Source organism: Streptomyces sp. NPDC052301 (assembly GCF_044593395.1).
GTDB lineage: Bacteria > Actinomycetota > Actinomycetes > Streptomycetales > Streptomycetaceae > Streptomyces.
Genome location: NZ_JBIUBE010000001.1, coordinates 110,585 through 164,224 on the forward strand (window position 1 = coordinate 110,585; position 53,640 = coordinate 164,224).

The 53,640-nt window shown below is 73.1% G+C and carries 54 protein-coding genes and 1 pseudogene (2 of these 55 only partly in view); 22 read left to right on the plus strand and 33 right to left on the minus strand.

Features of this window, described 5'->3' with window-relative positions; genetic code table 11:
- From ACIHEJ_RS00500 to ACIHEJ_RS00510, 3 genes and pseudogenes are all read right to left on the minus strand, one after another.
- Positions 1–199, minus strand: the start of a protein-coding gene (locus tag ACIHEJ_RS00500) for an RICIN domain-containing protein (protein WP_400130944.1). It extends 1,874 nt beyond the left edge of the window; only the first 199 of its 2,073 coding nucleotides appear in the window; its start codon is at positions 197–199; its stop codon lies beyond the left edge, outside the window.
- A 290-nt stretch (positions 200–489) separates the two neighbouring features.
- Positions 490–951: pseudogene (locus ACIHEJ_RS00505) on the minus strand (helix-turn-helix domain-containing protein); the annotation flags it as partial.
- Between the two features lie 73 nt (positions 952–1,024).
- Positions 1,025–1,993: an aldo/keto reductase gene (locus tag ACIHEJ_RS00510; protein ID WP_400130946.1), complete on the minus strand. Its 969-nt coding sequence runs from the start codon at positions 1,991–1,993 to the stop codon at positions 1,025–1,027.
- Between the two features lie 160 nt (positions 1,994–2,153).
- On the opposite strand from ACIHEJ_RS00510, the gene ACIHEJ_RS00515 reads away from it, so the two are divergent.
- The gene (locus ACIHEJ_RS00515) at positions 2,154–2,987 is read left to right on the plus strand and encodes an endo alpha-1,4 polygalactosaminidase (RefSeq protein WP_400130948.1); all 834 of its coding nucleotides are present in this window, start codon (positions 2,154–2,156) and stop codon (positions 2,985–2,987) included.
- On the opposite strand, the gene ACIHEJ_RS00520 is transcribed toward ACIHEJ_RS00515, so the two are convergent.
- From ACIHEJ_RS00520 to ACIHEJ_RS00530, 3 genes are read right to left on the minus strand one after another with little or no spacing between them, the layout of a single operon-like run.
- A complete protein-coding gene (locus ACIHEJ_RS00520) occupies positions 2,984–3,529 on the minus strand; it encodes a flavoprotein (protein WP_400130950.1) in 546 nt (181 codons plus the stop codon). The two genes, ACIHEJ_RS00515 and ACIHEJ_RS00520, sit on opposite strands and share 4 nt — an antisense overlap.
- 46 nt (positions 3,530–3,575) lie before the next feature.
- Positions 3,576–3,776, minus strand: coding sequence for a ferredoxin (locus tag ACIHEJ_RS00525; RefSeq protein ID WP_400130951.1), 201 nt, complete (start codon positions 3,774–3,776; stop codon positions 3,576–3,578).
- A 12-nt stretch (positions 3,777–3,788) separates the two neighbouring features.
- Positions 3,789–5,021 carry a cytochrome P450 gene (locus tag ACIHEJ_RS00530; protein WP_400130952.1) on the minus strand — a complete coding sequence of 411 codons (1,233 nt, stop codon included), beginning with the start codon at positions 5,019–5,021 and terminating at the stop codon, positions 3,789–3,791.
- A 349-nt stretch (positions 5,022–5,370) separates the two neighbouring features.
- Between ACIHEJ_RS00530 and ACIHEJ_RS00535 the strand changes: the two genes are divergently transcribed.
- Entirely contained in the window at positions 5,371–5,820 is a 450-nt protein-coding gene (locus ACIHEJ_RS00535; RefSeq protein ID WP_400130954.1) for a nitroreductase family deazaflavin-dependent oxidoreductase, read from the plus strand.
- A 79-nt stretch (positions 5,821–5,899) separates the two neighbouring features.
- On the opposite strand, the gene ACIHEJ_RS00540 is transcribed toward ACIHEJ_RS00535, so the two are convergent.
- Positions 5,900–6,922 (minus strand): cation diffusion facilitator family transporter, encoded by a 1,023-nt coding sequence (locus ACIHEJ_RS00540; RefSeq protein ID WP_400130956.1) that lies wholly within the window; start codon positions 6,920–6,922, stop codon positions 5,900–5,902.
- A gap of 580 nt (positions 6,923–7,502) precedes the next feature.
- On the opposite strand from ACIHEJ_RS00540, the gene ACIHEJ_RS00545 reads away from it, so the two are divergent.
- Positions 7,503–8,519: a glutathione S-transferase family protein gene (locus ACIHEJ_RS00545; RefSeq protein WP_400130958.1), complete on the plus strand. Its 1,017-nt coding sequence runs from the start codon at positions 7,503–7,505 to the stop codon at positions 8,517–8,519.
- Positions 8,520–8,547: 28 nt separating this feature from the next.
- Entirely contained in the window at positions 8,548–8,850 is a 303-nt protein-coding gene (locus ACIHEJ_RS00550) for a DUF4235 domain-containing protein (RefSeq protein ID WP_400130960.1), read from the plus strand.
- Positions 8,851–8,863: 13 nt separating this feature from the next.
- Here ACIHEJ_RS00550 and ACIHEJ_RS00555 read toward each other — a convergent pair whose 3' ends face one another.
- From ACIHEJ_RS00555 to ACIHEJ_RS00565, 3 genes are read right to left on the minus strand one after another with little or no spacing between them, the layout of a single operon-like run.
- Positions 8,864–9,256 carry a VOC family protein gene (locus tag ACIHEJ_RS00555; protein WP_400130962.1) on the minus strand — a complete coding sequence of 131 codons (393 nt, stop codon included), beginning with the start codon at positions 9,254–9,256 and terminating at the stop codon, positions 8,864–8,866.
- 51 nt (positions 9,257–9,307) lie between these two features.
- Positions 9,308–9,772, minus strand: coding sequence for a pyridoxamine 5'-phosphate oxidase family protein (locus ACIHEJ_RS00560; RefSeq protein ID WP_400130964.1), 465 nt, complete (start codon positions 9,770–9,772; stop codon positions 9,308–9,310).
- A gap of 47 nt (positions 9,773–9,819) precedes the next feature.
- Positions 9,820–10,539, minus strand: a complete 720-nt coding sequence (locus tag ACIHEJ_RS00565) for a helix-turn-helix domain-containing protein (RefSeq protein ID WP_400130966.1) — start codon at positions 10,537–10,539, stop codon at positions 9,820–9,822.
- A gap of 122 nt (positions 10,540–10,661) precedes the next feature.
- Between ACIHEJ_RS00565 and ACIHEJ_RS00570 the strand changes: the two genes are divergently transcribed.
- The 4 genes from ACIHEJ_RS00570 (at position 10,662) to ACIHEJ_RS00585 (ending at position 15,607) form a co-directional block, all read left to right on the plus strand.
- Positions 10,662–12,164, plus strand: a complete 1,503-nt coding sequence (locus ACIHEJ_RS00570; protein WP_400130968.1) for an APC family permease — start codon at positions 10,662–10,664, stop codon at positions 12,162–12,164.
- An 18-nt stretch (positions 12,165–12,182) separates the two neighbouring features.
- The gene (locus ACIHEJ_RS00575; RefSeq protein WP_400130970.1) at positions 12,183–13,808 is read left to right on the plus strand and encodes an amidohydrolase; all 1,626 of its coding nucleotides are present in this window, start codon (positions 12,183–12,185) and stop codon (positions 13,806–13,808) included.
- A 316-nt stretch (positions 13,809–14,124) separates the two neighbouring features.
- A complete protein-coding gene (locus tag ACIHEJ_RS00580) occupies positions 14,125–15,075 on the plus strand; it encodes an NADP-dependent oxidoreductase (RefSeq protein ID WP_400130972.1) in 951 nt (316 codons plus the stop codon).
- A gap of 148 nt (positions 15,076–15,223) precedes the next feature.
- A complete protein-coding gene (locus ACIHEJ_RS00585) occupies positions 15,224–15,607 on the plus strand; it encodes an anti-sigma factor antagonist (protein WP_400130974.1) in 384 nt (127 codons plus the stop codon).
- A gap of 30 nt (positions 15,608–15,637) precedes the next feature.
- Here ACIHEJ_RS00585 and ACIHEJ_RS00590 read toward each other — a convergent pair whose 3' ends face one another.
- On the minus strand, positions 15,638–16,582 hold the full coding sequence (locus ACIHEJ_RS00590; RefSeq protein WP_400130976.1) for a ribose-phosphate diphosphokinase: 945 nt from the start codon (positions 16,580–16,582) through the stop codon (positions 15,638–15,640).
- 42 nt (positions 16,583–16,624) lie between these two features.
- On the minus strand, positions 16,625–18,925 hold the full coding sequence (locus ACIHEJ_RS00595; RefSeq protein WP_400130978.1) for an ArnT family glycosyltransferase: 2,301 nt from the start codon (positions 18,923–18,925) through the stop codon (positions 16,625–16,627).
- Positions 18,926–19,134: 209 nt separating this feature from the next.
- Here ACIHEJ_RS00595 and ACIHEJ_RS00600 point away from each other — a divergent pair, with 209 nt between their 5' ends.
- Positions 19,135–19,791, plus strand: coding sequence for a DUF4230 domain-containing protein (locus tag ACIHEJ_RS00600; RefSeq protein WP_400130980.1), 657 nt, complete (start codon positions 19,135–19,137; stop codon positions 19,789–19,791).
- Here ACIHEJ_RS00600 and ACIHEJ_RS00605 read toward each other — a convergent pair whose 3' ends face one another.
- From ACIHEJ_RS00605 to ACIHEJ_RS00630, 6 genes are read right to left on the minus strand one after another with little or no spacing between them, the layout of a single operon-like run.
- The gene (locus tag ACIHEJ_RS00605; RefSeq protein ID WP_400130981.1) at positions 19,792–21,564 is read right to left on the minus strand and encodes a complex I subunit 5 family protein; all 1,773 of its coding nucleotides are present in this window, start codon (positions 21,562–21,564) and stop codon (positions 19,792–19,794) included.
- Complete coding sequence (locus tag ACIHEJ_RS00610; protein ID WP_400131759.1) at positions 21,564–21,911, minus strand: sodium:proton antiporter; 348 nt, start codon at positions 21,909–21,911, stop codon at positions 21,564–21,566. Before ACIHEJ_RS00610 ends, ACIHEJ_RS00605 begins: the two co-directional genes overlap by 1 nt.
- Positions 21,912–21,919: 8 nt before the next feature.
- Positions 21,920–22,657 (minus strand): MnhB domain-containing protein, encoded by a 738-nt coding sequence (locus ACIHEJ_RS00615; protein ID WP_400130983.1) that lies wholly within the window; start codon positions 22,655–22,657, stop codon positions 21,920–21,922.
- Entirely contained in the window at positions 22,654–22,914 is a 261-nt protein-coding gene (locus ACIHEJ_RS00620; RefSeq protein WP_400130985.1) for a Na(+)/H(+) antiporter subunit B, read from the minus strand. Before ACIHEJ_RS00620 ends, ACIHEJ_RS00615 begins: the two co-directional genes overlap by 4 nt.
- 21 nt (positions 22,915–22,935) lie before the next feature.
- On the minus strand, positions 22,936–23,388 hold the full coding sequence (locus tag ACIHEJ_RS00625; protein ID WP_400130987.1) for an MrpF/PhaF family protein: 453 nt from the start codon (positions 23,386–23,388) through the stop codon (positions 22,936–22,938).
- A complete protein-coding gene (locus ACIHEJ_RS00630) occupies positions 23,385–23,579 on the minus strand; it encodes a hypothetical protein (RefSeq protein WP_400130988.1) in 195 nt (64 codons plus the stop codon). Before ACIHEJ_RS00630 ends, ACIHEJ_RS00625 begins: the two co-directional genes overlap by 4 nt.
- A gap of 250 nt (positions 23,580–23,829) precedes the next feature.
- Here ACIHEJ_RS00630 and ACIHEJ_RS00635 point away from each other — a divergent pair, with 250 nt between their 5' ends.
- A complete protein-coding gene (locus ACIHEJ_RS00635) occupies positions 23,830–24,627 on the plus strand; it encodes a VanZ family protein (RefSeq protein WP_400130990.1) in 798 nt (265 codons plus the stop codon).
- Between the two features lie 99 nt (positions 24,628–24,726).
- Positions 24,727–25,962 (plus strand): ricin-type beta-trefoil lectin domain protein, encoded by a 1,236-nt coding sequence (locus tag ACIHEJ_RS00640; RefSeq protein WP_400130993.1) that lies wholly within the window; start codon positions 24,727–24,729, stop codon positions 25,960–25,962.
- Positions 25,963–25,975: 13 nt separating this feature from the next.
- On the opposite strand, the gene ACIHEJ_RS00645 is transcribed toward ACIHEJ_RS00640, so the two are convergent.
- The 3 genes from ACIHEJ_RS00645 to ACIHEJ_RS00655 all read right to left on the minus strand — a co-directional run bounded on the left by ACIHEJ_RS00645 (position 25,976) and on the right by ACIHEJ_RS00655 (position 27,480).
- Positions 25,976–26,221, minus strand: a complete 246-nt coding sequence (locus tag ACIHEJ_RS00645; RefSeq protein ID WP_400130995.1) for a hypothetical protein — start codon at positions 26,219–26,221, stop codon at positions 25,976–25,978.
- Positions 26,222–26,369: 148 nt separating this feature from the next.
- A complete protein-coding gene (locus tag ACIHEJ_RS00650; protein WP_400130996.1) occupies positions 26,370–26,684 on the minus strand; it encodes a hypothetical protein in 315 nt (104 codons plus the stop codon).
- A gap of 7 nt (positions 26,685–26,691) precedes the next feature.
- A complete protein-coding gene (locus tag ACIHEJ_RS00655) occupies positions 26,692–27,480 on the minus strand; it encodes an SDR family oxidoreductase (protein WP_400130998.1) in 789 nt (262 codons plus the stop codon).
- A gap of 112 nt (positions 27,481–27,592) precedes the next feature.
- Between ACIHEJ_RS00655 and ACIHEJ_RS00660 the strand changes: the two genes are divergently transcribed.
- A complete protein-coding gene (locus ACIHEJ_RS00660) occupies positions 27,593–28,633 on the plus strand; it encodes a PHP domain-containing protein (protein WP_400131000.1) in 1,041 nt (346 codons plus the stop codon).
- A 43-nt stretch (positions 28,634–28,676) separates the two neighbouring features.
- Positions 28,677–29,333: an HAD family hydrolase gene (locus tag ACIHEJ_RS00665; RefSeq protein WP_400131001.1), complete on the plus strand. Its 657-nt coding sequence runs from the start codon at positions 28,677–28,679 to the stop codon at positions 29,331–29,333.
- Positions 29,334–29,589: 256 nt separating this feature from the next.
- Here ACIHEJ_RS00665 and ACIHEJ_RS00670 read toward each other — a convergent pair whose 3' ends face one another.
- On the minus strand, positions 29,590–30,468 hold the full coding sequence (locus ACIHEJ_RS00670) for an alpha/beta fold hydrolase (RefSeq protein ID WP_400131002.1): 879 nt from the start codon (positions 30,466–30,468) through the stop codon (positions 29,590–29,592).
- 229 nt (positions 30,469–30,697) lie between these two features.
- Here ACIHEJ_RS00670 and ACIHEJ_RS00675 point away from each other — a divergent pair, with 229 nt between their 5' ends.
- Together ACIHEJ_RS00675 and ACIHEJ_RS00680 are read left to right on the plus strand one after the other, a co-directional pair.
- Positions 30,698–31,729, plus strand: coding sequence for an SDR family oxidoreductase (locus tag ACIHEJ_RS00675; protein ID WP_400131004.1), 1,032 nt, complete (start codon positions 30,698–30,700; stop codon positions 31,727–31,729).
- Between the two features lie 43 nt (positions 31,730–31,772).
- The gene (locus tag ACIHEJ_RS00680; protein WP_400131006.1) at positions 31,773–32,015 is read left to right on the plus strand and encodes a hypothetical protein; all 243 of its coding nucleotides are present in this window, start codon (positions 31,773–31,775) and stop codon (positions 32,013–32,015) included.
- Between the two features lie 12 nt (positions 32,016–32,027).
- On the opposite strand, the gene ACIHEJ_RS00685 is transcribed toward ACIHEJ_RS00680, so the two are convergent.
- Complete coding sequence (locus tag ACIHEJ_RS00685) at positions 32,028–33,317, minus strand: ROK family protein (RefSeq protein WP_400131007.1); 1,290 nt, start codon at positions 33,315–33,317, stop codon at positions 32,028–32,030.
- A gap of 220 nt (positions 33,318–33,537) precedes the next feature.
- A complete protein-coding gene (locus tag ACIHEJ_RS00690; protein ID WP_400131008.1) occupies positions 33,538–36,729 on the minus strand; it encodes a cytochrome P450 in 3,192 nt (1,063 codons plus the stop codon).
- 230 nt (positions 36,730–36,959) lie between these two features.
- On the opposite strand from ACIHEJ_RS00690, the gene ACIHEJ_RS00695 reads away from it, so the two are divergent.
- The 5 genes from ACIHEJ_RS00695 (at position 36,960) to ACIHEJ_RS00715 (ending at position 42,342) form a co-directional block, all read left to right on the plus strand.
- Entirely contained in the window at positions 36,960–37,613 is a 654-nt protein-coding gene (locus ACIHEJ_RS00695; RefSeq protein WP_400131761.1) for a PAS domain-containing protein, read from the plus strand.
- Positions 37,614–38,010: 397 nt separating this feature from the next.
- Positions 38,011–38,505 (plus strand): FBP domain-containing protein, encoded by a 495-nt coding sequence (locus ACIHEJ_RS00700; protein ID WP_400131010.1) that lies wholly within the window; start codon positions 38,011–38,013, stop codon positions 38,503–38,505.
- 90 nt (positions 38,506–38,595) lie between these two features.
- Positions 38,596–39,849, plus strand: coding sequence for an aromatic acid exporter family protein (locus ACIHEJ_RS00705; protein WP_400131012.1), 1,254 nt, complete (start codon positions 38,596–38,598; stop codon positions 39,847–39,849).
- 97 nt (positions 39,850–39,946) lie between these two features.
- Positions 39,947–41,026 carry a hypothetical protein gene (locus ACIHEJ_RS00710; protein WP_400131014.1) on the plus strand — a complete coding sequence of 360 codons (1,080 nt, stop codon included), beginning with the start codon at positions 39,947–39,949 and terminating at the stop codon, positions 41,024–41,026.
- Between the two features lie 194 nt (positions 41,027–41,220).
- Entirely contained in the window at positions 41,221–42,342 is a 1,122-nt protein-coding gene (locus tag ACIHEJ_RS00715; protein WP_400131763.1) for a lactonase family protein, read from the plus strand.
- Here ACIHEJ_RS00715 and ACIHEJ_RS00720 read toward each other — a convergent pair.
- Both ACIHEJ_RS00720 and ACIHEJ_RS00725 read right to left on the minus strand, forming a co-directional pair.
- Positions 42,310–43,035: a DUF2470 domain-containing protein gene (locus tag ACIHEJ_RS00720; RefSeq protein ID WP_400131015.1), complete on the minus strand. Its 726-nt coding sequence runs from the start codon at positions 43,033–43,035 to the stop codon at positions 42,310–42,312. The genes ACIHEJ_RS00715 and ACIHEJ_RS00720 overlap by 33 nt on opposite strands.
- An 82-nt stretch (positions 43,036–43,117) precedes the next feature.
- Positions 43,118–43,723: a TetR/AcrR family transcriptional regulator gene (locus tag ACIHEJ_RS00725; RefSeq protein ID WP_400131017.1), complete on the minus strand. Its 606-nt coding sequence runs from the start codon at positions 43,721–43,723 to the stop codon at positions 43,118–43,120.
- Positions 43,724–43,843: 120 nt separating this feature from the next.
- Here ACIHEJ_RS00725 and ACIHEJ_RS00730 point away from each other — a divergent pair, with 120 nt between their 5' ends.
- On the plus strand, positions 43,844–45,391 hold the full coding sequence (locus tag ACIHEJ_RS00730; RefSeq protein WP_400131019.1) for a cytochrome P450: 1,548 nt from the start codon (positions 43,844–43,846) through the stop codon (positions 45,389–45,391).
- Here ACIHEJ_RS00730 and ACIHEJ_RS00735 read toward each other — a convergent pair.
- The gene (locus ACIHEJ_RS00735; RefSeq protein ID WP_400131021.1) at positions 45,353–46,207 is read right to left on the minus strand and encodes a pentapeptide repeat-containing protein; all 855 of its coding nucleotides are present in this window, start codon (positions 46,205–46,207) and stop codon (positions 45,353–45,355) included. The genes ACIHEJ_RS00730 and ACIHEJ_RS00735 overlap by 39 nt on opposite strands.
- Before the next feature lie 201 nt (positions 46,208–46,408).
- On the opposite strand from ACIHEJ_RS00735, the gene ACIHEJ_RS00740 reads away from it, so the two are divergent.
- Entirely contained in the window at positions 46,409–47,560 is a 1,152-nt protein-coding gene (locus ACIHEJ_RS00740) for a glutathione-independent formaldehyde dehydrogenase (RefSeq protein ID WP_400131023.1), read from the plus strand.
- 66 nt (positions 47,561–47,626) lie between these two features.
- On the opposite strand, the gene ACIHEJ_RS00745 is transcribed toward ACIHEJ_RS00740, so the two are convergent.
- The 6 genes from ACIHEJ_RS00745 to ACIHEJ_RS00770 form a co-directional block, all read right to left on the minus strand.
- The gene (locus ACIHEJ_RS00745; protein ID WP_400131025.1) at positions 47,627–48,928 is read right to left on the minus strand and encodes an alpha/beta fold hydrolase; all 1,302 of its coding nucleotides are present in this window, start codon (positions 48,926–48,928) and stop codon (positions 47,627–47,629) included.
- Positions 48,929–49,060: 132 nt separating this feature from the next.
- The gene (locus ACIHEJ_RS00750; RefSeq protein WP_400131027.1) at positions 49,061–50,086 is read right to left on the minus strand and encodes a LacI family DNA-binding transcriptional regulator; all 1,026 of its coding nucleotides are present in this window, start codon (positions 50,084–50,086) and stop codon (positions 49,061–49,063) included.
- A 182-nt stretch (positions 50,087–50,268) separates the two neighbouring features.
- Positions 50,269–50,589, minus strand: coding sequence for an L-rhamnose mutarotase (locus ACIHEJ_RS00755; protein ID WP_400131029.1), 321 nt, complete (start codon positions 50,587–50,589; stop codon positions 50,269–50,271).
- Positions 50,590–50,606: 17 nt separating this feature from the next.
- Positions 50,607–51,683 carry a rhamnose ABC transporter substrate-binding protein gene (gene rhaS, locus ACIHEJ_RS00760; protein WP_400131031.1) on the minus strand — a complete coding sequence of 359 codons (1,077 nt, stop codon included), beginning with the start codon at positions 51,681–51,683 and terminating at the stop codon, positions 50,607–50,609.
- Positions 51,684–51,803: 120 nt separating this feature from the next.
- The gene (locus ACIHEJ_RS00765) at positions 51,804–52,778 is read right to left on the minus strand and encodes an ABC transporter permease (protein ID WP_400131033.1); all 975 of its coding nucleotides are present in this window, start codon (positions 52,776–52,778) and stop codon (positions 51,804–51,806) included.
- Positions 52,771–53,640: the 3' portion of an ABC transporter permease gene (locus ACIHEJ_RS00770; protein WP_400131034.1), read on the minus strand. It continues 201 nt past the right edge of the window; 870 of the gene's 1,071 nt are visible here — the last part of the coding sequence; its start codon lies beyond the right edge, outside the window — the gene reads right to left on this strand; it ends in the stop codon at positions 52,771–52,773. The genes ACIHEJ_RS00765 and ACIHEJ_RS00770 overlap by 8 nt, the downstream gene beginning before the upstream one ends.

Below are 53,640 nucleotides of genomic sequence, written 5' to 3' on the forward strand. Positions count from 1 at the left end.
CGCCGAAGAGCCGGGTGAAGGCGGCCGTGGTGAGCATGCCTGCGGCACGCGGGCCGTCGGTGCACAGCCGGGCGTAGGCGAAGGCGGCTTCCCAGTGACGGTCGAGGAGTTCGCCGACGGGATGGAGCGCCGGTGACGCCCCCGTCCACTTCTTCAGTTCGGCACTCAGTTGCTCGTCCGACAGGCCTGCCTCATTCACGGCCGCATTCCTCCAGACGCCATGCGGGATTCAGTCCGTACCAATCGGTATGGGAAGGTGTTCGGGCAGCTCGAACGTCCACCTGAGGCGGCTCTTTTGAAGCGTGGGGGGTGTACGGGGAGCGGCCTGGCGCATACAGCGGGAATGTAATTTCCCGCACGCCGACAGCGCACACTTTCGCACAGCCCGGCACTTTGGAACAAGAGATCTTCCGCTGTTCGACAATGCGTTGAAAGCTTTTCCTGTCGACGTTCTGTCAAGAGTGGTCTTTTCCTCACCCTTCTTGACCCCTATTGCCGTTCGCCCGCCCGGTAGGCGCCGGGCGGCACCCCGTAGCGCTCCCGGAAGACCCTGCGGAAGTGGAAGGGGCTCGGGAATCCGGAGGCCGCCGCGACCCGTTCGACCGTCAGGTCGGTGACCTCCAGCAGCCGGGCCGCGTACCGCAGCCGCGCCTCGCGCAGGGCCCGCATCGGGGACCGGCCGGTCCGCTCGGTGAACAGGTGTGCGAACCGGGACGGGGACAGCGCGACGCCCTCGGCGAGGGAGCGGACGGTGTGCGGGGCGGCGGGGTCGGCGGCGATCAGCTCCTCGGCGCGGCGCACCCGGGCGTCGGCGCCCGCCCGGACCGCGCAAGTCGGTGCGCCGGAGACGGCGAGGAGGACGGCCTCCTCCAGGGCGCACAGGGCCAGGTCCCGTGCCAGGCTGCCGTGCGCCACGGCCACCGGGTCCGGGCCGCCCGGCGCCTCACGCCCACGCAGCGAGGGGGCCGGTCCGTGCGGCACCGGGTTCGAGCCGCACGGACCGCACTGAGTACGCCGGGGCGCTTCAGTGGCCGCTGACGGCGCGGGGCGTGTAGGGCTGCTCCAGCTCCTCGATCTCCTTGCCGGTCAAGGGCAGTTCGACGGCGGCCACGGCGTCCTCGATGTGGTGCGGCCTGCTCGCGCCGACGATCGGCGCGGCCACCGTGTCCCGGTGCAGCAGCCAGGCGAGGGCCACCTGGGCGCGCGGCACGCCCCGGTCGCCGGCGATGCGGGTGACGGCCTCCACGATGGAACGGTCGCTCTCCAGGTACAGGCGGCTGCCGAAGTCGTCGTTCGCGCTGCGCTCGGTGACCGTGCCCCAGTCGCGGGTGAGCCGGCCACGCGCGAGCGGGCTCCACGGCAGCGCGCTCACCCCCTGGTCCGCGCAGAGCGGCAGCATCTCCCGCTCCTCCTCGCGGTAGAGCAGGTTGTAGTGGTTCTGCATCGACACGAACTTGGTCCAGCCGTTCAGCTCCGCCGTGTACTGCAGCTTGGAGAACTCCCAGGCGTACATCGAACTCGCCCCGAGGTAGCGGACCTTGCCCGCCTTGACCAGGTCGTGCAGCGCCTCCATCGTCTCCTCGACGGGGGTGGCGTGGTCGTAGCGGTGGATCTGGTAGAGGTCGACGTGGTCGGTGCCGAGCCGGCGCAGGCTGTGGTCGATCTCCGTCATGACGGCCTTGCGGGACAGCCCGGCCCCGTTCGGGCCCGGCCGCATCCGGCCGTTCACCTTGGTGGCCAGCACGATCTCGTCGCGGTTCGCGAAGTCGCGCAGGGCCCTGCCGACGATCTCCTCGCTGGTGCCGTCGGAGTAGACGTTGGCGGTGTCGAAGAAGGTGATGCCCGCCTCCAGCGCCTGCCGGATCAACGGGCGGGAGGCCTCCTCGTCGAGGGTCCACTCGTGGACGCCGCGGTCCGGCAGCCCGTAGGTCATGCAGCCCAGACAGATCCGCGAGACGTCGAGACCGGTCGAGCCGAGCTTCACGTACTGCATCGTTGCCGCTCCTGCCTTCGGGACGGTGGTCAGGGCCGAGCCTACGGCGTGGCCCGGGCCCGACTTGACGACCCAAGCGCGTGGGCGATTGGATCCGGGACGTGCCGCGCCGCCCGGCGTGGGCAGGACGGACGGAGTGGACTTGCCCCCCTCGGGTGCAATGCGTGCCGCGGGTGCGCGCAGGACCACGGGCGCTCTGGCGGTGGCGCTGGCCTTCGCCGTGACGGCACTGACCGGCTGTGACTCCGCGGGACGGGCGGAGCGCGATGCGCCGAAGCCCCATGCGGTGCGGCTCCCGCCGCGGCACGCGGGGTTCGACTACCAGATCGGCGGTGCCTATCCCCCGCCCCGGGGCGTGCGGATCGTCAGCCGCGACCGCTCCGACTCCCCCGCGCCGGGCCTGTACAACATCTGTTACGTCAACGGCTTCCAGGCCCAGCCCGCCGAGCGCTCCTCCTGGCCGGCCGACCTGCTGCTGCGCGACGCGCACGGCAAGGTGGTCATCGACGAGGACTGGAACGAGCCGCTGCTCGACCTGCGCACCCGGGCCAAGCGGCAGCGGGTGGCGCAGCGCGTGAACCGGTGGATCGACGGCTGTGCGCACAGGGGCTTCGACGCCGTCGAGCCCGACAACTACGACAGCTACACCCGCTCCCACCACCTGCTCACCGCAGCCGACGCGACCGCGTTCATGACCCTGCTCTCCCGGCACGCGCACACCCGGCACCTGGCCGTGGCCCAGAAGAACACCGCGGAGCTGGCCGGGCAGCGGGAGCGCGCCGGGCTGGACTTCGCGGTGGCGGAGGAGTGCGGGCAGTACGACGAGTGCGGGGTGTACGCCAAGGCGTTCGACGACCGGGTCGTGGACATCGAGTACACCGACAGCGGGCTGCGCAGGGCCCTCGCCCGCTGGGGCGGCCGGCTGAGCATCGTCCGCCGGGACCGGGACGTGTCCACGCCGGGCAGCACCGAATACGTCCGCAGGACGGGCTAGGCCGGCCGGGCGGGCGGCTGGAGCAGGTCCAGGGCGGCTTCCCAGGGGAACTCCGGCCGGTGTCCGTCCGGTCCGGGCTCGCCGGAGTACGGGTCGCCGAACCGTACACCCATCCCGCGCAGCCGTATCAGGCTGTCCTGGTAGGCAGGGTGAGCCGCCAGCGCGTCGGCCACGCAGGGCAGCGCGGCGATCGGCACACCGAGACCCGCGGCCTCGCACAGGGTGCCGAGGGCGAGGGTGTCGGCGATGCCGGCCGCCCACTTATTGACGGTGTTGAAGGTGGCCGGAGCCACCGCTACGGCGTCCGGCGGCGGGAAGGGGCGCGGGTCGGCCGGGGAGCGCCAGGCCGACCGGACGGGCCGGCCGGTCTGCGCCTCGACGGCCTCGGTGTCGAAGAAGCCGCCCGTCGCGACCGGTGTGGCGATGACACCGACCTCCCAGTTCCGCTCCTGGGCGGCGGTGATCAGCTTGCTCACGCCCGCGGCGATCCCGGCCGCGCAGACGACGACGTACAGGAAGGGCTTCCCGGCAGGTTCGGTCATCCGGGAACCCTACCGACGCGGCCGGATCCGGGGTACGGGCGGGCCGTCAGCCGCCGTTGTCGGTCACGGTGATGGCGCGCACCGGGCAGGCACGGGCCGCTTCGCGGACCATCGGGTCGCCCGCGCCGTCTGCACGCCCGGGGATCAGTGTGCTGTAGCCGTCGTCGTCCTGGGTGAAGACACCCGGCGCGGTCAGCGCGCACTGGCCCGCGCCGATGCAGACGTCCTTGTCGATGTCGATGTGCATGAGCAGAGCCTCTTACCAGGTGACGGGGAGTTCCAGCATCCCCTGGATCGTGTCGCCGGGCTTGAACGGGATCTCGTGGGCCGGGGCGGCCAGCCGCAGCCCCGGCAGCCGCGTGAGCAGACTGCCGAGCGCGATCTCCAGTTCCGTGCGGGCCAGGTTCTGGCCCAGACACTGATGGATGCCGAAGCCGAACGCCACGTGGTGGCGGGCGGAGCGGTGGAAGTCCAGGGTGTCGGGGTCCTCGAACACGGACATGTCGCGGTTGATCACCGAGGTCGAGAAGAGCACCCCGTCGCCGGCCCGGATGGTGGTGCCGTCGATCTCGATGTCCTCGCTCGCGATGCGCTGCAGTCCGTCGGCGATGGACAGCATGCGCAGCAACTCCTCGACGGCGGCGGGCAGCAGCGCCGGGTCGGCGCGCAACTCGGCCAGCCGGTCGGGGTGGTGCAGCAGGGTGAAGGTGCCGAGGGAGATCATGTTGGCGGTGGTCTCATGGCCCGCGACGAGCAGGATGAGGGCCAGCGAGACGACGTCGGTGCGCTCCAGCGCGCCGTCGCGGAGCTGGTGGTGGACGAGGTCGTCGAGGATGCCGTCGCCGGGCTCGGCCTGCTTCGCCTTGTCGTCGATCAGCCCCTCGAGGTAGTCCTCCAACCGCCGGCGGGCGCCCAGGGTGTCGTCGGCGGTCGGGCCGCGCAGCAGGGTGCGGGACTGCTGCTCGAAGAACGCGTGGTCGGCGTACGGCACGCCGAGCAGGCCGCAGATCACCATCGACGGGACGGGCAGCGCGAAGGCGGAGACCAGCTCGGCGGGCGGGCCCTGCGCGATCATCGCGTCCAGCAGCCTGTCGACGGTCCGCTGGATCCGGGGCCGCATGTCGGTGGCGCGTTTGACGGTGAACGACGGGATCATCATGCGCCGCTGCCGGCGGTGCTCGGGGTCGTCCAGGCCGAGCAGGGCCACCCGGCGTTCTTCGCGTCGCACGCGGAAGCGGGGCGCGGCCACGGGGAAGTCGGTGCGCCGCCGGTCGCTGGAGAGCCGGGGGTCGGCGAGCAGGGCGCGGGCGGCAGCGTGCGCGGTGACCAGCCAGACCTCGCGGCCGTCGAAGAGGGTGACGCGCGACAGGGGCCGGCCGTCGCGCAGCGGGGCGTATCCGGTGGGCGGGTGGTAGGGGCAGGTGCGGTCCTGCGGGAAGGCGACGGGTTCGGCCGGGGTCGCCGGGCCGGTGCTGTCCGTCAGTTCCGTCATGGAAAGACCTCGCAGACGAAGGAAGTGCGTCGTGCCGATCTTCATTAGATGCCTCAGGCATCTATGGGGCGACGACAAGTTCGGCCACTTCGGTGATCCGCGCGATCTGGCCGAAGAGGAACGGGTCGGAGGGGCGGGTTCCGGCCCAATTCGGGCCGTCCTCTTCCCATGGTGGCGTACGACCCGGCCGTCCCGCACGGTGAGGCGCCGCACCGGCGATGGCGGCGCCGTACATCCGCTACCGATCACCCGCATGGCCGAACGGTGGTGCGGTACGGATGATTCACACGGTCACCGGTGTTGGACTGCGGTGGCAGAAAGCCGTTGGACCGACGAAGGGGACGGATCCATGCCTCTTGAGGGCGAGTACGCGCCGAGCCCGGAGAAGTGGGTGCGCGAGCAGGTCGAGCTGTACGAGAGCTCCGGCGGGACGAAGGGGACGACGCTGCTCGACACAGGGCTGCCGGTGATCATCCTCACCACCCGGGGCGCGAAGAGCGGGAAGATCCGCAAGACGCCGCTGATGCGGGTGGAGCACGACGGGAGGTACGCGGTGGTCGCCTCGCAGGGCGGGGCGACCAAGCACCCGGTCTGGTACTTCAACGTCACCTCCGACCCGCAGGTCGAACTGCAGGACGGCCCGCACCGGCGGGACATGCGGGCCCGTGAGGTGACCGGGGACGAGAAGGCGGAGTGGTGGGAGCGGGCCGTCGCGGCGTATCCGCCGTACGCCGACTACCAGAAGAAGACCTCGCGGGAGATCCCGGTGTTCGTGCTGGAGCCCATCGCCGAGGGCTGATCCCGGCCGTTCGGCGCGCCCTTTCGGAAGAATCCGGGCCGGGGAGGTGTGAACTGCCTCCGGGATGGGCACCCGTGCGTCAGGCCCCGCCGCGTTCCCCCGTCGCGGCGGGGCTCTTTCCTGCCTCGTCCGCCGGCCGGTCGGTCACGTCGAGGAAGATCTGGTCGGTGTCCGGGAAGGTCCGGGCGAGGGACCCCTTGATGCGGACGGCGACCTCCTCCACCCGCTCGCTGTCCAGACCGGGCACCAGGTCGATGCGCGCGGCCACCAGGGTGGAGTCGAGACCCATCTTCATGGTGAACAGCGCCTCCACGCTGTCGATCTCCGGCTGCGCGGCGAGCAGCGAGCGGATCCGGCCGCTCAGCTCCGGGTCGGCGGCCTCGCCGATCAGCTGGTCGCGGGCGTCGCGGCCGAGCCGGTAGGCGACGTACACCAGCAGCACGCCGATCGCCAGCGAGGCGGACGCCTCCCAGACGACCTGCCCTGTCACCATGTGCAGGGCCATGCCGACGATGGCGAGGGTCACGCCGAGCACCGCGGTGCCGTCCTCGGCGACCACGGTGCGCAGCGCCGGGTCACGCAGGGCGGCGAGGCCGCCGCCCTGGCGGCGCACCTGGTGCAGGGCCCGCAGCAGCGAGGCGCTCTCGGCGAGGAGGGCGACGCCCAGCACGATCAGGCCCGCCACATAGCCGCTGAACTTCTCCTCGGTGCCCTGCCGCAGTGCCTCGAAGCCCTGGAAGAAGGAGAAGCAGCCGCCCATGACGAAGATGCCGACGGCGGCGAGCAGGGACCAGAAGAAGCGTTCCTTGCCGTAGCCGAAGGGGTGACGGCGGTCGGCGGGGCGGCGGCTGCGGTGCAGCGCGGCCAGCAGGAACACCTCGTTGAGGCTGTCGGCCACGGAGTGCGCCGCCTCCGACAGCAGGGCGGGCGAGCCCGCGAGGACACCGCCGGCGGCCTTGGCGACGGCGATCACCAGGTTGGCCGCGAGGGCCACGAGCACGGTGACCTTGGTGTGCCGGTCTCCGTGCGGATCGTCGTCCCGCGCGCCGTGCGGCGCACCGTCCCTGCGGGCCCGCTCGTCCTCCGCACCACTCCCGCCCACTCGGCCGTCCCTCCCGTCGGCATCGCCGACTCGCGTCCTGTCACCGCCGTCCGCCGCGGCCGCTGCGTCACTCCCCGCGGCACCCTCGCTCGCACGGGATCCGCCCGACGGCCCGGCGGCCGAAGTGGGCCGGGGCTCAGCGGGAACCGACCCGCCACGTGCCGCCGCGCCACCGCCCACGGGCTTTCCGGCCGACCTCCCGTCACCCTGACCGTCGACCGCCGCAGCCCGGGACCCGGCGGTTCCACCGCCCCCGGCGCTCCCGTCCGACCACCGCCCACCCGGCTTCCCGTCGTCCGGCAGCTTCCCGTCGTCCGGCAGGGCCGTACCGGCGGTTCCCGCGGCACCGCCGCCCGCGGGCGGCGGTTCCGACGGCCCGGTGTGCGGCCGGGCGTCGGCCGGCGTGGCTCGGTCGTGTGTCGTGGTGTCGTCCTCGGCCGTCCGTGCGGCCGGCTCCCGTTCCGAGGGTGTCGCGCTCACCCTTCGCCGACTGCCCCCGGCGAGGGCGGATCACACCGTGCGGACGGGCGGAAATCGGGGAACGCGTTGACCCGACACCCCCGGGCGCCGAGGAGGAGACATGGGCGGCGACGGCAACCGCGCCTACGGCCACACGAAGTTCACCCGGTCCAGGAGCCACTTCACCGACCGGATCACCGCCGACGGCCGCGACGGCTGGCCGGTGACGAGGGACCGCTACCGGCTGGTGGTCTCCCGCGCCTGTCCGTGGGCGAGCCGGGCGGTGATCTCACGCCGGCTGCTGGGCCTGGAGGACGCGCTGTCGATGGCGATCGCCGATCCGGTCCAGGACGACCGCAGCTGGCGGTTCACCCTGGACCCGGACGGCAGGGACCCGGTACTCGGCATCCGGTTCCTGAGCGAGGCCTACGACCGGCGCGAGACCGGTTACCCGGGCGGGGTGAGCGTGCCCGCGGTCGTGGACGTGCCCAGCGGACAACTGGTCACCAACGACTACCAGCAGCTCACCCTGGACCTGGCCACCGAGTGGACGGCCCTGCACCGCGCGGGCGCCCCCGACCTGTACCCGGACGGCCGGCGCGACGAGATCGACCAGGTGATGGCCGAGGTCTACCGGGACGTGAACAACGGCGTGTACCGGGCCGGTTTCGCCCACGAGCAGAAGGAGTACGAGGAGGCGTGCGCGGGAGTCTTCCGGCGGCTGGAACTGCTCGCCGACCGGCTGGCCGGGCAGCGGTATCTGGTCGGCGACACCCTCACGGAAGCGGACATCCGGCTGTTCACCACCCTGGTCCGGTTCGACGCCGTCTACCACGGCCACTTCAAGTGCAACCGGTGGAAGCTGGCCGAGAACCCGGTGCTGTGGCGTTACGCCCGTGACCTGTTCCAGACCCCGGGCTTCGGCGACACCGTCGACTTCGACCACATCAAGCGGCACTACTACCAGGTGCACACCGGCATCAACCCCACCGGCATCGTGCCCCTCGGCCCGGATCTCGCCGGCTGGCTGACTCCGCACCACCGCGAGGAGCTCGGCGGCCGGCCGTTCGGCGACGGCACGCCACCGGGCCCGGTGCCTCCCGGTGAACGAGTGGCCGCCCGGGGACGGCCCGCATGAGGGCCGTCTGACGAGGAAGGAGAGACACATGACCAAGAACAAGAAGAAGAAACTCCCACTCGCCTACCAGCCGGTCGGATTCGTGCTCAGCTGGGCGGGCGGCGCACTGGCCGGCCTGGCCTTCCGCAAGGCGTGGATGGCGATCCGGCACGAGGAGGACGCACCGGACGCCCTGGACCCGGACCGCAGCTGGGGCGAGATCCTGCTGGCCGCGGCGGTCCAGGGCGCCATCTTCGCGGTGGTGCGCAGCGCCGTGGACCGCACGGGCGCCAAGGCCATCGCACGGTCGACGGGCGTGTGGCCGGCCCAGGACAAGGGCGGCCGGGACTGAGTGATCCGTGCGCTCAGCCCTGCTTGGGTGCCGTCGTGGGCACCAGGCGCAGGGTGAAGGAATGTCCGGCGGGGTCGGCGTACCCGCGTTCCTCGTACGGCCCCGCCGCGTCCTTCGTCTCGATCGGGCGGCCGCCGAGCCCCACCACCCGGCGCTCGGCCTCGTCCAGGTCCTCGACCAGGAAGTCGAGATGGGCCTGGAGGGAGTTCTCGGGGCGCGGCCAGCTCGGCGGGGTCGCGTTCACGTCGCGGCGGAAGGCCAGCCGGACGCCGTCGCCGCCCCGGATCCCGACCAGGTTGGCCGATGCGTCCGTCTGCTCGCCGTCCAGCAACTCCCTGTAGAACTCGGCGAGTTTCTCGGGCTCGGCGCAGTCCAGCACCACGACGGCCGCTTTCACCAGTGTCATGTTTCCTCCTGGGGGATGTCCTCCTGCTGCGGATATCCCCGGCCACCGGATTCAGTCGGCGCGCAGCCACCGCCCGTCGCGCATCAACTCCCGCCCGCTCAGCTCGTTCTCCTCGCGCCAGGCCTGGACGCGCTGCGGGACGACCTGGAAGTACAGGTAGCGGGTGGCGAGCCGGCGGGGGTCGAAGCCCGTCTTGCCGGCGAAGACCTCGGCGTCCTCCTCGGGCAGGTCCTCGGGGGTCACCGTGTGGACGACGCCCTCCACGATGACGACGTCCCGGGTCGGGCCGATGCCGAGCCGGGCCCTGCCGGTGGCGGCCAGGTTGCGGCCGGTGGGGCTGTCCTCGGGGGTGGCGAACAGCAGCACGGCGCCGTCCCAGACGAACGACAGCGGCACGAGGTAGGGGGCGCCGCCGTCGGGGCCGGCGGTGGCGACCCAGGCGTCGACGTCGTGCTCCAGCCGGTGCAGGGTGTCCTTCTTGCGCTGCTCGGCGGTACGGGCGGGCGGTGGGGTCATGGCGTACGGCCTCCTCGTGGTGCGAACGCCGTCCAGTGTGGCCGTCGTCAGTCCCCGGTCCCCGCACGCAGCTGCGTCAGGCGTGTCCGGGCGGCCTCCAGGAGCAGCTCCAGGGCGGCCGGGTAGGAGCTGGTGCGCATGGTCGCCACGAGAGGACGGGCGCTCGCCGCGATGTGCGGGTGGGTGTCCGCGGGCAGCCGGCCGTACGTCGTCCGCCACACCTCCGTCTCCGCCTCGCGGGCGGCCCGGGGCAGCGAGGTGCCCGCGGAGTCCAGGGCGCCGAAGGCGAGCGCCTGGTCCACGAACGCGTGATAGATCCGCACCGCCTCATACTCCGGGAACCCCGCTCCCCGCAGGACGCCGAGGATGCTCTCCACGGCCTGGATCTCGTGCACGCGGCCGGTGACGCGGTGGGCGCTGAGCACCGCCGCGCGAGGGTGCGCGAGGGCGCCGGCGTGCATGCGCAGCCCGAGGTCGCGCAGGTCGGCCACCCAGTCGCCGGTCGGCCGCCAGGTCCGCATGGTGCTGCCGATCAGCTCGTCGGCGATGGCCAGCATCAGGTCGTCGGTGTGCCGGAAGTACCGGTACAGCGAGCTGGGGTCGGCGCCGAGGGCCCGGCCGAGGCGGCGCACGGAGAGGGCGTCGGCGCCGTGCTCCTCAATCAGCCGCAGGGCCGTGGCGACGATCAGCTCCTCGGAGAGCACGACCCCCTGTTTGGTGGGGCGGCGGCGCTGCCGGGCGGCGGGCGGGACGACACGTTCGGTCATGGGGCCTCCCTGGGATCCGCCCGGCACCCTATGACAACACCGTTGACCTGTGAAGGGCACCGGCAGTTTCATGTCCGGTCACCGGGGCCGTCCGGGGCCCCGCGGCGAGCGGAGAGCCGGCGATGAGCGAAAGACCCTTCACAGTGGATCCGCCTGCGCGGCCCGAGCTGCGCAAGTCCCTGAGCGTGGTCGACGGCGTCGCCGTCGCCGCCTCCAGTACGGCCGCCACGACCAGCATCGGCATCGGGCTGGGGGTGACCGCGGCGGTGGTCGGCCCGCATCTGCCGGCGATCATGCTGGTGGCGTTCCTGCCCGTCCTCGGCATCGCCGGGGCCTACTCCCGGCTGAACCGGGTGGAACCGAACGCGGGCAACGGCTATGTGTGGGTGGGCCGTTCGCTCAGCCCCTGGCTCGGCTTCATGGTCGGCTGGGTGAACTTCGTGGCGAGCGTGGCCTTCCTCGCCTACACCACCGCCGTCACGGGTTCGGCACTGCTGCAGCTGGCCGGCGAGGCGGGTCTGCACCGGATCGGCTCGCTCGTGTTCGACCCGGACTCGACGGCGCAGACGACGGCGGTGGGGATCGTCGTGCTGGTCGCGGTCACCCTGACCGCGGTGACCGGTGTCCGCACGGCGGCCCGGCTGCAGACCGGACTGCTGGTCTTCGAGTACGTCGTCCTGATCGGCTTCTGCGGATACGGCATCGTCACCGGGCCGCACTCCTTCAGCCTGTCCTGGTTCGACCCGTTCGCGATCCCCTCGGCGACCGCGCTGGCGCAGGGCCTGCTGCTGTCGGTGTTCTGCTACTGGGGGTTCGAGGCGGCGTTCACCGTCAACGAGGAGGTGCGCGACCCCCGGGACGCCTCCCGGGCGGGGACCATCACCCTGGTGACGATGCTCGGCCTGTTCCTGCTGGGCTCGGTCGCCTTCCAGCGGGTGCTGTCGCAGGGGGAGCTGGCCGGGCACGGCGCGCAGGGGCTCGCGTACTACGGCGACCGGCTGGCCGACCAGCCCTGGGCCGCACTGCCGCTGGTCGCCCTGATGTTCTCGGCGGTGGCCTCGCTCCAGGCCGGGGTCATCCCGACGGCCCGCGGCATGTTCGCGATGAGCCGGGACCGTACCCTCGGACCGGTGTGGTCCAGGGTCAGCGCCCGGTACGGGACTCCGGCCGCCGGGACGCTGCTGATCGGGGCGCTGGCGGTCGCGGCGGCAGCGGGCGCGCTGGTGATCCCGCGGCTCGCCGACATGATCGACGCGGTCGTGAACGCCGTCGGCATCGTCGTCGCCCTGTCCTACGCGCTCACCGCGCTCGCCGCCGCCGTGCGCTTCCGGTCCCTGCTGCGGGAGGACTGGCGGCAGGGCGTCCGGGCGGTGGTGCTGCCCACGCTCAGCGCGCTGGCCCTGCTGGGCCTCGGCGGCTACCTCGGCTGGTCCTTCTACGACTCGGCCGCCCACCTGGAACTGCGCGCCGACAACGGCTGGTTCCTGCTGCTCATGCCGGTCGCGATGATCGCGTCCGGGCTCGCGGTGGCCGCGTGGGCCAAGTGGGTGCGCAGGTCGCCGTACTTCCGCACCGGGGCCGGCACCGACGCCGACTCGCCCGAGCTGCTCACCACCTCCCACTGACCGACCAGGAAAGGCATCATGCACATCGATCTGCTGTTCACCGGCGGCCCCGTCCTCACCCCCGAGGGCCGCACCGCGACCGCCGTCGCCGTCACCGGGGACCGTGTCACCGCGGTCGGCGGGGACGAGCTGCGCGATCTGGCCGGGCCGCGCACCGAGGTGGTGGACCTCGCCGGACGGCTGCTGCTGCCCGGCTTCCAGGACGCGCACGTCCATCCGGTGCCGGCCGGGCTGGAACTGGCCCACTGCGATCTGTCGGGCCTGGCGACGGCCGAGGAGACCGTGGCCGCCGTGCGGGCGTACGCCGAGGCACATCCGGAGCGGGAGTGGATCCTGGGCGGCGGCTGGTCGATGGAGGCGTTCACGGGCGGAACGCCGACGAAGGAGCTGCTGGACGCCGTCGTACCCGACCGGCCGGTGTACCTGCCCAACCGGGACCACCACGGCGCCTGGGTCAACAGCCGGGCGCTGGAGCTGGCCGGCATCGACCGGGACACGCCCGACCCTGCCGACGGGCGGATCGAGCGGGACGCCTCCGGGGGGCCCGGCGGCACGCTCCAGGAGGGGGCGATGCAGCTGGTCGGCCGGCTCACCCCGCCCGCCACGGCGGCCGACCGGCTGGCCGCGCTGCTGCACGCCCAGCGGCATCTGCACGCGCTCGGCATCACCGCCTGGCAGGACGCGCTGGTCGGTGACTTCCTCGGGATGGACGATCCGGCCGAGGCGTATCTGGCGGCGGCGCGGGACGGTTCGCTCACCGCGCGGGTGCGGGGCGCGCTGTGGTGGGACCGGGAGTGCGGTGCCGAGCAGATCCCCGAACTCGTCGAGAAGCGCGCCGCGTTCAGCCACGGGCGGTTCCGGGCGGGCACGGTGAAGCTGATGCTGGACGGGGTCGCCGAGAACCACACGGCCGCGCTGCTCGACCCCTATCTGGACCGGTGCGGCTGCGCGACCGCCAACCGCGGCAAGAGCTTCATCGATCCCGGTCGACTCCCCCAGTACGTCACCGAGTTGGACGCGCTCGGCTTCCAGTGCCACTTCCACGCGCTGGGCGACCGGGCCGTACGGGACGCGCTGGACGCGGTCGAGGCGGCCCGCGCCGCGAACGGGCCGAGCGACACCCGGCCGCATCTCGCGCACCTGCAGGTCGTGCACCCGGACGACGTGCCCCGCTTCGCACGGCTCGGCGCCACCGCGAACATCCAGCCGCTGTGGGCGGCGCACGAGCCGCAGATGGACGAGCTGACGATCCCCTTCCTCGGGCCCGAACGGGCCGCCTGGCAGTACCCGTTCGGTGCGCTGCTGCGGTCCGGGGCGCGGCTCGCGGCGGGCAGCGACTGGCCGGTGAGCAGCCCCGATCCGCTGCAGGGCATCCATGTCGCGGTCAACCGGGTGGAGCCGGGCGGCAGCGGGCCGGTGTTCCTGCCCGAGGAGCGACTGAGCCTCACGGAGGCGCTCACGGCGTACACGGCCGGGTCGGCGTACGTGAACCACCTGGACGACACCGGCCGGGTGACCGTCGGCGCGCTCGCCGACCTGGTGGTGCTGGACCGCGATCCGTTCGCCGGGCCACCGGAGGCGGTCGCGGAGACGTCCGTGGCGCTCACCTACGCAGGGGGTGAGCGGGTGTTCGGCGAGGGGTGACCCGGGCGCGGGGTCAGGCGCAGGCGAGGCCCTGCCTCAGCCGGGGCCGGGCCTCCACGCCGTCGGGTCCGGTGCCGGTCGGGCCGCTGCCGGGGTGAGGCCGCCGGGGTGCCCCGCACCACCAGGTCCGGTCTCGTCCCGTCGTCGGCCGCGCCGAAGACACGGCTGGGGGTGCCCGGTCGCACGGGACGGACGCCGTCCAGGGCGAGGGCGACGGTCCGCTCCGGTCCCCGCCCGCCACGCATGGCCCGATCCTGTCGAAGGGTGGCCATCCTGCCGTTTCCCGGGCGGGCGCGCTCCGGCAGGCTGGGTGACCATGAGCGACATGAACACGATGCGAGTCATCAGCCAGGACGCCCTCGGTGGTCCCGAGGTCCTGAAGGAGGTCCGGGTGGAGCGGCCGAAGCCGGGCCCGAACCAGGTGCTGGTCCGGGTGCGGGCCGCCGGGGTGAACCCCACCGACTGGAAGCACCGGGCCACCGGCGGGTTCCTGGGCGAGCCGCCGTTCGTGCTCGGCTGGGACGTCTCCGGTGAGGTCGCCGAGGCCGGGATCGGCGTGGCCGCCTTCGGGCCGGGCGACGAGGTCTTCGGCATGCTGCCCTATCCCTACGGCCACGGCTCGCACGCCGAGTACGTGATCGCCCCGGTCCGTGCCCTGACGCACAAGCCGGCCGCGATCGACCACACCCAGGCGGGCGCGCTGCCGCTGGTGTCCCTGACGGCCTGGCAGGCGCTGACCGAGCACGCGGACGTCCGGCCCGGGCAGCGGGTGCTGATCCACGCGGCGGCCGGCGGGGTCGGGCACGTGGCCGTGCAGATCGCCAAGGCGCGCGGCGCGTACGTGGTCGGCACGGCGAGCGCGGGCAAGCACGACTTCCTGCGGGAGATCGGCGTGGACGAGCCGGTCGACTACCGGAGCACCGACGTCACCGAGGTGGTCCGTGACGTCGACGTCGTCCTGGACACGCTCGGCGGGGACACCTCCGTGGCGTCGCTGAAGGTGCTGCGGCCGGGCGGGGTCGTGGTGTCGATCCTGCCGGTGGGTTCAACGGAGTTCCACGAGGAGGCCGAGCGGCTCGGCGTCCGTGCGGTGCGGATGCTGGTGGACGCCGACCGGGCCGGGATGCGGGCCATCGCGGATCTGGTGGAGGCGGGGAAGCTGAAGGCGACGATCGCCGGGACGTTCCCCCTGACCGACGCGGCCAAGGCGCACGAACTGGGCGACACCGGCCGTACGACCGGAAAGCTGGTGCTTGTGGCGAACTGATCCGGACCCCGGCGAACCGCGCCGGGGCACGGAGCGACACGCGCCAAACTCCAAGACATATGTCAATCGAACATGCTCAAATTCCTTCCATCGAGGGTAACTTGACAGTCGGGGAACCGATGTCCGGGGACGGGTGGGAGGTGATGTCGTGGCGCGAGACGAGCCCGCACCGCTCACCCGGCAGCTGCGCGTGTACGCGCACCGTGGCCACACGGTCGTGGAGTTGCGGGGCGAGATCGACATCCTCGCGGCGGCGGAGATCGGCCCGGCCCTGGACCGTGCCACCGGCCGCCCCGGGGTGCGGGTCGTGATCGACCTGCGGCAGGTCGAGTTCTTCGACTGCTCGGGGCTGCGCCTGCTGTACCGGGCCCGCGCCCGGGTGCGGGACGGCGGCGGGCAGCTGCACCTGGTGTGCACGCACCCGCTGACGCTGCGCGTCTTCCGGGTCACCGGTCTCACCCGGCTGCTGCCCCCGCACCCGACGCTGGACGCGGCCCTGGCCCGGTCCGAGGCCGCGTCCGGTTCGGTGTGAGCCCGGTCCTCGCCTCCGGTCCGGTCAGCGCTACGACGCATCGAACAGGGCGCTGACGGATTCACCGTTGTGGATGCGCCGCACGGCCTCGGCGAGCGCCGGGGCGATGGACAGGACGCGCAGCTTGTCGGTGTGCTCGTCCGCCGGGACCGGCACGGTGTTGGTGCAGACGATCTCCAGCACGTCCGGCTGCTCGCCCAGCCGCTTCAGCGCCCCGGCCGCGAACAGCCCGTGCGTGCACGCCACCCGGATCGAGCGGGGCTCCGACTCCCTTATCTTGTGCAGGAGTTCGAGCACGGTGCTGCCCTTGGCGATCTCGTCGTCGAGCACGATGACGTCCCGGCCGGCGATCTCACCGATGACCGAGCTGATGCTCACCCGGTCGTCCGCGAACCGCTGCTTGGCACCGGCCGCCACGCGCGCCCCGATGAGCCGGGCGAAGGCGGCGGCCTCCTTGGCGTTGCCGAGGTCGGGGGAGACGACCGTGGTGCGCGTGAGGTCGTAGTTGCGGAAGTGCGCGGCGAGTTCACGCAGTGCGTGCAGATGGTCCACCGGCACCGAGAAGAAGCCGTGGACCTGCGGGGCGTGCAGGGTCATGGCGAGGACCCGGCTCGCACCGGCCGCCACCAGGAGATCGGCGACCAGCCGGCCGCCGAGGGAGATGCGGGGGGCGTCCTTCTTGTCCGAGCGGGCGTAGGAGTAGTGCGGCATGACGACGGTGATCCGGGCCGCGGAGGCGCCCCGGGCGGCGTCGCACATCAGCAGCAGCTCCACCAGATGCTCCTGCACCGGCCTGACCAGCGGCTGGATCAGGAAGACGTCCCGCTCCCGGCAGTTGGCCTGAAGCTGTACCTCCAGACAGTCGTTGGCGAACCGGCTGACCCGGGTCGGGCTGAGGGGCACTCCGAGATGGGCGCAGACCTCGCGGGCCAGGTCGGGGTGGGCGCTGCCGCTGAACACGGCGATGTCTCGCACGATCCGCTCCTCGCACGATCGGTACGGGCTTGGGCCGTCATGCTACTGACCGGGGCCGCACCGATAGAGCGTCTGGGCCTCGTCCGTCCCGCCGGCGCCTTGCGGCACGGAACGAGCGGTGCCGGACAGGTCACCGCCGCCGTAGGCCGAGGCCGGGACCTGGGCGCAGGAGGTCCGCACCCAGCCGGTGATCTCCGCGGCCGCCGTCGTACCCGCGCCCTCGGCTGCCGGTCCCCTGTCGCGCCCGCCGCCCAGCAGCACGTACCGCACCTGGGCCGCCTCGACCAGCCGCCGGAACTGCGTCCGGGTCGGGAACGGCACCCGTCCGCTGAAGCCGCCGAGCGGCAGCACGTCGGCGCCGGTCGCCAGGATGTACGGCGACGCCGTGCTCCACCTGCTGGTGGCCAGCACGTACCGGGCGGATCCCTGGTGCGCGCGGACGTAGTCCAGCAACCGGCGCTGGGCCGTGGTCAGTCCGCCGCTCTCTTCCACGACGAATCCGCCCGGGCCGCCGAGTCCACCCGGGCCGATGCCGCCCATGCCGCCCGCGCCACCCCAGGTCACCGGCCCGGACGTGCCGGCGCCGGCCTGCGACGCCGGACCCGGCCGGCCGGTCCCCGAGCCCACCGGCCGATGGCCGCGGTGTGCGCCGGAGGGGCCGACCGCGCCCGCGCCGGAGCTTCGGTGCGCGGGGGCGAAGACCTGCACCGCCCATGCGCTCGGAGCGAGGAGCAGGGCCGCCAGGGAGGTGGCGAGAGAGGCGAGCGCGAGCCGGCCTCCGGACCGGGAGCGCCCCGGCCGGGTGAGGACCAGCAGCCCGACGGCGGTGGCACCGAGGGCGGCCACCGCGGGCGCCAGCCACGGCAGGAACGAGGGGAACCGGCCGGCGAGATACGCGCCCCAGCCCGCCGTCGCCGCCACGGCGCCCGGCAGCGCCCAGGCGCGGTGCCCGCCGGTCCGGTGGGCACGCCACATCAGCACGGTCCCGGCCCCGGTCAGCGCGGCGAGCGGTACCGCGATCACCCCCATGTAGTACGTGTGGCCGCCGACGCTGCCGGCGCTGAAGACCAGGAAGTACGTGGCCAGCCAGGTGCCCCACAGCACGAAGCCGGCGCGCAGCCGGTCGGTGCGCGGGCGTCCCCGGCGCCAGCGCAGACCGCACACGACGGCCACGGCGGCGATCGGGTAGAACCAGCCGGTCTGGGCGGCGAGCCCGCTGCCGAACATCTTCGACCAGCCGTCCTGGCTTCTGCCGAGGCCGCCGGCGGTCCGGTCCCCCGCGTCCACCGTGGCGGCCGAAGACGTGCGCGCCTTCCCGGCGGACGGAGCGTCCCGGGCGCTGCGCGCACCGGCCGCACCGGCCGCGCCGGGCGCTTCGGCCGCGTGGCGGGGGACGGCGGCAGCCTCCGCGCCGGCCACCTGTCCGGCGCCGCCATGACCGCCGGCCGCGCCCTGGACGGCACTCACGCTGCCCGTGGAGGCCGCGCTGATGCCGAGCGAGGAGAAGCGGTTGAGGAAGTTGTAGCCGACCACCATGCTCAGCGCCGAGTTGTTGGTGGTGCCGTCCACATACGGCCGGTCCTTGGCCGGGGTGAGGGTGACCGCCAGCGTCCACGACGCCGAGACGGCGGTCATCACCATGGCGGACACGCCGAGGTGCGCCAGCCGCCGCCGTAGTGTGAGCGGCGCAGAGATCAGGTAGGCCAGGGCGAGCGCGGGCAGCACCGCCCACGCCTCCAGCATCTTGGTCTGGAAGCCGACACCGACCCACACCCCGGCCATCAGCAGCGGGCGCAGCCGGCCCTCCCGGGCGGCGCGCTGGGTGGCCTCGGCGGCGAGCAGCACGCACAGCGTGAACGCGGGGTCCTCCACCGCGGTGCGGAACAGCCCGACCGTCACCGGGGTCACCAGAAAGGCCGTCGCGGAGATCAGCGCCGCGTGCACTCCGGCCCATCGGTGCACCAGCCGGTACAGCACCAGCAGACTCGCGACCCCTTCCAGGACCTGGGGCAGGAGCAGCGCCCACGGGCGGAATCCGAAGAGCCGCGCGCACAGGGCCTGCGGCCACAGGAATCCCGGCAGTTTGTCGAGCGTGATGGAATTCCCGGGATCGAAGGAGCCGTAGAAGAAGGCCTTCCAGCTCTCCGTCATGCTGCGGACGGCGTCCGCGTAGAACGTGTGGTACTGACTGTGGTCGATGCCCCAGGTGTAGAGCACGGCGGCGAGCACGGTGACGACCAGTAGCGCCGGGCGTGCGTACGCGGGCTCGTCCACGGGTGATCTCCATGGCGGGCGACGGCCGGCACCGGTGCGGGCGGGCGCGTCGAGGACGTTCGTGGCCATGCACGGCAGTGTTGGTCACCGCGCGCGCCCGCCCTGCCGGGACAGGCCCCTTCAAGGAAATTCTCACTTCCGCGAGAACAATTCTTTGATCGCCCCACGGGGAGATCACCCCTCCCGCGTGCACGCGCCGGCGGCACGCTCGTGCCGATGCACGGGTCTGGCAGGGCGGGTGACGGGGCATGCGCAGGTGAGGAAGGAGGACCGTCGCGATGACGACTTCCGTCAGTTCCGTCAGGCGCCTGCCCGGCTGGGCCAAGGCCGTGGCCGCGCTCGTCCTGGTGCTCGCCGTGCTGTTCGCCGGGATCCGGCTGGCCGTACTGCCGGGCATCGAGGACCTGTTCGGCACGCAGACGCACGACCGTTCCGGCCCGGCACTGTTGAAGTCCATCCAGGACATGAGCCGTTACGACGCCGCGTCGGGCAACTTCCAGGTCGTGGTCGACCTGGAGAAGGACGCGAAGTTCCTGCCCGACGCGATCCGCGGCACCCGCACCCTGTACGTCGGCGCGGGGACCGTGGACGCCTACGTCGACCTGGGGCAGGTCGGCGAGAAGGACGTGTCGGTCGACGGCGACCGCACGTCCGCGACCCTGCGGCTGCCGCACGCCCGGCTCGGCAGCCCCGCCCTCGACCCCGACCACTCCTACGCCGTGTCCAAGCAGCGCGGACTGCTGGACCGGCTCGGCGACCTGTTCTCGGACAACCCCAACAGCGAGCAGGCCGTGCAGAAACTCGCCGTACGGCACATCGGTGACGCGGCACGCGGCAGCGGGCTGACCGCACGCGCCGAGACGAACACCACCGGCATGCTCCAGGGGCTGCTGCGCTCCCTCGGCTTCAAGGAGGTGCACATCTCCTACGGCTGATCAGGCGCCCAGCACCCCGGGCAGGGTCAGCGCGCCCAGCACGGTCGCGCCCACCAGCAGCCAGGCCACGTAGTCGCCCACATGGCCCGACTGAAGGCGCCTGAGGGGCCGGGCCCAGTCAGGGGCGGCCGTCCAGTGCGGGCGGGTGACGGCGAGGCCGGCGAGGGCCACGGCCAGCACGGTGGAGGCCACGCCCAGCACGACGCCGTGCAGGGTCCAGTGCACGAAGACGTGGGCACCGCCCGACCCGGCCTCGTTCACGGAGCGGGCCACCAGGCCACCGAAGCCGGGGAAGACACCGACGGCCAGGGCGCCGGCGAGCAGCACGGCGGGCACCGTCCGCATGGTGTCCGGGATCCGGCGCAGCAGGCCGCGCGTCTCGGGCTCCTCCTCGGATCCGCTGGTCTCGAGATCGGAGTCGGCGTCCTCGGGGCGCGGCCCCATACCGAGGAACACGCGTGCCGTGACGCGCAGGGCGGCGCCGGCGGTGATCGCGGAGGCGGCCACGAACACCACGGTGAGCGGGCCGCCGACCGCCTCCTCGGTGACCGCCTTGCCGAGCCCGCTGCCGAACGGGGGCATTCCCGCGAGCCCGAGGGCGCTCACGGCGAACATCACCGCGACCGCCCGCAGTTCGCGGGCCCGGCCGTGCAGGGCGTGTTCGTCGACGCTGCCGTACCGGTCGAGCAGGACGCCCGTGCAGGCGAACAGGGCGGCCTTCACTCCGGCGTGCCCGAGGATGTACAGGGCGACCCCGTCGTCGCCCTCGGGGGTCAGAACGCCGATACCGACGAGGAACAGACCGGTGTGGGCGACGGTGGAGTAGGCCAGCAGCCGTTTGATGTGCCGCTGGTACCAGCACATGACGGCGCCGGTCGCCGCGGTGAGGGTGCCGAGCGTCACCAGGGCCCGGGTCAGGTCGGCGGCCGGGATGCCGCCGGGTCCGGCGAAGACGGTGCCGTACACGCGCCAGACGCCGAAGACGCCGAGTTCCACCATCACGCCGGACAGCAGCATGCAGACCGGGGTGGGGGCGACGGCGTGCGCGTCCGGGAGCCAGAAGTGGAAGGGCACGGCAGCCGCCTTGACCAGCAGTCCGGTCATGACCAGCACGAAGGAGGCGAGGACGAGGGCGTCCGGTCCGCCGTGCCCCGCCGCCGTGTCGAGCCCGCGGCCGATCTTCGTCATCGCCAGTTCACCGGTACGGGCGTACAGCAGGCCGATGCCCATGAGCATGGCGTACGCGCCGAGGGAGTTGACGACACCGAAGGTGAGGGCGCCCTGGACGGCCTTCGCCTCGTCGATGCGGTAGCCGGTGAGCGCGTACGCCGTGACGCTCATCAGCTCGAAGAACACGAACGCGTTGAACAGGTCCCCGGCGAGGGCGAAGCCGCACATGCCGCCCTGGAACACCAGCATCAGCGCGGTGAACGCGCCGCTGTGACCGCTCGGAGGCTCGTCGAAGTAGCGCCAGGAGTAGGCGAGGGCGGCCAGCGTCAGCAGCGAGGCCAGCGCGGCCATGCCGAGCCCGGGGCCGTCGCCGATCACCACGATGCCGACGCTCTCGCCGCCCACGGGCAGCCAGCCGCCGACCCATTCGACCATCGGCGGCGAGGAGCCCAGCAGCAGCACGATCGCGAGCGCGGCCGTGCCGCCGGAGACCACGAAGCCGGTGATCTCGGCGGCGGCCCGGGGCAGACGCCGGCCGACGGCCACCAGCAGGGCGGCCCCGAGCAGGGGGACCGCGACGAGCAACGGGAGCAGATGGTGCATCAGCCGCGCAGCTCCCGCAGTTCGTCGGGGTCGACCGTGCCGTGCCGTTTGGCGATCTGCAGGACCAGGGCGAGCAGCAGCGCGGTGACGGTGGCGCCGACCACGATGTCCGTGAGGGTGAGGGCCTGCACCACCGGGTCGACCACGGGCCGGGAGCCGGGCCGGATGTCGGAGAAGACCGGTGCGGTGGCGCCGTCCTGGTAGCCGACCGCCAGCAGCAGGACGTAGGTGGAGCTCTGGCAGACCGCGAGGCAGCCGACGGCGTGGATCAGATTGCGGCTGGTGGCGAGGCCGTAACAGCCTGTCAGAAAGACGTACACCGCCACCAGGTAGGGCAGGACGTGCATCACGGCGGTCACTTCCCGTGCTCCTCCTCGATCTCGACGGCCTGGTCCAGGAAGTGGGCGAGCAGCACGACGACGGCGCTCGCCACCTCCATGCCGATGGCCGCGTTCAGCAGGGGGACGGTGCCGCCGGAGGACAGGGTGTTGAAGGTGCCGTACGGCAGCAGCGTGTTGGCCAGGAACGCGGTGCCGGCCAGGATGCCGGCCACGCCCAGCACGAGGTACGAGGAGACGGCCAGCGCGTCGGAGGTCTCGAAGACGGCGAGCGGACGGACGCGTTCGAGCGCCCCGTAGTCGGAGCCGAGGTAGAGCAGGTGCAGGGCGGTCGCGGCGACGACCCCGCCCTGGAAGCCGCCGCCGGGGCTGAGCTGACCGTGGGCGACGACGTACAGGCCGGTGACCAGGGCGACGGGCAGCACGATCAGGGCGTAGCGGCGGACCGGCCGGGCCACCTCCGCGGGTTCCGGCTCGGCCCGGTGCTCGTCGCGGGCCTGGCGCAGCAACACCACGCAGCCGAGGACGGAGGCGAACAGGATGCTCATCTCGCCGAGGGTGTCGTAGGCGCGCTGGTCGAAGTTGACGGAGGCGATGGTGTTGGCGGTGTGGCGGACGAGGGAGGCATGCACCGCCCGTGTGCCGTAGGGGTGGCTGCGGCCACCGAAGCCGGGCAGGTCGAGGCAGGCGGCGACCAGCAGGGCGGCCAGGCCCGCGCCGCCGAAGGCCAACAGTCCCAGCCGCAGCCGGTTCACTCCGCCCCCTCCTTGGTCCGGCCGCGGCGTCTGACCTTGCGCACGGACAGCATGATCAGCAGCGGGGTCAGCGCGGAGCCGACCGCCAGCTGGGACAGGCCGACGTCCGGGGCCTGGAACACGGTGAACAGCGCGGCCAGGAAGATGCCGAGCACGGACAGCACCAGCGCCTGGCGGGCGGGGTCGCGCTGGGCCACGGCCGCGGTGGCGCAGGCGGCCACCAGCAGCAGGGCGACGACGTTCAACGCGTCGGACACACCGCACCTCCCCACGGACCGTCAGCCACCGCGCACCCCCTGGAACCCGCCCGACAGCGCGCGCGAGGCGATCACGTTGCCGCCGATCAGCAGCGCGCCGATCACCAGGAGCTTGACCATGGCCCGGCCCGGTCCGGTGGCCACGCACAGCGCGATCACGACGACCGCGCCCAGGGCGGCGGCGGTCCAGGTCAGCCCCCAGGCGCTCGGCCGCTGACCCGCCAGGTCGTCGGAGAGCAGCCGGGCGAAGACGAGGGTGCCGACGGGGCCGAGCAGGGCCAGCAGCAGGGCGAGGTCGACGTAGGCGGGGCGGCCGTAGCCCTGGGAGAGCAGGAGCAGGGCCGGGCAGACCGCGGAGGTGGTGAGGTTCTGTGCGACGACCCGGCGGCCGGTCGGGCCGGTGGTCACGCCCCACAGGGCGGCGGCCCCTCCCCCGCCCAGTTCGACGGTCGCCGCGAGGATCCAGCCGTTCACCGCCAGGTCACCGCCCGCCGGCCGGCCCGGGCCAGCAGCGCGCCCACGGCGGCACAGCCCGCGCCGACGATCCGCTCCAGGGTGTCGACCGAGGTGATGAACACCAGCCACAGCAGGGCCAGCCCCAGCCACCAGGCGAGGAGTTCACCGACGGCGACGAGGGCCGCGCGCGGGGCCGTACGCCGGGTCATCCGCCACCTCCTCGGTCCGTACGGTCCGCTCTGTCGTGATGTGCGGCGTCGTGTCCCGGGTGCCGCTCGGGGCATCCAAGCACCCCGGGCCCGTGCAGGGGTGGCGGCACGCGGGTCCGCACCCGGAGTGCCCCGGGAGCGTGAACGGAAACCGCGGGTGTGCCTCCGGGGCCGTCGACGCGCGGGCATTCCTGGGCGTCGGCCGGGTAATCGCCCTGGGACGCCGAGAAGTTGACGACCGGGAGAAGCGATGGCCCGTACCGCCCCGCACCTGCCCGCGATCCTGCGCACACCGAGGAAGCGGGAGCGGACCAGCAAGGTGGGCACCACCCGGGGACTGCCCGCGTGGCTGCGCGCCCGGAGGAGGTCCGAGCCGGCCGAGAGGGCCGGCGGCGCCCGGGGACCGCGCGGGTTCCGGCGACGGAACCGGGCCGGGGAGGCCGGTGACGGACGGGGCCTGTCCGCGTCGCCGCGGGCAACGGGGAAGCGCGAGCGGGGACAGGGCCGGGACGCTCGGCGGCTGTCCGGCGGCCTGTTCGCGTTCCGGCGGCGGGAGCCGGACGCGGCGGACCGTCCGCGTCATGCGCTCCCGCTGCCGGTCCGGCTGCTCGCCATGCTGGTGGCGTTCGCGTGCATGGTGGCGTTCGCCGTGGTCCTGGCCCGGCTCACCCTGCGCCCGTCCCCCGCCTCGGTCACCCTGACGCACAGCAATCTGCACCCCGGGCGCTCCCTGAAGGATTACCTGGAGCACGCCCAGGTGCGGGACGCGATCCGGCAGATCGGCGGGAATCTGCTGCTCGGTGTCCCCTTCGGGATCCTGGTGCCGGTCCTCGCGCCGCGCGCGCGAGGCATGTTCCGGGTGGCGGCGCTGACGGCGCTCGTGATGCTGACGGTGGAGCTGGTCCAGGGCGCGCTGATCACCGGGCGGGCCTTCGACATCGACGACGTCATCCTCAACACCGCCGGGGCGCTGCTGGGTTGGCTGCTGCTGGGGCGGCGGCTCGGGCGGGCGGTGCATGCCCGGGTGCGGCCGTCGTCGGCCGACTGATCGTCAGGGAAAGGTCCGTACCGGAGTATTGACGCTCCCTTATCTCACTCCTTAAATCAAGAGGCATCTGACTCGCCCCCCCCCACGGATCGGAGAGCCATGGCCTCCCCACGCCTGCTCCGCAGATGTCTCCTCGCCGCCCTGTCCGCCGCGCTGGTCGGCTCGGCCGCCGTCGGCCCGGCGCGGGCCGGCACCGCCGCCCCGGCGGCTGCGACCGTCACCACCTTCTCGGACACATTCGACGGACCCGCGGGCGCCGCGGTCGACTCCTCGAAATGGACGCTGGAGACCGGCGACAACGTCAACAACCACGAGCGGCAGTACTACACCTCGGGCACGCACAACGCGGCCCTGGACGGCCAGGGCCATCTGGTGATCACGGCCCGCAAGGAGAACCCGGCCGGCTACCAGTGCTGGTACGGCAGCTGCCAGTACACCTCGGCCCGGCTGAACACGGCCGGGAAGTTCAACGCGCAGTACGGCCATGTCGAGGCCCGCATGAAGATCCCGCGCGGGCAGGGGATGTGGCCGGCGTTCTGGATGCTCGGCACGCCCGTGAACTGGCCGGACTCCGGTGAGATCGACGTGATGGAGAACGTCGGGTTCGAACCCTCGACCGTGCACGGCACCATCCACGGCCCCGGCTACTCCGGCTCCGGCGGCATAGGCGCCGCCTACACCCTGCCGAACGGACAGGCCTTCGCGGACGCCTTCCACACCTTCGCCGTCGACTGGGCCCCCGGCTCGATCACCTGGTCCGTGGACGGGAACGTCTACGAGCGGCGCACACCCGCCGACCTGGGCGGGAAGACATGGGTGTACGACAACAAGCCGTTCTTCCTGATCCTGAACCTGGCGGTCGGCGGCTACTGGCCGGGCGACCCGGACGGCTCGACCCAGTTCCCGCAAACGCTGGTGGTCGACTCGGTGTCGGTGACGACCGGCGACAGCGCGGCCGGGGTCCCGATCCGGGGCCTGGCCGGCAAGTGCGTGGACGTGGCCGGCGCGAACCCCGCGAACGGCACCCCGGTGCAGCTCTACGACTGCAACGGCACGGGCGCACAGGCGTGGACCGTCGGCTCGGACGGCACGCTCCGGGCCCTCGGCAAGTGCCTGGACGTCACGGGCAACGGCACGGCGGACGGCTCGACCGTCCAGCTGTGGGACTGCACCGGCGGGCCGAACCAGAAGTGGACCGTCACCGGGGCGCACGACATCGTCGATCCGCAGGCGAACAAGTGCCTCGACGTGACCGGGAACAACTCGGCCAACGGCACCCGGCTGCAGATCTGGACGTGCACGGGCGGCGCGAACCAGAAGTGGACGGTCGGCTGAGCCACGCCTCCGCTCAGCGCGTCGTCCAGGTGTACTTGTCCCCGCCCACCCAGCGGACGACATCGGGGTCGTCCAGGTCATGGATGGTGATGCCGTACGAGGCGGCGGCCTCCAGCACGTCGGTGACGGTCCTGGCCTCGCCGATCACCTGACCGTCGATCTCCATGATCCGGAAGGGCGGCTCGCCGGGCTTGCCCGGACAGACCCCGAGCACCAGGATCCGCGGATGGGCGATGTGGGGAGCTGATTGTTCGGTCATGCAATCGAGCGTAGAACGCAACCCGCACAGACGTGTCATCCGCCGGTACCGTCCAGGAGATCCGGAACCGCCGCCTCGACCGCTCCCTGCGTGGCGGGGCGCCCGAAGGCCCCGTGTTCGCCCAGCCGGGTGAGCACGGGGGCGGTGGTCACGCCAGGCTCGAACAGCTGGAAGACCTTCGGGCGATGGAGGAGGCCCGGCACACCGCCGGGGTGGCGCCCAGGCGGTGGCACAGGTACTGGCGACGCCCGGCGTCGTCCGTGCCCACGGCCTGGAGACGGCCGCCCGGCCAGGGGCAGATCCACACGTCGCACCAGGCGGGCGGGATGGCCGGGGCGCCGATCCGGGCGAGCTGCTCGGGGCCGGCGAGGGGCTCGCCGGTGTCGTCGGCACAGCGGAAGCCCCGGCCGCAGCGCAGGCTTCTGCAGCCGGGGTCGTCGCAGGAGCCGGTCCGCAGGCGCACGGTCACCTCACGGACGGCGCCAGTCGTCGCCGGTCAGGTGCGAACCGGCCTGCGGGCCCATGCGCAGCATGCCGCCGTCGACGCTCCACGAGGCACCGGTGACGTACGAGGCGTCCGGGCTCGCCAGGAAGGCGATCACGGCGGCGACCTCGCGGGCGTCTCCGGGCCGCCCGAGCGGCACGCCGGGCCGCCGCTCGGTGTGCACGTCGGTGTCCTCCTGGCCGGTCATCGGCGTGGCGATCTCGCCCGGCGCGACCGCGTTCACGGTGATGCCGTACTCGGCGAGCTCCAGGGCCATCACCTGGGTGAGCAGCCCGAGCCCGCCCTTGGCCGCGCAGTACGGGGCCGCGCCGACCCGGGGCTGGTGCTCGTGGACGGAGGTCACGTTGACGATCCGGCCGCCGTCACCCTGCCGGATCATGTGCCGGGCCGCCCGCTGTCCGCACAGGAACGGCCCCACGAGGTCGACGTCGAGGACCCGGCGCACGTCCGCCAGGGTCAGGTCGAGGTAGGGGGTCATGGTGCCCGTGCCGGCGTTGTTGACCAGGACGTCGACGCGGCCGAGGGCGTCGCACAGCTCGTCGACGGTGTCGGCGGCCTCGGGCAGCCGGGTGAGGTCGAGCCGGGCCACCGCGGCACGGCGGCCCTGCGCACGGACCTCCTCCGCGGTCTCCTCGGCGCCCTTCTCGTCGGTGTGCCAGGTGATGCCGACGTCGAGGCCGGCCTCGGCCAGACGTACGGCGGTGGCGCGGCCGATACCGGAGTCCGCCCCGGTGACGATCGCTGCGCTGGGCATGGCCTGCCTCCCTCGGTGACGGTGGGCGGTGACGGTGGGCATCGCAGTACCCGGGGGCGGGGTGGGCAAACGGGACTCGTCTGCCGGCGGCGCCCGCGGGAACCCTGGTGACATGGAACCCGTCGCCGCTCTCGACCGGATCGCCTTCCTCCTGGAGCGGGCGCTCGCGCCCACCTACCGGGTGAAGGCCTTTCGTACGGCCTCTCGCGCACTGGCCGCGCTGCCCGAGGGGGAGGTCGCCGAGCGCGCGGCGGCGGGGACGCTGGAGTCGCTCAAGGGGATCGGGCCCAAGACCGCGCAGGTGGTGCGGGAGGCACTGGCCGGGGAGGTGCCCGGGTATCTGCGCAAGCTGGAGGAGGAGGCCGGCGCGGCGCCCGCCTCGGGTCCCGGGGCCCGGCTGCGGGCGCTGATCCGGGGGGACTGCCACACCCACTCGGACTGGTCCGACGGTGGCAGCCCGATCGAGGAGATGGGGCGGGCCGCGGCCGAGCTGGGCCATGAGTGGACGGTGCTCACCGACCACTCCCCGCGGCTGACCGTGGCCCGCGGGCTGTCGCCGGAGCGGCTGCGGGAGCAGCTGGAGGCGGTGGCGGAGCTGAACGCGCGCTGGGCGCCGTTCCGGCTGCTCACCGGCATCGAGTGCGACATCCTCGAGGACGGCTCGCTGGACCAGGAGCCGGAGCTGCTCGAGCGGCTGGACGTGGTCGTGGTGTCGGTCCACTCCAAGCTGCGGATGGACGCCCGCTCGATGACCCGCCGGATGGTGGCCGCCGTGCGCGATCCGCACGCGGATGTGCTGGGGCACTGCACCGGGCGCCTGGTGACCGGGCGGGGGCGGCCGGAGTCGGAGTTCGACGCGGACCAGGTGTTCGCCGCCTGCGCCGAGTCGGGGACGGCCGTGGAGATCAACAGCCGGCCGGAACGGCTGGACCCGCCGCGCCGGCTGCTGCGCACGGCCGTGGCCGCGGGGGTGCTGTTCTCGGTCGACACCGACGCGCACGCGCCCGGCCAGCTGGACTGGCAGATCCTGGGCTGTGCCCGGGCGGAGGAGTGCGGGGTGCCGCCCGAGCGGGTGGTGACCACCTGGACCGCCGAGGAGCTGCTGGCCTGGACGCGGGAGGGCCGGGTCCCGGCACGCGTGGCGGATGCCTGACGTGGTACCCGGGACGCAGCGAGAGCGAGGAGAGGAACCCCGTATGGACCGTGCCGCCGTGTTCGACGTCGACGGAACCCTCGTCGACACCAATCACCTGCATGTCGTGACCTGGTGGGAGGCGTTCCGGCAGGCCGGGCACGATGTGCCCATGCACGCCGTGCACCGGGCCGTCGGCCTCGGCTCGTCCGACCTGATCGCCCATCTGCTCGGCGACGACCGCGACCGGGAGCAGGACGGCGAGCTGAGCCAGGCGCACACGACGCTGTACGGCCAGTACTTCGACCGGCTGCCCGCCCTGCCGGGGGCCGGCCGGCTGCTGCGGCGGCTGCACCGGGACGGCTGGACGGTCGTCCTCGCCACCTCGGCGAGCGGTCCGGAGCTGGGCGCGCTGCGCCGGGCGATCGACGCGGACGACGCCATCGCCGACACCGCGAGCGCCGACGACGTCGAGGAGGGCAAGCCCGCCCCGGAGCCCGTGGAGCACGCCCTGAAGCTGGCCGGGGTGCCGGCCTCGCGGGCGGTGTTCGTCGGGGACACGGTGTGGGACATGCAAGCCGGGAGCAAGGCCGGGGTGCACTGTGTGGGCGTGCTGTGCGGCGGGATTCCGCGGGCCGACCTGGAGGAGGCCGGGGCGGGGGCGGTGTACGCCGATCCCGCGGACCTGCTGGCGCGGCTCGAGGGGAGTCCGCTGGGCTGAGCGCCGGGAGGGGTGACGCGGGTCACGGGAACGGCCGGAACACCCGTCGGTGGTTGCCTGTTGAACCAACCGTGGGTGCGGATGGGCCGGTGTCCCCGGGCCTCACCTTCTGCCCACAGGGACGATCGTTCGGCTGAAGCCCTGTGGAGCGTCTCGCCGAGAGGCGACCGCCGTCCGTACCCACCGTCTGGCCGCCCCGGTCGTGAACCCCCCGTCACGGCCGGGGCTCTCTTTGCTCAGCGGGCGTCCGCTCCGTTCAACGGGCGTCCGCCGCGGCGCCGACGGGCTCGGCGGCCGGGGCTCGTCCGGCGCCGAGGAACTCCCTGAGGTCCGCCGTGAGCAGTTCCGCGTGCGTGGCGAACAGGCCGTGCCCGCCGTTCTCGTACACCTTCAGGGTGGCACGCGGCGCGAGCCGGGCGAGGCGCTTGCCGGTGAGGGCGAGGGGGGCCGAGGTGTCGTGGGTGCCGTGCACGACGAGCACCGGCAGGTCCAGCGCGGGCAGCTCGTCGGTGAGGTCGAGGGCGGCCACGACGGCCCGGACGCCGGTCGCGGCGCGCGGTGTGGCGACCAGGCAGCGGTCGATCAGGTGACGGACATAGGCCGGGGAGACGTCGTTGCCGGGCTGCTGGACGGCGAAGAAGTCGTCGGCGAAGTGGGTGAACCAGGCGGCCCGGTCGCGGCGGAAGGCCTCCTCGTCGGCGCGCACGGCCGCCGGGTCGATGCCCTCCGGCAGGTTGGGCGAGCGGACGAGCCCGGGGCTGACCGCGGCGACCAGCGCGACCCGGTCCACGCGTGCGGTGCCGTGCCGGGTGAGGCAGCGGATCACCTCGGCGGTGCCGACGGAGTGCCCGATCAAAGTGATTCCGCGCAGGTCGAGGTGGTTGAACAGGCCGTTCAGGTCGTCGGCGAGGGTGTCGAGGTCGTAGCCGGACCAGGTGTCCTCCGAGCGTCCGTGGCCACGCCGGTCCAGGGCCACGCACCGGAATCCGGCCTCCGCGAGCGGGAGCGTCTGGTACTCCCACATCTCGTGGCCGAGGTAGGCACTCGCGACGAAGACGGCGACGGGGCCGGTCGCGGGACCGTGGTCGACGTAGTGCAGACGGGTGCCGTCGACCGGGCTCTCGAAGTACGGCATGGGGGCCTCCTCGGCTGTCCTGACCGGGTGCGACGTGCTCCGTCGCGCTGACGTCCCCGATACTGCCCGGGCCCGGGGCACGGGTCGATTACCTGTCACGTCATGGCCGTCGGGCGCGCAGGCCGCCGGGCCGGGCCGATGGTGTGCAGCGGGGCCCGGCCGGGTGTGTGCGGGACGCGCCCGGGTACCCGGCCGTCCGCCGAAGCCTTCCCGCCGAGAGGAGCCGAAGGTGAGCACTGCAGCGGGCAGCAGGGTGGTCGTGACGGGCGCCACCGGCAATGTCGGGACGAGCGTGGTGCGCCTGCTCTCGGAGGACCCCGGGATCAAGTCGGTGCGGGGACTGGCCCGGCGCACGCCGGAGTGGTCGCCGCCGAAGACCGAGTGGTCCGCGGTCGACATCTCCTCCGAACAGGCCAACCTGGCCGAACGGTTCGAGGGCGCCGACGCCGTCGTCCACCTGGCCTGGGCCTTCCAGCCGACGCACGATCCGGCGACCACCTGGCGGACCAACGTGCTCGGCGGCATACGGGTGTTCGAGGCGGTGGCCGCGGCCCGGGTGCCGGTGCTGGTACACGCCTCCTCCGTGGGCACGTACTCACCGGGCCCGAAGGACCGCCCGGTGGACGAGTCGTGGCCGACGCACGGCTGGCCCGACGCCGCGTACTGCCGCGAGAAGGCCTACCTGGAGCGCACGCTCGACGTGTTCGAGCGGGACCACCCCGAGGTGCGCGTGGTCCGGATGCGCCCGGCGTTCCTGTTCAAGTGGGAGTCGGCGAGCGAGCAACGCCGGATCTTCGGCGGGAAGTTCCTGCCCGGACCGCTCGCCCGGCCGGACCTGCTGCCGTTCCTGCCGGACATCCCGGGCCTCCGGGTGCAGGCCCTGCACACGGACGACGCCGCCGAGGCCTACCGGCTCGCGGTGCACACGGACTCCGCCCGGGGCCCCTTCAACCTGGCCGCCGATCCGCCGCTGGACGCCGGGGTCCTCGCCGAGCTGCTCGGCAGCCGTCCGGTGCGGCTGCCGCGTACGGCGGCCCGGTCGGCGATCGCCGCCGCCTGGGGGCTGCACCTGCTGCCCGCCTCCCCGCATCTGTTCGACGCGGTGCTGCGCCTGCCGCTGATGGACTGCGCCCGGGCCCGCACCGAGCTGGGCTGGCAGCCGCGGTACACGGCGACCGAGGTGTTGCAGGAGTTCCTGAGCGGCCTGCAGAAGGGCGGCGGGACGGACACCGAGCCGATGCGCGGCCGGAAGGTCGGCTGAGCCGGCCCGCCCGGACCCGCGCCCGAAGGGAGGAACGAACGCCATGACCGCAGAGAGGCAGCCCGAGCCCGGCCCGGAGAACGGCCCGGTCCCTAGGGACATGCCCGATCAGCAGGCAGAAGCCGGAGAGGACCGGTGGGACGTCACGCCGCAGCAGGCGGGCGACGAGACCGGGACGGACGGGGACGCGCCCGACCCCGACGAGGCCGGTGCCGGTCCGCGTGGCGCGCCCCGCTCGGGGACGGCCCACCCCGAGCATCCGGCGCCGGACGAGCCGTCGGCCTGAGCGGCCGGCCGCTCAGCGCGGGCTGCGCTCCCTCAGAGCGGCCCGCCAGGCGGGCAGCCGGTCCTCGGCGGCCGGTTCGGGACGCCGTCCGCCGCTGGCGAAGAAGTCGGCCAGCGGCAGGATCGCGGCGCCGACGGTGACCGCGTCGGGTCCGAGCCGGCCCAGGTCGATGGTCACCCGGTCGGCCGGGTGGCGCAGCGCGTACGTCGTGGCGTGGCGGCGTACGGCGGGCAGGAACCGGGCGCCGAGCTGGAGACCGGCCCAGCCTCCGATGAGGATCCGCTCGGGCTGGAACAGGTTGATCAGGTCGGACAGCCCGGCGCCCAGGTACTCGGCGGTCTCCTCCAGCACGGCGAGCGCGACCGGGTCGGGTGCGGTGCCCTCGGGCGGGTAGGCGGCGGCGAGCATGGCGGTGAGCGCGGTCTCCTCGTCGGCGTTCTCGGGCGGCCGGCCGCCCTCCTCCCGCCAGCGGGCGAGGAGCGACTCGGCACCGGCGTAGGCCTCCAGGCAGCCGGGCGCACCGCAGCGGCAGCGCCGCCCGCGGACTCGCACGGTCAGGTGGCCCCATTCGACGGCCCGGCCGTGCTCCACCTCGGGGGTGACCAGACAGGCGCCGACGCCGGAGCCGAACAGCACGACCACGGCGTTGCGCGCGCCGCGTCCCGCGCCGAACCACATCTCGGCCTGGCCCAGGGTCTTGGCGCCGTTGTCGATGAAGTACCGGACCGACTCGGGCAGTGCGGAGGTGGAGCGGAGCAGCTGCTCCAGGGGAACCGCGTCCCAGCCGATGGTCTGCCCGTGCACGACGGCGCCCCGGTCGGGGGTGTGCTCGACGATGCCCGGGACGCCGACACCGACACCGAGCAGCCGCTCGGGTGCGGCCCCCTCGGCGGTGAGGACCTCGGCGACGCCGTCACGGATGTGCCCGGCGATGACGTCGACGTCGTAGCCCTGCACGGCCAACGGGCGCTCGGTGCGGGCGAGTTCGGTGAGGGCCAGGTCGAACAGCTCGACGCGCACGCGGGTCTCGCCGACGTCGACGCCGATCATCTGGCCGCTGTGCGGTGCGACGCGCAGCAGGGTGCGGGGCCGCCCGCCGTCGGAGTCGACGCTGCCGGCCTCCTCGACCAGGCCGTCGGCGACCAGGTCCGCGACCACGTTGCTGACCGAGCCGGAGCTCAGCCCGGTCGCGGGACCCAGTTCGAACCGGCTGAGCGGGCCGTCGAAGTACAGCCGCTGCAGCACCGCCGTGCGGTTGCCCCGCCTCAGATCGCGGACCGTACGCCCGTTGCGCGCCGCCATGTGGCTCCCTTCACGAACCCTGCCCGACCTGCAACATACCCCTTCGGGCAGCAGAAAGGCGATATTTTTCCACCCCTTAGTTCACGCTGTGAGCTAAGTGAGGGGACGCTGCAGCCCCGAGGGTGTCCAGCAGGGCCGGGGACACGTGCGGGTGCCGCCGGTCAGGACCCGCCGGGCCCGTTCCTCCGCGTCCCCCACCGTGCCCCCTCCCGCGCGCGGGTCAGCCCGCCGCGTACACGTCCTCGACGTAACGCCCGTCCGCCACCAGCGAGTCGAGCCAGCGCGCTGCGGTCGCCTCGTCACTCGCGGTGCGTTCCCGGTACAGGGTACGGAACGCCTCGCGGACCCCGGGCGCCATGCGCGCGCCGTCGCCGCAGACGTACACCCGGGCCCCGGCGTTCAGCAGCTCCCACACCTCGTCGGCCTCGGCTGCGATGCGGTGCTGGACGAAGTGGGCGCCGTTCTCGGGGGCCTCGCTGAAGGCCGGGCGCAGCGCGACCGCGCCGGCCTCCTCGGCGGCCCGCAGCTCGGTGGCGTGCAGGAAGTCGGCGCCGGGCGCGTCACAGCCGAAGTAGAGCAGCGCGGCGGGAAGTTCGGCACCGGCACGCCGGGCCTCCACGCGGTCGGCGACGGTGCCGCGGAACGGGGCGAGGCCCGTGCCCGCGGCGACCATCACGACCGGTGCCGAGCCGTCGACCCGGAAGGCCTCGCGGCAGGGCTGGACGCGGGCGTACACGGTGTCTCCGGGCCGGAGGGCGGCGAGGTGGCCGGAGCCCGTGCCCCGGTAGCGGCCCCTGCCGGAGCGGGCGGGCGCGTCGAGCACGGAGACCATGAGGTCCACGTGGCGCGGGCTCGCCGCCGGGGAGGAGGAGACGGAGTAGTGGCGGGGCCTGAGCGGGGTCAGCAGGTCGAGCAGGAGCGGCCAGTGCAGGGCGCCGCACAGGGCGGGGTGGTCCTCGGCCAGCTCCACCAGGGTGCGCGGGTCGTCGTCGGTCGGTGCGGCGAGGGCGGCGCGCTCGGGCGGGCACGGGTCGGCCTCGGCGAGCAGGGCCCGCTGCCGGGCGGTGGGCCGCTCCTGCACCTCGACGTGGTGGGTGAGCAGTTCCCGCACCGTGACCGGCCGGTCCACGGCGAGCCCTCCCCCACGCTCGGCCGCGCTCGGGCGGGTCGCCCGGATGTCCAGGACGGCGTCGGGGTCGAGGCCGAACGCGGCGACGGCACGGTCCACGACGTCGGGGGCGTTGGCGGGCAGCACGGTGAGGTGGTCGGCGGTCCGGTAGGTGACGCCCTCGGGCAGGGCGATGCGCAGGAAGCGCTTGGTGCGCGGGTGGCCCGGCGCGGTGAGGTCGCGGACCTCGGTGACCGTCATCGGGACCAGCTCGTGCCGTTCGGCGAGGGCGTCCAGAGGGCCGCCGTCCAGGGTGCGGACCGCGTAGGCGTGGGCCGGCTCCTCGGCCGGGGTGCCCTGCGGTGCGTCGGGGTCGCCGTACTCGGTCAGGAGTGCCGTGCGCAGCCGGGCCGTGAAGTCCCGCACGGTGCCGCCCAGGTCGCCGGAGGCGTCGGCGGCGGCGCGGCCGGTGAGCCGGGTCGCGCCGAGTTCGGCGAGGCGGGCGTCGATGCGCGTGGGGACCTGCTGGTAGGTGGCGGCCCAGTTGCGGTCGCCGACGCCGAGGACGGCGTACGTCACGCCGGTCAGGCCGGGGGTGCCGTCGAGCCACGCGGTGAAGGCGCGGGCGTCGTCGGTGGGGCGGCCGTTGTAGGAGGCGGCGGTGATGATCACGGGCCTGTCGGTGGGCAGCCCGTCGGCGTAGGCGTCCAGGGCGGCGACCTCGGTGGCGCAGCCGACGGCGGCGGCCTCGTCGGCGAGCTGGGCGGCGAAGGCCCGGCAGGTGCCGTAGTTGCTGCCGTGCAGGAAGAGGGCGCCGGTGCCGGGGCGGACCCGGGCCGGGAGGGTGTCCGGCGCAAAGGTGCGGCCGGCCTGTGCGGGGACGGCGCCGGGCAGCGGGGTGTGGACGCGGTCGGCGGCGGTGCGCGGGGTGAGCGTGAGGGTGAAGCCCTCGGGTTTGAGGGTGAGGGTCTCCTTGACGGTGAGCCGGTAGTCGGCGTGGTCGTGCAGCCGGTAGCGGTGGACCAGCACGGCGAGCAGCATCGTCGCCTCGTGCAGCGCGAACTGCCGTCCGATGCAGGCGCGTTCACCGGTTCCGAACGGCTTGAAGGCATGCACCGGGCGGCCCGCCTCGGCCTCGGCGGTGAACCGCTCGGGGTCGAACAGCTCCGGGTTGTCGCCCCACACCGGCTGCCGGTGGAGCATCGGCGCGAGCACGGTGACGGCCTGTCCGGCGCGCATCGGGATCCGGCCGCCGAGCAGGGTGTCCTCGCGGGCGTGCCGGCTGAACGCGGCTGCCGTCGGCCACAGCCGCAGCGCCTCGTTGAGGACCTGGCGGGTGTAGGTGAGCCGGCCGATGTCCTCGTACGACGGCTCCGGGTCGGCCGCATCACCCCACAGCGCGTCGGCCTCGCGCTGCACCAGCCGGAGCACGGACGGGTGCTTGGCGAGGTAGTACAGGGCGAAGGACATCGCGCCGGAGGTGGTCTCGTGACCGGCGATCAGGAAGGTGATGACCTGGTTGCGGATGTTGGCCGCGTCCAGGGTGGTGCCGTCGGCCGGGTGGGGCGCGCTGAGCATCAGCCCGAGGAGGTCCGTGGCGCCGCTCCGGTCGGTTCCCGTGCGGGCGGCGATCACGTCGTCGACGACACCGGCGAGGTAGTCGGCGTCCGCCCGGAAGGCCGCGTCGGCCGCCGAGTGGTCCTGGCCGGGGGTGCGGGCCAGGCGGGTCATGCTCCACTCCAGGCAGCGGACCATCGACTCCACGAAGGGGTGCGGCTCGGCCCGCTCGAAGGAACCGAAGTCGTAGCCGAACCCGGCGAGCCCGATGGTGTCGAGGGTCATCCGGGTCATGTCGTCCGGGACCTCGACCGGCCGCCCGTCGCGGGCCGCGCGGTCCCAGGAGTCGATGAGCCGGCGGGCCACCTGGAGCATCACCGGGTGGTAGGTGCGCATGGAGCCGAGCGCGAAGGCGGGCATCAGGATGGCGTGCGCCTTAGCCCAGTTGGGCTCGTCGTCGTACGCCGTGAACAGCCCGTCGGCGGCGAAGGCGCGGACGTTCTCCAGCGCGGGTCCGATGTGCTTGGCGAACCGCTGCTCGTCGGCCAGGTCGGCGACCAGGTCCGCGTCGGCGACGAACATCGCGTCCCGCCCGTGCAGTCGGCGCACCAGCACCGGGCCGTGGGTCCGCATGAGCTCCATGACCTGCTGGACGGGGGTACGGCCGGGACCGGTGGCGGTGATGTCGACGACGGGGACGCCGGGCAGGGTTGCGGCCGGGTCGAGGTGCAGTGCGGTGGGGGGCATGACGCGACAACTGCCTTTCGCGGTAACGGAGTACTCGCGGTAACCGAGTACTGCGTCCCAGGGTGGTCCGCTCCCCGGGGGGCACCGGGCGCCGGCGCTACAGAATCGTGCAGTCAAAAGTCGGCCGCAGGGCTTGCGCACTGCTGTCGAGTTGTCGCTGACCTGGGTCTTCGTCTTGGATGAGAGGGCGTTGAGATCGGGTCGGACCTGACGGGGGTGGGGGCGTGGACATGGGCCGGGGCGACGCCGTGGTCTGGCGCAACCGCGCCATGACCCTGTTCGACCGCGTCTCGGTGCCGGTCGCGGTGTGCGACGTGTACGGGCAGGTGGTGCTGGCCAATCCCGCGATGTCCGCGGAGGTCGGCACGACGCCGGGGCGGCTGCGGGGCCGGGACGTGCTGGAACTGTTCCGCCCCCAGGAGGCCGGCCAGGTGGAGCGGATCGCCGAGGCGCTGCGGCTGCGGCGCCGCTCGCGGTACCAGGTGTCGGTGCGCTGGGCGGCGCCCGGCGGGACCGAGCGGTACGGAGAGCTGACGGCGGACCCGGTGAGCGACAGCGTGGAGGAGACACCGGCACTGCTGGTGATGCTCCGGGTCCGGGGCGAGTGCGCGGCACGGCAGGAGCCCGTGCCGGCGCCGGTCACGCCGGTGGAGGGGCGGGTGCTGGCGCTGCTGGCCGGGGGTGCCACGACGGCCCGGGCCGCCCGCGACCTGGGGCTGACGGTGGACGGCGTGAACTACCACCTGCGCCGCCTGTCGACCCGCTGGAACGCGTCCAACCGCACGGAACTCGTGGCCCGCGCCTACGCCGTGGGCGTCCTCGTCCCCGGTGTGTGGCCCCCGGAACCAGGGTCGACGGAGCCGGGTACGACGGCCCCGCGGTAGCCGAGGCAGGACGCGCCCGCGGCCGAGACCGTCCGGCGCCGTCGTACGCGCCGCCGAAGATGCGGCTCTCCCGGCGCGTGCGGTCGCCGCGGGGTGAGCGGTGCGGCCTCCGTCGCTGGTGCCGGTGACGTACTGCGAGTGGGACGCACCGTGCCGGGCCGGCTTCTGGAGGATCGGCAGTCCGGCGGAGACCCGGTCAGGATGGAAGTGCAGCGTGATGCGCGGGTCCGGGCCGGGCGGAGGCCCGACCACCCCCGCGGCCACATGGTCCAGCGCCCGCCGGGCACGCGGCCCGATCTCCCCGAAATCCATTGGCCCACCTCCCCTTTGGCTATTTAGGCTAGCCGTTAGCCTAGAACCCCTAGGTTGTGGCGACGAATCCGGAAGGATCCCCCTCATGAGATCGCTCACCGAGCAGGACATCCGCAACTCGTTCGTGAACTGCTCCAAGGGGGAGGCCAAGCGCCTGGCGGTCCCGCGCGACCTCGACGAACGGCCCTGGGACGATCTGGACTTCCTCGGCTGGCGCGACCCCGGCGCACCCGACCGCAGTTACCTGGTCACCGAGCGGGACGGCCGGCTCGTCGGCATCACCCTGCGTTTCCCGGCCTCGCAGCGCGGATTCCTGCACCGCAGCATGTGCTCGCTGTGTCTGACCACGCATCCCGGCGGCGGTGTGTCGCTGATGACGGCGAGGAAGGCGGGCACCGCGGGCCGCGAGGGCAACTCGGTGGGCCTGTACATGTGCACGGACCTGGCGTGTTCGCTGTACGTACGCGGCCGGAAGGTGCCCGAGTCCGGTGGGCGGTTCGAGGAGAGCCTGACTTTGGAGGAGCAGATCGCCCGGACGGCGGGCAACCTGTCCTCCTTCCTCGACAAGCTCTGGGTCTGACTCCGCCCGTACCCCCCACGCGCCCGTGACATCCCGTCCTCCCTCTTCCAGCACGTTCGACGCACCCGAGGAACGGGAACAGGCGAAAGGATGCACGACGTACGCAAGTGGACCAAGGGACTGCTGAGCCTGCTGGAGCGCCGCCGCAAGCCGGTGGTCGTCCAGACGCTGCGGTCGGCCGCGGCGGCGACCGTCGCCTATGTGATCGCGCTGCGGCTGAGTCCCGAGCCGGCCCCGCTGACCGCACCGCTGACGGCCCTGCTCGTCGTCCAGGTGACCTTCTACGCCACCCTCACCAACGGCATCCGCCGGGTGAACTCGGTGGTGGCGGGAGTCCTGGTCGCCATCGCCTTCAGCGTGCTGGTGGGGCTGACCTGGTGGAGTCTCGCGCTGCTGATCGTGGCGGCGCTGGCCGTCGGACATCTGGTGCGGGTCGACGAATACGTGGCCGAGGTGGCGATCAGCGCCATGCTGGTGCTCGGGGTGACCACCATCGGCTTCACCGCGTGGGCGCGGATCGTGGAAACGCTGATCGGCGCGGTCGTCGGGACGGCCTGCAACCTTCTGCTGCCGCCACCGGTGTGGGTGGACGAGGCGGGCCGGTCGATCGAGGACATGGCCCGCCGGGTGCGGCAGCTGATGCTGCGGATGGGCGAGGAGGCCGCCGGCCGGACCCCCTGGGAGCAGGCGGCCGAGCGGCTGCACGAGGCACGCCGGCTGGACCAGGACATCGCCCAGGTGGACGCGGTGCTCCGGCAGGCGGAGGACAGCCTGCGGCTCAATCCGCGGGTCAAGGAGGGGCTGCTGCACCGGGTGGTGCTGCGCACCGGTCTGGACACGCTGGAGATCTGCACGGTCGTCCTGCGGGTACTGGCCCGCTCCTTCACCGACCTGGCCAAGGCCCGTGGCTCCGAGGAGCTCTTCCCGCCGCCGGTCGGGGAGACCGTGGAGCAGCTGCTGTCGGAGATCGCCGACGCGATCGTGAGCTTCGCCGTGCTGGTGACCACCCATCTGAGTGAGAACGCCGAGTCCGCGGAGGCCCGGCTGACGGCCGAGCTGCACACCGCGGCCGGCACCCGCGACCGGCTGGCCGAGCTGCTCAAGGAGCAGATCGGCAAGGACTGGGCGAACTGGCAGCTGCTGGGCGCGGTGCTGACCGAGACGACCCGGATCATCGACGAGATGAACACCGAGCACCGCACCCGCCGGCTGCTGGAGGAGCTGGACCGGGTCTCGCGGGAGCAGCGGGAGAAACTGCCGCGGATGACCCGGCTGCGGGAACGGCTCGGCGTCCAGGAGGAGCTGTGGCGGAACCGCGCGGGGTTCGGCGAGCGTTCTCTGTGAGGGCGGTGCCGGGCGGGGCTCGGTGCCGCCCATGCCGGACGGGCTCGGTGCGAAGGGTGCCGGGGCGGGCCGGCGCACAGAGCGAGGGGGCGACCGGATGGCCGGTTCCGGGGTGAACGTCGACGGGAACACACTGCGGCTGCCCGGCGGGGTGGCGGTGCGGTTCATCCGCACGCTGCGGCTGCCGGAGACGGGCACGCATCCGCTGCCGCCGGGGCTGGGCGAGTTCCCGGTCCGGCGGGTCGAGGACTACGCGGACACCGTCCCCGAGGCGTGGCGGGCGCGCGGTGGCGTGATGCTCCCGGTGTACCTGCGCGAGGCGATGTGGCTGAGCTTCTCGGGTTCACGGGAGCCGGCCGCGCTGCAGGTCGGGGTCGGGAAGGTGTGCGCGGTGTCCGGCCGGCCGTGGAGCGACCGTCTCGCCCGGGGTCCGCAGAACTATGTGGTGCTGCCCCGCCAGCCCTGGCTGGACGGCATCAACTCCGGCACGGGCACGGTCCGCCAGTTCGTCGCCGTGCCGCTGGGCCTGGGCGCGACGGTGGAGGGGCAGGTCACCGGCGAGGAGGTGTGGGGCGGGGTGCAGCTGCAGTCGTTCCCGCTGCAGGAGCCCCTGCTCGCCGAGTGGCGGCGCCGCGAGCGGGAGCGGGAGGAGGCGCGGCGCAGGGCCCTGTCGGCCGGGCCTGCGGGCGGGTACGGCGTGCCGATGATGGCGTCCGCGCCGGGCGGCCCCCCGCCCGCGATGCCGGCCGCCCCCGGCGCGGCGAGCCCGCCGCGGGCCGGCGGTGCGGCGCCCGCCGCAGCGATGGGCCTGGGCGTCGGCGGCTCGATGCGGCAGGAGGTCTACCGGGACGACCGGCCGCTCACGGACTGGTCCGAGAAGCCCGCGGGGCGGGTCTTCGTGCACCTGGTCACCCCGCCGGAGTGGCGCCGGATCACCGGCGAGGCGCCGCCGCCGTCCCCGGTGGACCGGGCGGCGTACACGCGGGCGGGGCTGCCCTGGTACGACTACTACGACGCGGACGCGGCGGACCTCGCCCCGACGGACACCCTTCGGACGGTCAAGCCGGTGGGTGACTGGCTCGGGGACGACCTGGACCCGTGGCAGGCGCCGTCGCCCGGGCAGGTCGCCCCGCTGAAGGACGCGCCGGGCAAGCCGGTCGAGGACGGGGAGTGGTGATTCCCGTCGCGTTTCGTGCCCCGGCCGGTGCCGGGCTTGCCCGCGCGGACCGGCACGGGTCAGGGTGGCTGTCACGACCGGGGCGGCCGACGCCCTGAGGTGCGGCACGGACGCGAAAGGCACTGGCGGTGCGCGAAGGCTGGAGCAGGCGCCGGTTCGTCGGGGCCGTGGCGGGCGCGGCGGCCGTGCTGGTGATGCCGTCCCCGGCGGCCCCGCCGACGGCGACGGACCGGCCGGCGGCCCCCGTACCGGCCGCCGGGCGGCGACCGGCCGCCGGCCCGCCGCCCGGGCCCCGGCCGCTGTTCATCGGTACGTACACCTCCGCCGAGGGCGGCGGCACCGGCATCGGGCTGGCCTCGTACGACCCGGTGTCCGGCCGCATCACCGGCTCCGGCACGCTCACCGGGGTTCCCGACCCGTCGTATCTCGCCGTGCATCCGGACGGGCGCACGCTGTACGCGGTGGACGAGCGCCAGGACGGCGGGCTGACGGCCGTGCGCCTCGCGGACCGGCGGCCGCTCGGCACCCGGGACAGCGGCGGCGCGGGCCCCTGCCATCTGTCGGTGCATCCGTCGGGGCGCTGGCTGCTGAGCGCCGACTACGGCTCGGGGAGTGTCGCGGTGCACCCGGTGGACGCCTCGGGCGCCCTGGGCGAGCGCACCGACCTGGTCACGCACTCCTCCCCGGCGCCGGGCCCGGGGCAGCAGGGTCCGCACGCCCACCAGTTCGTCACCGGCCCGGACGGCGGACACGTCCTCGCCGTCGACCTCGGCACCGATACGGTCTACAGCTACCGTCTCGACCAGACGAAGGGCACACTCACGGAGGTGGCGCGGGCGCACGCCCGGCCCGGTGCGGGCCCCCGCCATCTGACCTTCCACCCGGGCGGCCGGTACGCGTACCTGGCCAACGAGGTGGACGACACGGTGGCCGTGTGTGCCTACGACCCGCGGACCGGCCGCCTGACGATCGGCGAGCCGCAGTCGACGGGGTCGAGCGGAGGCACCAACTACCCTGCGCAGTTCCTGGTGACGGCGAACGGCCGGTACGCGTTCCTGGCCAACCGGGGCGACGACAGCCTGGCACGGTACGCGGTCGAGGACGGCGGAGCCCGGCTGCGGCTGCTCGGCACGGTGCCCGTCGGCGGGGACTTCCCGCGGCAGATCGCCTTCTCACCCGACGGCGGGCTGCTGTTCGCGGCGAACCAGCGCTCCGGGACGGTCACCGTCTTCCACGTCGACGCGGACCGCGGCGAACTGCTCCGGGCGGGCGAGCCGTTCGCCTCACCCGTCGCCGTCTGCGCGCTGCCGCTGTAGCGGGCGGGGGCAGACGGCGGCGCTCGCCTGGTTCAGCAGGGCATGCATCCGCTCGGTGAGCTGGGTGACGTCGTCGGCGGGCGTGTGGAAGGGCAGCCGTACGTCGCCGTGGGCGCGGGTGCGCTCGATGCGCAGGGTCAGCCCGTGCCGGTCGACGGCGAGCGGCACCACCCGGGTCGCGGCGTGCAGGCTCTCCGGCCGCACCAGGCGGGTGAGCCGCTCGACGGCGTCCGGATGGGCGTCGGCGAGGTGGGTGAGCAGCCGGGCCTCCTCGGCGGCGAGCGGGTCGGGCCGGGCGGCGGTGAACTCGTCGAGGCCGACGACCACGGCCCCGGAGGGCTGTCGCAGCACGACCCGGGTGGGCCGGAAGCGCAGGGAGCCCTCAAACGGCGCGAACCAGCCGGCCAGCCACAGCCGGGCGCGGATCCGGCTGCGGACCGGGACGGGGGCCACGTCGGCGAACTCCAGCACGGCGGAGGGCTCCTGGCGCGGGGCGCACAGCGTGGCGGCCCACAGGGCGCTGTCGTCGGGGACGCCCAGCACCACCTCGCCGTCGTCCGTCACGGTGTGCGCACCGACGTACTCCTCGCGGGTGCCGTCCGCGGTCACCGCACACGACCACGCGACGGCCGGCACCGACCGGGCCCGTTCCGCCGCGCCGGGTGCGGCCGTCCAGTCCTGTGTGTCACCCATCCCGAGACCTCCTTAGGTAAGCCTTGCCTAACCTATCGGAGATCGGGGTGCACGCCAACCACGCCCCCCCCGGCGCGAACCGCTATCCGATGACGCCCAGCAGCGCCCGCGCGCACAGGTCGCGCACCTGCTCCCGGCTCAACTCCGCGTCCCGGAGCCACTCCAGGCAGACGGCGGTGGTGAAGGCGAGCCAGCCACGCACGGCCAGCCGGACCTGCGGGGCACATCCGAAGGCCGGCCCGAACTCGGGGTCGGCCGCGAGCGCGGCGAGGATCTGCTGCTCCTGGGCGGCGAGCGCCCGCTGGTAGACCCGGCGTACGGCCTGGTCCCCGGCCGCGTCGGCGCGGTGGAAGGCGCGGAAGCCGTGGGCGTGGGCCTGGACGTAGCCGAGGTAGGCGTCGAGGCCGGTGGTGAGCTGCTCGCGCACCGGCCTCCCGGGCACGGCCGCCGTCATGCGCAGCATCCGCTCGCTCTCGCGCTCCACGACCGCGGCGAAGAAGTCCCGCTTGGTCGGGAAGTAGTGGTACAGCAGCCCCCGGGAGACCCCCGCGATCTCGGCGACCTGCTCGATCCACACGTCGTCGTAGGGGCTCTCCGAGAACAGTCCGGCCCCGACCGACAGCAGCTGCTCACGGCGTTCCTCGGTGCTGAGTCGGCGCCGGGCGCGCTCCCCCTCGTTCGCGGGCATGGCGTCACTCTACTTGACGCGAGTTCAACAAGCGGCCCACACTGAAACCCGTTATTGAACCCACGTACAACACACGCGCCACAGGATCAACGGCCCGCTGGATCAAGGGAGATCGGCGTCATGGCTCAGACGACGGAGACCACGGGGACGGGCCTGCCGAAGGGTTTCCGCAGCGCCGAGCAGGGCTGGCCCGAGCTGCACCGCATCCCGCACCCGCCGCACCGGCTCCCGCTCCTCGGCGATGTGCTCGGCGCCGACCGGCGCACTCCGCTGCAGGACTCCATGCGCTTCGCACGCGACCTCGGCCCGGTCTTCCGGCGGCGGGCCTTCGGCAAGGAGTTCGTGTTCGTGTGGGGATCGCGGCTGGCCGCCGACCTCGCCGACGAGTCCCGGTTCGCCAAGCACGTCGGGCTCGGGGTGGCCAACCTGCGGCCGGTCGCCGGGGACGGGCTGTTCACCGCCTACAACCACGAGCCCAACTGGCAGCTGGCCCACGACGTCCTGGCACCCGGGTTCAGCCGGGAGGCCATGGAGGGCTACCACGGCATGATGCTGGCGGTCGCCGGCCGGCTGACCGACCACTGGGACCGGGAGGCCGCGGCCGGGCGCACGGTCGACGTGCCCGGCGACATGACGAAGCTGACCCTGGAGACGATCGGGCGCACCGGGTTCGGCCACGACTTCGGCTCCTTCGAACGGGACCGGCCGCACCCCTTCGTCACCGCCATGGTCGGCACGCTCACCTTCGCCCAGCGGCTGAACAGCGTGCCCGGGCCGCTCGCCCCGCTGCTGCTGCGTGCCGCCGCCCGGCGCAACGCGGCCGACATGGCCTACCTCGACCGCACGGTCGACGACCTGGTCGCGGCCCGCCGCCGGTCCGGCGGGGGTGACGGCGACCTGCTGGACCGCATGCTGGAGACGGCCCATCCGGAGACCGGCGAGAAGCTGTCGGCGGAGAACGTCCGCAAGCAGGTGATCACCTTCCTGGTGGCCGGCCACGAGACCACCTCGGGCGCGCTCTCCTTCGCCCTGTACTACCTGGCCCGGCACCCCGAGATCGCCGCCCGGGCCCGCGCCGAGGTGGACCGCGTCTGGGGCGGCACCGGCAGGCCCGGCTACGACCAGGTCGCCAAGCTGCGCTACCTCCGCCGGGTGCTGGACGAGTCGCTGCGGCTGTGGCCGACCGCCCCGGCGTTCGCCCGGGAGGCCCGGCACGACACCGTGCTCGCCGGGGAGCACCCGATGCGCCGGGGCGCCTGGGCGCTGGTGCTGACGCCGATGCTGCACCGGGACCCGGAGGCCTGGGGCGAGGACACCGAGCGGTTCGACCCGGACCGGTTCGAGGCGGCGGCCGTACGGGCCCGCCCCCCGCACACCTTCAAGCCCTTCGGCACCGGGGCCCGGGCCTGCATCGGCCGCCAGTTCGCGCTGCACGAGGCCACGCTGGTCCTGGGCCTGCTGCTCCGCCGCTACGAGCTGCGGGCCGACCCCGGCTACCGGCTGAGCGTCGTCGAACGGCTGACGGTGATGCCGGAGGGGCTGCGGCTCGGTCTTGCGCCCCGCAGGGCCGCCGGGAAGGGCGCGACCAGCCAGGACGGACCCGCACCCGGACACCGCTCCCTCGGTGCACTACCGGCGGAGTGCCCAGTGCACCGGCCGGCCGACTGACTCCGGCAACGTGGTACCCGCGCTGCCCCGCGCAGCGTTCAGCTGCGGCTGGGTGAGGAAGAACGCCCCGGTGAGATCCGCATCGGTCAGGTCCGCGTCACGCAGGTCGGCGCCGATCATGTCCGCGCAGCGCAGATCGGCACCGGTGAGGTCGGCGGCGATCAGGTAGGCGCCGCGCAGACTCGCCCCGCGCAGGTCGGCGCCCCGCAGCCGGGCCCCGATCAGGTCCGCGCCCCGGTGGTCCTTGCCCTTGCCTCTCCCCTTGCCCTTGCCCTTGCCGCCGACGCCGGCCCGGGCCAGCTCGCTGGTGCGCAGCAGGAGCACATTGACCTCCTGCCGGTACGCTGCCACGTCGAGCGCGGCCAGCTCCTCGGGGGTCTGCCGGGTGAGCCGTTCGGTCTCCTCCAGCGCCCGCCGCAGGTCCGGGTGGACGGGACGGGCGGCGGGCAGCTCCAGCGCCTCCGTCAGGTACCACAGCAGCTCGTGCAGCTGCCGTACGACGGGGAAGACGTCGAACATCTCCCGCGCCCGCTCCGCCGGCCCCCTCCGCCAGTCCTGCCCGCCGAAGGTGATCTGCGAGACCTTCTGTCCGGCGCCGAAGCAGTCGTAGACCGTGCAGCCGGTGAAACCCTTCGTGCGCAGGTCGGCGTGGACACCGCAGCGGTGGTCGTCCTGGAGGTTCGGGCACGGCTTGCCGGCCGGCTTGTCGAGCGCGAAGTCCGCGGAGCGGGCGAAGGGCAGGGCGACGCAGCAGAGTCCGAAGCAGCGCGCGCACTCCCCGCGCAGCTCCGGGAGGCCGGCTATCTGATCTGGCATGTGCACAGCCTACGGGGGGGGACGTCCCATCCGATATCCGGCGGTTGCGGCGCCTGCCCGACGGGGGTTACCTGGAAGTACCGGCGGTGAAGCGCGCACGGGGCCACGGCACGGGCCGAGGCCCACGCCTCCCTGTGCTCCCGCGGGCCATCGGCGCTCCTCGCCGCCGTCGTCCAGCGTTCGACGCGGGAGGTGACCCAGGTGAAAGCCGTCGTCTACGAGAAGCCTTTCAGTGTGACGGTGCGGGACGTCGACGATCCGCAGATACAGCACCCCAACGATGTGCTGGTACGCGTCACGTCGACTGCCATCTGCGGATCCGATCTGCATATGTACGAGGGCCGCACGGCGGCCGAGTCCGGCATCGTCTTCGGACACGAGAATCTCGGCATCATCGAGGAAGTCGGCCCCGGTGTGGCCTCCTTGTCCCAGGGAGACCGCGTCGTCATGCCGTTCAACGTGGCCTGCGGGTTCTGCAAGAACTGCCTCGCCGGAAAGACCGGCTTCTGCCTCACGGTCAATCCGGGCTTCGCCGGCGGAGCCTACGGATATGTGGCCATGGGCCCGTACAAGGGCGGTCAGGCAGAGCTGCTGCGGGTGCCCTTCGCCGACTTCAACTGTCTGAAACTGCCGCCGGGCGAGGAGTTCGAGACCGACTTCGTGCTGCTCGCCGACATCTTCCCGACCGGCTACCACGGCTGCGAGCTCGCTCAGGTCTCCCCCGGTGAGAGCGTGGCCGTCTTCGGTGCCGGACCGGTGGGCCTGATGGCCGCCTACTCCGCGCTGCTGCGCGGTGCGGCGAAGGTGTTCTCGGTCGACCGGGTGCCCGAGCGGCTCGCCAAGGCCGAGGAGATCGGGGCCATCCCCATCGACTTCACCAAGGGCGACCCGGCCGAGCAGATCAAGGAACAGACGAACGGAGAAGGGACCGACAAGGGCGTGGACGCCGTCGGCTACCAGGCCCAGGCGCACGACGCCAGCCACGAGGAACCCGCCATCGTGCTCAACGAACTGGTCATGACGGTGCGCCCGACCGGCATGCTCGGCGTCCCCGGGCTGTACGTGCCGTCCGACCCGGGCGGGCCCGACGATCATGCCAAGCACGGCCAGCTGCTGGTCTCCATCGGCAAGATGTTCGAGAAGGGCCAGCAGATGGGCACCGGTCAGTGCAACGTCAAGCGGTACAACCGCCAGCTGCGCGACATGATCATCGCGGGGCGGGCCAAGCCCAGCTTCGTGGTCTCCCACGAGCTGCCGCTGGACCAGGCTCCGCAGGCCTACGAGAAGTTCGACAAGCGGATCGAGGGCTACACCAAGGTGGTCCTGCACCCGGGTCACGCCCTGGCCGCGTGAGCCGCGCGCACCGCGCACCGCAGGGTCCGGACACCCGCGGGTGTCCGGACCCTCATGCGCGCCGGGTCACACCTCGTCGCGGGTCATCGCCAGCAGCCGGTCCAGGACCCGAGGCGCTCCGGCGCGCAGGCCGTCGTGCTCGAACTCGTTGGTGACCCAGGGGCGCAGGCCGCGGACGGCGTGGGCGGTCCGCAGCGCGTGGGCGGTGTCGACGTACATGTCGTCGTGGTAGACGGCTGCGGCCACCGGCACCTCGTTGGCGGCGAGGCGTTCGGCGTCGTACAGCGGGCGCCAGTCGGTGCGGGCGGCGAGCAGCTCGGCCGTCTCGCGCAGTGGGCGCAGGGCCGGGTCGGAGTCGAACATCCAGGGGTGGACCGTCTCCCCGGTGAAGAGGACCGGGGCGTCACCGGCGAGCGCCTTCGCCGCGTCGAACTGCGGGAACTCGGCCCGTACTCGCTCGGCGGCCCAGGCGGTGGGGCGCGTGTCCTGACCGTAGATCGCCTCGTGGACGAGGGCGTAGAGGGGGTGGCCGGCGTAGGACAGCAGGGACTGGGCGTGTTCCTGGAAGGCGTCGGACAGCTCGAGGCCGCCGGGCGTGCGGACGAAGGCGTCCTCCAGGAGGTGGTGCAGGCGGTGGCTGCCGTCGCTCGTGCCGAGCATCAGGCCCAGCGACTGGAAGGCCTCGGCCGTGAAGCGGTAGCCGTTCGGCAGGACCACGTCGTGCGTGAGGAGGTGGTCGGCGATCCGGCGGGCCCGCTCCACGTCCTGCGGGTAGCGGGCGTAGTGCGCGGTCACCTTGCGTTCGATGCGCGGGTAGGCGGCCCGGTAGACGTCGTCGGCGTGGGCGGTGAGGGAGGGCAGGCCGCCGGTGATCAGGGCCGCGTCCAGGCCCTCGGGGGCGAGGGAGAGGTACGACACCGTGCAGAAGCCGCCGAAGCTCTGGCCGAGCACGGTCCACGGGGCGCCGCCGGTCACCTCGGGCCGGATGGCCTCGCAGTCGCGGACGATGGAGTCGGCCCGGAAGTGGGTGAGGTAGCCGGCCTGCTCGGCGGGGCCGCCGCGCAGCGGGAGCGTCTGCCGGGTGGCGGGCGTGGAGCTGCCGGTGCCGCGCTGGTCCAGCAGCAGCACGCGGTAGTCCTTCAGAGCCCGGTCCAGCCAGGCCTGACGGCCGACGAAACGATTCGCCCCGAAGCCGGGGCCGCCCTGCAGGTACAGCAGCCAGGGCAGCTCCTGGCCTGCCTTGTCGCTCGCGACCGCCTCGCGGGCGTACAGCTCGATGGTCTCGCCACCGGGGTCGGCGTGATCGAGAGGCACGGTGAAGCGGCGGTCGGTGAGGACGACGCCGGGCTGGCGGTAGCTGAGGCTCAACGGGTCTCCCGGGACGGACGGGTCGGACGCGTCCCAGTTCAGCACATGACCGGGGGCGGGCCGACCCCCTGGATCATGGATTGTTACTGAACTCCCGGTCAGCGCGGGGCCGAGCGCCCGCTGTGCGACGCTTCAGCGTGCGGCGAGGCTCGAACGGCGTACCACCAGCTCCGGCTGGAGCACCACCCGGCGGTGCTCGTGCGCCGGGCCGCCGTCGCCCTGCTCGGTCTCCTCCAGCAGCAGTTCGGCGGCGAGCGCGCCCATGGTGACGGCGGGCTGGCGTACGGAGGTCAGCGGAACGGCGGCCGCCGCCGCGAACTCGATGTCGTCGTAGCCGACGATCGCGAGGTCGTCCGGGACGGTGACGCCGGCCGCGTACATGGCCTGCAGGACACCGAGGGCGAGCAGGTCGTTGGCGCAGAACACGGCGGTGGGCCGCTCCGCGAGGCCGAGGAGGCGGGCGCCCGCGTCCCGTCCCGCGGCCACGTCGAGGCGTTCGGTGGGCAGCTCACGCAGTGCGTCGGGACCGAGCCCCGCCTCGGCGAGGGCGTTCAGCGCGCCGGTGCGGCGGTCGCGGACCTGGTTGAGGCCCGGCGGTCCGCTGACGTAGGCGATCGACCGGTGCCCGGCGTCCACCAGGTGCCGGACGGCAAGCGCCCCGCCGGTCACGTCGTCGACGGAGACCGAGCACTCGGTGGTGCCCTCGGCGACCCGGTCGACCAGCACGAACGGAATGTTGTGCCGGCGGAAGGCGGCGATGTTGCGGCCGCTGGCGTCGGCCGGGGTGAGCAGCACACCACGCACCCGCTGTTCGGCGAAGAGCGACAGGTAGTCGGCCTCCTCGCCGGCGTTCTGCGCGCTGTTGCAGACCATCACGCCGAGCCCCGCCTCCCGGGCCGCCCGTTCGGCGCCCCGGGCCACGTCGACGAAGAAGGGGTTGCCCATGTCGAGGACGAGCAGCCCCATGATGCGGCTGCGGCCCGCGCGCAGCTGCCGCGCGGACTCGCTGCGGACGTAGCCGAGCCGGTCGATCGCGGACAGCACCCGCGCCCGGGTCTCGCTGGCGACGGTGTCCGGGCGGTTGATGACGTTGGACACCGTGCCCACCGACACACCGGCGGCGCGGGCCACGTCCTTGATACCCACCGACTGGGCCATCGGGCTTCTGACCTCCAGGAAGACGAGGGGCGGCGGGAGTGCCTTCACACTACCGTCAGGCGGGCGGCTCGAAGTCGATCACCACCTCCCGAAGGGGTTCGCCAGCACGGGGCTCCGGCATGCAAGGAGACCGCGCCCGAACTCGGTCGCCCGAGGGGCTGCGAGCCCGCTTCCGGCGGTGGTCATGACAGGTGGAACACCTCCGTGAGCGGTTTCACGGCCTCGTCGGGCCGAGCGCCGTCCAGCGACTCCGAGAACGGTGCCATCTCCGCCTGCCAACGGGCGTTGACCCCGGTGGCCTCCATACCGACCGGGGCGGCGGCGAAGTCCTCGGTCTCCAGACAGCCGACGAGCAGGCCGTCCTCGCGCAGGAACAGCCAGTAGTTGTGCCAGCCGGTCGCCCCGAGGGCGTCCAGCATCTCCGGCCACACGGCGGCATGCCGCTCGCGGTACTCGTCGAGGCGGTCCGCCCGGACCTCCAGCAGGAAGCACACGCGCTGCATCGACGACCCCCGCGGTCCTAGAAGTCGAACCGGTCGATGTTCTTCGCGTCGAACACGGTCGGCCTGCCCAGGTTGATCACACCGTCCTTGCCGAGGGTGTACGCCGTCCCGTCGGCCTTGAAGGTCTCGCCCTCCTTGCCGGTGATCTGCCCCGAGGCCAGCGCGACGGTGGTCCGAGCGGCCAGGTCGCCGAGCTTCGCCGGGTCCCACAGCTCGAAGGCGTCGACGGTGCCGTTCTTGACGTACTTGCGCATGTCGTCGGGGGTTCCGAGGCCGGTCAGCTCGACCTTGCCCTTGTACTTGGACCCCGAGAGGTACTGGGCGGCGGCCTTGATGCCGACGGTGGTCGGGGAGATGATCCCCTTCAGGTCCGGGTGCTCCTGGAGCAGGCCCTGGGTCTGCTGGAACGACTGCTGGGCGTCGTCGTTGCCGTACGCGATCTTGACGAGCTTGATGTCCTTGTACTTGGGGTCCTTCAGCTCGTCCTTCATGTAGCCGATCCAGGTGTTCTGGTTGGTCGCGGTCTGCGCGGCCGACAGGATCGCGATCTCGCCCTTGTACCCGATCTGCCGCGCGAGCAGCTGCACCTCGGTACGGCCCAGGTCCTCGGCGGACGCCTGCGAGACGAAGGCGTTGCGGCAGCCGGGGTCGGTGTCGGAGTCGTAGGTGACGACCTTGATGCCGTTCTTCATGGCCTGCTTGAGCGCGGTGCACAGGGCACCGGGGTCCTGTGCGGAGACGGCGATGCCGTTCACCTGCTGCTGGGTGAGCGTGTTGACGTAACTCACCTGCCCGGCGGTGTCGGTGGCGCTGGACGGCCCCACTTCCTTGTACGTGGACCCGAGCGCGGTGAGCGCCTTCTCGCCGCCCCTGTCGGCGCTGGTGAAGTAGGGGTTGTTGACCTGCTTGGGCAGGAAGCCGACGGTCAGTCCCTTCTTGGTGGCGGCGTTCGGGTCGGCCTTGCCGGCGGTGGCGGCCGAGCCGTTGTCGTCCTTGACGTCGTTCTTGGTGGTGCCACCGCAGGCGGTGAGGGCGACGGCGAGGGTGGTGGCGGCAAGGGTGATGCAGGTGCGGCGGAGGGATGACCTGGGCATGACGGGGTCCTTGTGAAAGAGGGTGAGTGGATGCGCCCCGAGCGGGCAAGGGGCGTCGTCGGTGCGGCTGCCGCCGCGTGCGCGCGACCAGCCGCAGCCGGCCCGCGGCCGGCGAACGGCCTAACCAGCGGAGCCGGCCGCCCTCGCCAGTGAGATCTGACGTGCGACCCTCGGTCCGAGCACGGATACGACGAGCAGCACGCCCGTGACGACGATCTGCGACTGCGCGGAGACGTTCAGCAGGCTCATCACGTTCTGCAGCGCCCCCAGCAGGAACACACCGGCGATCGCACCGCCCAGCGTCCCCTTGCCGCCGTCGAAGTCGATCCCGCCGAGCAGCACGGCGGCGACCACGGACAGCTCCAGCCCCGTCGCGTTGTCGTACCGCGCGCTCGCGTAGTGCAGGGCCCAGAAGACCCCCGTGAGCGCCGACATGAAGCCGGTGGCGACGAAGAGGATCAGCTTGGTCCGCTTGACCCGGATCCCCGCGAACCGCGCCGCCTCCTCGCTCGCCCCGACCGCGAACAGCGACCGTCCGAAGGGGGTGGCGTGCAGGAGGACGACGGCGACGGCGAGCAGCACCAGGAAGGCCGGGAACGCCTGGGGCAGGAAGGAGTTCCCGAGCCGGCCGGCCGCGAAGTCCAGGTACCGGGAGGGGAAGTCGGTGACCGCGTCCGAGCCGAGGACGATCTGGGCGATGCCCCGGTAGGCGGCCAGGGTGCCGATGGTGACGGCGAGGGACGGCAGCCCGAGCCGGGTCACCAGCAGGCCGTTGACCAGCCCGCAGACGACGCCCAGCAGCAGGCACAGCGGGATGATCGCCTCGATGGCCATGCCCTCGTTCCACAGCGTGCCCATCACCGCCCCGGACAGCCCGGCGGTCGACGCCACCGACAGGTCGATCTCGCCGGCGACCACGAGCAGGGTCATCGGCAGGGCGATCAGGGCGATCGGGAGGGTGTTGCCGAGGAGGAAGGACAGGTTGAGGGCGTTGCCGAAGCCGTCGACGAAGCCGAACGACAGCAGCAACAGGACCAGCAGGAGCGCGCCGACGACGGTGTCCCAGCGGATCGCGCGGGTGAGCGTCTCAGGCACCGGGGTTCTCCTTCGCCATGACGGTCCTCCTTCGGGCCGACTTCTTCTTCAGGGCGGCGGCCACCCGCAGCGCGACGATCCGGTCGACGGCGACGGCGAGCAGCAGCAGCACCCCGTTGATGGCGAGCACCCACACGGAGCTGACACCGAGGGCGGGCAGCACGCTGTTGACGGACGTGAGCAGCAGGGCGCCGAGCGCGGCGCCGTACACGCTGCCGGAGCCGCCGGTGAAGGCGACGCCGCCGACCACGACCGCGCTGACGACGGTGAGTTCGTAGCCGGTGCCGGTGCCGGAGTCGACGTTGCCGAACCGGGCCAGGTACAGGGCTCCGGCGAGTCCGGCGAGCGCGCCGCAGCAGGTGTAGGCGGCCAGGATCCGCTTGCGGACCGGGATGCCGGCGAGCCGTGCGGCCTCCGGGTTGGAGCCGAGGGCGTACAGCTCCCGTCCGCTGCCGTAGTGCTTGAGGTGGTACGCGGTCGCCACCAGCACCGCCAGCGCGATCAGCGCCGGCCACGGCAGCGCGGAGATGCCGCCGGAGCCGAAGTCGACGAAGCCGCCCGGGAGGTCGGCGGCGGTGATCTGCCGGGAGCCGACCCAGATGGAGTCGACGCCCCGGATGATGTACAGCGTGCCGAGCGTGACGACCAGCGCGGGCACCTGGCCGAGGCTGACCAGCGCGCCGTTGAGCAGGCCGAGACCGACGCCCAGCAGGACGGCCAGGAGAACGGCGACGACCGCGTTGCCGCCGCCGTGCAGGTAGGTGCCGGCGGCGAAGGCGCTGATGCCGAGGGTGGAGCCGACGGACAGGTCGACGTTGCGGGTGACGACGACCAGGGACTGGCCCGTCGCGACCAGCACCAG

What these genes read in the sequence shown, in the direction of transcription:
- ACIHEJ_RS00560 (WP_400130964.1), bottom strand. Translation starts at nt 9,772, where the DNA reads ATGACCCCACCGCCCGCCCGTACCGCCGAGCAGCGCAAGAAGGACACC.
- ACIHEJ_RS00515 (WP_400130948.1), top strand. Translation starts at nt 2,154, where the DNA reads ATGCGTGCCGCGGGTGCGCGCAGGACCACGGGCGCTCTGGCGGTGGCG.
- ACIHEJ_RS00535 (WP_400130954.1), top strand. Translation starts at nt 5,371, where the DNA reads ATGCCTCTTGAGGGCGAGTACGCGCCGAGCCCGGAGAAGTGGGTGCGC.
- ACIHEJ_RS00660 (WP_400131000.1), top strand. Translation starts at nt 27,593, where the DNA reads ATGGAACCCGTCGCCGCTCTCGACCGGATCGCCTTCCTCCTGGAGCGG.
- ACIHEJ_RS00545 (WP_400130958.1), top strand. Translation starts at nt 7,503, where the DNA reads ATGGGCGGCGACGGCAACCGCGCCTACGGCCACACGAAGTTCACCCGG.
- ACIHEJ_RS00640 (WP_400130993.1), top strand. Translation starts at nt 24,727, where the DNA reads ATGGCCTCCCCACGCCTGCTCCGCAGATGTCTCCTCGCCGCCCTGTCC.
- ACIHEJ_RS00720 (WP_400131015.1), bottom strand. Translation starts at nt 43,035, where the DNA reads ATGGGTGACACACAGGACTGGACGGCCGCACCCGGCGCGGCGGAACGG.
- ACIHEJ_RS00610 (WP_400131759.1), bottom strand. Translation starts at nt 21,911, where the DNA reads ATGCACGTCCTGCCCTACCTGGTGGCGGTGTACGTCTTTCTGACAGGC.
- ACIHEJ_RS00595 (WP_400130978.1), bottom strand. Translation starts at nt 18,925, where the DNA reads ATGGCCACGAACGTCCTCGACGCGCCCGCCCGCACCGGTGCCGGCCGT.
- ACIHEJ_RS00670 (WP_400131002.1), bottom strand. Translation starts at nt 30,468, where the DNA reads ATGCCGTACTTCGAGAGCCCGGTCGACGGCACCCGTCTGCACTACGTC.
- ACIHEJ_RS00755 (WP_400131029.1), bottom strand. Translation starts at nt 50,589, where the DNA reads ATGCAGCGCGTGTGCTTCCTGCTGGAGGTCCGGGCGGACCGCCTCGAC.
- ACIHEJ_RS00705 (WP_400131012.1), top strand. Translation starts at nt 38,596, where the DNA reads ATGCACGACGTACGCAAGTGGACCAAGGGACTGCTGAGCCTGCTGGAG.
- ACIHEJ_RS00630 (WP_400130988.1), bottom strand. Translation starts at nt 23,579, where the DNA reads ATGACCCGGCGTACGGCCCCGCGCGCGGCCCTCGTCGCCGTCGGTGAA.
- ACIHEJ_RS00575 (WP_400130970.1), top strand. Translation starts at nt 12,183, where the DNA reads ATGCACATCGATCTGCTGTTCACCGGCGGCCCCGTCCTCACCCCCGAG.
- ACIHEJ_RS00730 (WP_400131019.1), top strand. Translation starts at nt 43,844, where the DNA reads ATGGCTCAGACGACGGAGACCACGGGGACGGGCCTGCCGAAGGGTTTC.
- rhaS (WP_400131031.1), bottom strand. Translation starts at nt 51,683, where the DNA reads ATGCCCAGGTCATCCCTCCGCCGCACCTGCATCACCCTTGCCGCCACC.
- ACIHEJ_RS00665 (WP_400131001.1), top strand. Translation starts at nt 28,677, where the DNA reads ATGGACCGTGCCGCCGTGTTCGACGTCGACGGAACCCTCGTCGACACC.
- ACIHEJ_RS00715 (WP_400131763.1), top strand. Translation starts at nt 41,221, where the DNA reads ATGCCGTCCCCGGCGGCCCCGCCGACGGCGACGGACCGGCCGGCGGCC.
- ACIHEJ_RS00645 (WP_400130995.1), bottom strand. Translation starts at nt 26,221, where the DNA reads ATGACCGAACAATCAGCTCCCCACATCGCCCATCCGCGGATCCTGGTG.
- ACIHEJ_RS00510 (WP_400130946.1), bottom strand. Translation starts at nt 1,993, where the DNA reads ATGCAGTACGTGAAGCTCGGCTCGACCGGTCTCGACGTCTCGCGGATC.
- ACIHEJ_RS00690 (WP_400131008.1), bottom strand. Translation starts at nt 36,729, where the DNA reads ATGCCCCCCACCGCACTGCACCTCGACCCGGCCGCAACCCTGCCCGGC.
- ACIHEJ_RS00600 (WP_400130980.1), top strand. Translation starts at nt 19,135, where the DNA reads ATGACGACTTCCGTCAGTTCCGTCAGGCGCCTGCCCGGCTGGGCCAAG.
- ACIHEJ_RS00580 (WP_400130972.1), top strand. Translation starts at nt 14,125, where the DNA reads ATGAGCGACATGAACACGATGCGAGTCATCAGCCAGGACGCCCTCGGT.
- ACIHEJ_RS00605 (WP_400130981.1), bottom strand. Translation starts at nt 21,564, where the DNA reads ATGCACCATCTGCTCCCGTTGCTCGTCGCGGTCCCCCTGCTCGGGGCC.
- ACIHEJ_RS00530 (WP_400130952.1), bottom strand. Translation starts at nt 5,021, where the DNA reads ATGACGGAACTGACGGACAGCACCGGCCCGGCGACCCCGGCCGAACCC.
- ACIHEJ_RS00565 (WP_400130966.1), bottom strand. Translation starts at nt 10,539, where the DNA reads ATGACCGAACGTGTCGTCCCGCCCGCCGCCCGGCAGCGCCGCCGCCCC.
- ACIHEJ_RS00520 (WP_400130950.1), bottom strand. Translation starts at nt 3,529, where the DNA reads ATGACCGAACCTGCCGGGAAGCCCTTCCTGTACGTCGTCGTCTGCGCG.
- ACIHEJ_RS00710 (WP_400131014.1), top strand. Translation starts at nt 39,947, where the DNA reads ATGGCCGGTTCCGGGGTGAACGTCGACGGGAACACACTGCGGCTGCCC.
- ACIHEJ_RS00725 (WP_400131017.1), bottom strand. Translation starts at nt 43,723, where the DNA reads ATGCCCGCGAACGAGGGGGAGCGCGCCCGGCGCCGACTCAGCACCGAG.
- ACIHEJ_RS00550 (WP_400130960.1), top strand. Translation starts at nt 8,548, where the DNA reads ATGACCAAGAACAAGAAGAAGAAACTCCCACTCGCCTACCAGCCGGTC.
- ACIHEJ_RS00685 (WP_400131007.1), bottom strand. Translation starts at nt 33,317, where the DNA reads ATGGCGGCGCGCAACGGGCGTACGGTCCGCGATCTGAGGCGGGGCAAC.
- ACIHEJ_RS00680 (WP_400131006.1), top strand. Translation starts at nt 31,773, where the DNA reads ATGACCGCAGAGAGGCAGCCCGAGCCCGGCCCGGAGAACGGCCCGGTC.
- ACIHEJ_RS00525 (WP_400130951.1), bottom strand. Translation starts at nt 3,776, where the DNA reads ATGCACATCGACATCGACAAGGACGTCTGCATCGGCGCGGGCCAGTGC.
- ACIHEJ_RS00570 (WP_400130968.1), top strand. Translation starts at nt 10,662, where the DNA reads ATGAGCGAAAGACCCTTCACAGTGGATCCGCCTGCGCGGCCCGAGCTG.
- ACIHEJ_RS00635 (WP_400130990.1), top strand. Translation starts at nt 23,830, where the DNA reads ATGGCCCGTACCGCCCCGCACCTGCCCGCGATCCTGCGCACACCGAGG.
- ACIHEJ_RS00750 (WP_400131027.1), bottom strand. Translation starts at nt 50,086, where the DNA reads ATGGCCCAGTCGGTGGGTATCAAGGACGTGGCCCGCGCCGCCGGTGTG.
- ACIHEJ_RS00695 (WP_400131761.1), top strand. Translation starts at nt 36,960, where the DNA reads ATGGGCCGGGGCGACGCCGTGGTCTGGCGCAACCGCGCCATGACCCTG.
- ACIHEJ_RS00655 (WP_400130998.1), bottom strand. Translation starts at nt 27,480, where the DNA reads ATGCCCAGCGCAGCGATCGTCACCGGGGCGGACTCCGGTATCGGCCGC.
- ACIHEJ_RS00700 (WP_400131010.1), top strand. Translation starts at nt 38,011, where the DNA reads ATGAGATCGCTCACCGAGCAGGACATCCGCAACTCGTTCGTGAACTGC.
- ACIHEJ_RS00555 (WP_400130962.1), bottom strand. Translation starts at nt 9,256, where the DNA reads ATGACACTGGTGAAAGCGGCCGTCGTGGTGCTGGACTGCGCCGAGCCC.
- ACIHEJ_RS00735 (WP_400131021.1), bottom strand. Translation starts at nt 46,207, where the DNA reads ATGCCAGATCAGATAGCCGGCCTCCCGGAGCTGCGCGGGGAGTGCGCG.